This is a genomic window from Rubripirellula obstinata, assembly GCF_001642955.1.
Classification (GTDB): Bacteria; Planctomycetota; Planctomycetia; order Pirellulales; family Pirellulaceae; genus Rubripirellula; species Rubripirellula obstinata.
In genome coordinates, this window is record NZ_LWSK01000043.1 from 1 (window position 1) to 44,065 (window position 44,065).

The 44,065-nt window shown below is 53.7% G+C and carries 31 protein-coding genes, 3 tRNA genes, 2 rRNA genes and 1 pseudogene; 14 read left to right on the forward strand and 23 right to left on the reverse strand.

Features of this window, described 5'->3' with window-relative positions; all coding sequences use genetic code 11:
- A partial coding sequence (locus RC85_RS28465) for a hypothetical protein (RefSeq protein WP_238383124.1) occupies nt 1-195 on the reverse strand: 195 nt, incomplete at its 3' end.
- On the opposite strand from RC85_RS28465, the gene RC85_RS12305 reads away from it, so the two are divergent.
- Nucleotides 168-241 (forward strand) — tRNA-Arg (locus RC85_RS12305). The genes RC85_RS28465 and RC85_RS12305 overlap by 28 nt on opposite strands.
- Nucleotides 242-516: 275 nt before the next feature.
- Here RC85_RS12305 and RC85_RS29030 read toward each other — a convergent pair.
- The 8 genes and pseudogenes from RC85_RS29030 to RC85_RS12370 form a co-directional block, all read right to left on the reverse strand.
- Nucleotides 517-1,641: pseudogene (locus RC85_RS29030) on the reverse strand (tyrosine-type recombinase/integrase); the annotation flags it as partial.
- Between the two features lie 151 nt (nt 1,642-1,792).
- Nucleotides 1,793-2,167, reverse strand: a complete 375-nt coding sequence (locus tag RC85_RS12330; protein WP_149752941.1) for a hypothetical protein — start codon at nt 2,165-2,167, stop codon at nt 1,793-1,795.
- 493 nt (nt 2,168-2,660) lie between these two features.
- Complete coding sequence (locus RC85_RS12335) at nt 2,661-3,215, reverse strand: hypothetical protein (protein WP_068263068.1); 555 nt, start codon at nt 3,213-3,215, stop codon at nt 2,661-2,663.
- Nucleotides 3,215-4,111 (reverse strand): hypothetical protein, encoded by an 897-nt coding sequence (locus RC85_RS12340; RefSeq protein WP_068263071.1) that lies wholly within the window; start codon nt 4,109-4,111, stop codon nt 3,215-3,217. The genes RC85_RS12335 and RC85_RS12340 overlap by 1 nt, the downstream gene beginning before the upstream one ends.
- 40 nt (nt 4,112-4,151) lie before the next feature.
- Complete coding sequence (locus RC85_RS12345) at nt 4,152-5,456, reverse strand: hypothetical protein (protein WP_149752944.1); 1,305 nt, start codon at nt 5,454-5,456, stop codon at nt 4,152-4,154.
- Nucleotides 5,457-5,783: 327 nt separating this feature from the next.
- Complete coding sequence (locus tag RC85_RS12355; RefSeq protein WP_068263079.1) at nt 5,784-5,990, reverse strand: helix-turn-helix domain-containing protein; 207 nt, start codon at nt 5,988-5,990, stop codon at nt 5,784-5,786.
- Nucleotides 5,991-6,704: 714 nt separating this feature from the next.
- Nucleotides 6,705-7,166 carry a hypothetical protein gene (locus RC85_RS12365; protein ID WP_068263083.1) on the reverse strand — a complete coding sequence of 154 codons (462 nt, stop codon included), beginning with the start codon at nt 7,164-7,166 and terminating at the stop codon, nt 6,705-6,707.
- 210 nt (nt 7,167-7,376) lie between these two features.
- A complete protein-coding gene (locus RC85_RS12370) occupies nt 7,377-7,778 on the reverse strand; it encodes a hypothetical protein (RefSeq protein ID WP_068263085.1) in 402 nt (133 codons plus the stop codon).
- Nucleotides 7,779-8,139: 361 nt separating this feature from the next.
- Between RC85_RS12370 and RC85_RS12380 the strand changes: the two genes are divergently transcribed.
- Nucleotides 8,140-9,243 carry an HAF repeat-containing protein gene (locus tag RC85_RS12380; RefSeq protein ID WP_068263090.1) on the forward strand — a complete coding sequence of 368 codons (1,104 nt, stop codon included), beginning with the start codon at nt 8,140-8,142 and terminating at the stop codon, nt 9,241-9,243.
- A 55-nt stretch (nt 9,244-9,298) separates the two neighbouring features.
- On the opposite strand, the gene RC85_RS12385 is transcribed toward RC85_RS12380, so the two are convergent.
- Both RC85_RS12385 and RC85_RS12390 read right to left on the reverse strand, forming a co-directional pair.
- Entirely contained in the window at nt 9,299-9,574 is a 276-nt protein-coding gene (locus tag RC85_RS12385) for a hypothetical protein (RefSeq protein ID WP_068263092.1), read from the reverse strand.
- Nucleotides 9,575-9,584: 10 nt separating this feature from the next.
- Nucleotides 9,585-10,271: a hypothetical protein gene (locus tag RC85_RS12390; RefSeq protein ID WP_068263095.1), complete on the reverse strand. Its 687-nt coding sequence runs from the start codon at nt 10,269-10,271 to the stop codon at nt 9,585-9,587.
- A 471-nt stretch (nt 10,272-10,742) separates the two neighbouring features.
- Between RC85_RS12390 and RC85_RS12395 the strand changes: the two genes are divergently transcribed.
- Together RC85_RS12395 and RC85_RS12400 are read left to right on the forward strand one after the other, a co-directional pair.
- Nucleotides 10,743-11,132 carry a hypothetical protein gene (locus tag RC85_RS12395; protein WP_068263097.1) on the forward strand — a complete coding sequence of 130 codons (390 nt, stop codon included), beginning with the start codon at nt 10,743-10,745 and terminating at the stop codon, nt 11,130-11,132.
- A gap of 83 nt (nt 11,133-11,215) precedes the next feature.
- Complete coding sequence (locus RC85_RS12400; protein WP_149752947.1) at nt 11,216-11,806, forward strand: hypothetical protein; 591 nt, start codon at nt 11,216-11,218, stop codon at nt 11,804-11,806.
- Nucleotides 11,807-12,302: 496 nt separating this feature from the next.
- On the opposite strand, the gene RC85_RS27460 is transcribed toward RC85_RS12400, so the two are convergent.
- Nucleotides 12,303-12,440, reverse strand: a complete 138-nt coding sequence (locus RC85_RS27460) for a hypothetical protein (protein ID WP_162273204.1) — start codon at nt 12,438-12,440, stop codon at nt 12,303-12,305.
- Between the two features lie 200 nt (nt 12,441-12,640).
- Here RC85_RS27460 and RC85_RS12405 point away from each other — a divergent pair, with 200 nt between their 5' ends.
- Complete coding sequence (locus RC85_RS12405; RefSeq protein ID WP_068263120.1) at nt 12,641-13,453, forward strand: SDR family oxidoreductase; 813 nt, start codon at nt 12,641-12,643, stop codon at nt 13,451-13,453.
- A gap of 116 nt (nt 13,454-13,569) precedes the next feature.
- A complete protein-coding gene (locus tag RC85_RS12410; protein WP_068263101.1) occupies nt 13,570-14,646 on the forward strand; it encodes a sugar kinase in 1,077 nt (358 codons plus the stop codon).
- Nucleotides 14,647-14,835: 189 nt separating this feature from the next.
- On the opposite strand, the gene RC85_RS12415 is transcribed toward RC85_RS12410, so the two are convergent.
- Nucleotides 14,836-16,551, reverse strand: a complete 1,716-nt coding sequence (locus tag RC85_RS12415) for a response regulator (protein WP_068263103.1) — start codon at nt 16,549-16,551, stop codon at nt 14,836-14,838.
- A gap of 754 nt (nt 16,552-17,305) precedes the next feature.
- Between RC85_RS12415 and RC85_RS12420 the strand changes: the two genes are divergently transcribed.
- The 4 genes from RC85_RS12420 (at nt 17,306) to bshB1 (ending at nt 23,364) form a co-directional block, all read left to right on the forward strand.
- A complete protein-coding gene (locus RC85_RS12420; protein ID WP_476748593.1) occupies nt 17,306-19,642 on the forward strand; it encodes a hypothetical protein in 2,337 nt (778 codons plus the stop codon).
- A gap of 140 nt (nt 19,643-19,782) precedes the next feature.
- A complete protein-coding gene (locus RC85_RS12425; RefSeq protein WP_238383125.1) occupies nt 19,783-20,598 on the forward strand; it encodes an enoyl-CoA hydratase/isomerase family protein in 816 nt (271 codons plus the stop codon).
- Nucleotides 20,599-20,764: 166 nt separating this feature from the next.
- On the forward strand, nt 20,765-22,213 hold the full coding sequence (locus tag RC85_RS12430; protein WP_068263108.1) for a DUF389 domain-containing protein: 1,449 nt from the start codon (nt 20,765-20,767) through the stop codon (nt 22,211-22,213).
- A 413-nt stretch (nt 22,214-22,626) separates the two neighbouring features.
- Nucleotides 22,627-23,364, forward strand: a complete 738-nt coding sequence (bshB1, locus tag RC85_RS12435) for a bacillithiol biosynthesis deacetylase BshB1 (RefSeq protein ID WP_068263110.1) — start codon at nt 22,627-22,629, stop codon at nt 23,362-23,364.
- 48 nt (nt 23,365-23,412) lie between these two features.
- Here bshB1 and RC85_RS12440 read toward each other — a convergent pair whose 3' ends face one another.
- The 5 genes from RC85_RS12440 to RC85_RS12460 form a co-directional block, all read right to left on the reverse strand.
- A complete protein-coding gene (locus RC85_RS12440) occupies nt 23,413-23,718 on the reverse strand; it encodes a hypothetical protein (protein ID WP_068263111.1) in 306 nt (101 codons plus the stop codon).
- 30 nt (nt 23,719-23,748) lie between these two features.
- A complete protein-coding gene (locus RC85_RS12445) occupies nt 23,749-26,916 on the reverse strand; it encodes an AsmA-like C-terminal region-containing protein (RefSeq protein WP_162273205.1) in 3,168 nt (1,055 codons plus the stop codon).
- A gap of 155 nt (nt 26,917-27,071) precedes the next feature.
- A complete protein-coding gene (locus RC85_RS12450; RefSeq protein ID WP_084422606.1) occupies nt 27,072-28,688 on the reverse strand; it encodes a hypothetical protein in 1,617 nt (538 codons plus the stop codon).
- A 20-nt stretch (nt 28,689-28,708) separates the two neighbouring features.
- Entirely contained in the window at nt 28,709-29,689 is a 981-nt protein-coding gene (locus tag RC85_RS12455; protein ID WP_068263124.1) for a glycosyltransferase family 2 protein, read from the reverse strand.
- A 581-nt stretch (nt 29,690-30,270) separates the two neighbouring features.
- Nucleotides 30,271-30,684, reverse strand: a complete 414-nt coding sequence (locus RC85_RS12460) for an FKBP-type peptidyl-prolyl cis-trans isomerase (RefSeq protein ID WP_068263115.1) — start codon at nt 30,682-30,684, stop codon at nt 30,271-30,273.
- 218 nt (nt 30,685-30,902) lie between these two features.
- Here RC85_RS12460 and RC85_RS12465 point away from each other — a divergent pair, with 218 nt between their 5' ends.
- Nucleotides 30,903-32,207: an IS256 family transposase gene (locus RC85_RS12465; protein WP_068263125.1), complete on the forward strand. Its 1,305-nt coding sequence runs from the start codon at nt 30,903-30,905 to the stop codon at nt 32,205-32,207.
- Between the two features lie 123 nt (nt 32,208-32,330).
- Here RC85_RS12465 and rrf read toward each other — a convergent pair.
- The 4 genes from rrf to RC85_RS12485 form a co-directional block, all read right to left on the reverse strand.
- A 5S ribosomal RNA gene (rrf, locus tag RC85_RS12470) occupies nt 32,331-32,439 on the reverse strand.
- A gap of 147 nt (nt 32,440-32,586) precedes the next feature.
- Nucleotides 32,587-35,488, reverse strand: a 23S ribosomal RNA gene (locus tag RC85_RS12475).
- Between the two features lie 757 nt (nt 35,489-36,245).
- Nucleotides 36,246-36,318, reverse strand: a tRNA-Ala gene (locus RC85_RS12480).
- A gap of 93 nt (nt 36,319-36,411) precedes the next feature.
- A tRNA-Ile gene (locus RC85_RS12485) sits at nt 36,412-36,485 on the reverse strand.
- Between the two features lie 312 nt (nt 36,486-36,797).
- Here RC85_RS12485 and RC85_RS12490 point away from each other — a divergent pair.
- Nucleotides 36,798-38,768, forward strand: coding sequence for a redoxin family protein (locus RC85_RS12490; RefSeq protein ID WP_068263126.1), 1,971 nt, complete (start codon nt 36,798-36,800; stop codon nt 38,766-38,768).
- Nucleotides 38,769-39,184: 416 nt separating this feature from the next.
- Nucleotides 39,185-39,820 carry a PEP-CTERM sorting domain-containing protein gene (locus tag RC85_RS12495; RefSeq protein ID WP_068263117.1) on the forward strand — a complete coding sequence of 212 codons (636 nt, stop codon included), beginning with the start codon at nt 39,185-39,187 and terminating at the stop codon, nt 39,818-39,820.
- Nucleotides 39,821-40,039: 219 nt separating this feature from the next.
- Here the strand turns inward: RC85_RS12495 and gnd are convergent, their stop codons facing one another.
- A complete protein-coding gene (gene gnd, locus RC85_RS12500) occupies nt 40,040-41,518 on the reverse strand; it encodes a decarboxylating NADP(+)-dependent phosphogluconate dehydrogenase (protein WP_068263127.1) in 1,479 nt (492 codons plus the stop codon).
- A 491-nt stretch (nt 41,519-42,009) separates the two neighbouring features.
- Between gnd and RC85_RS12505 the strand changes: the two genes are divergently transcribed.
- On the forward strand, nt 42,010-43,440 hold the full coding sequence (locus RC85_RS12505; RefSeq protein WP_084422607.1) for a DUF1598 domain-containing protein: 1,431 nt from the start codon (nt 42,010-42,012) through the stop codon (nt 43,438-43,440).
- The last annotated feature ends 625 nt before the right edge of the window (nt 43,441-44,065 follow it).

Consider the following 44,065-nt stretch of genomic DNA (forward strand, 5'->3'; position numbering starts at 1 on the left):
GCACGACGCGCGGGGCGATGCCCACGCGGTTAAACGAACTAACCCGTGTTTTCCGGGACCAAAACTCTTCACGGCGTTGCCCATCGCCCCCATCGGCAGCGACGCGACAAATTCAAAACGCCCCATCGGAACAATCCAACCCCATGTTAAACTGTCGCTGAAACGAAGCGCCCATAGCTCAGCTGGATAGAGCAACGGACTTCTAATCCGTAGGTCGAAGGTTCGAATCCTTCTGGGCGTGCTGTCCGCACCGTGTCGCATAGAACCGCACGGTGCCGCATCAGGCTGCATTTTCTTATAGGGAAAGCGGCCCGGCTTCTTGGCGGTTGGGCTGTCTGAACAGGGAGACAATTCGCACCCCGTCGCACCAGGCATGCACGCTGCCGCATCCCCGTTGGAAACAAATGGGAAACAAGTTCCATCGGTACCGGTCGCTGCCAGCATCGCGGGCACGGCGGTCATGTCGGCGTTGGCGACCACCGCCGCTGCCTCTGCGCCTTCGATCAAGTGCCCATAGCGGTCCATCGTCATCGTGATCGAGGAATGACGCATCACCGACTGAATCACCTTGGGCTGCACGCCTCTTGCCGCCAGCCACGCGCCACACGTATGACGAAGAGCATGGAAGTCTAATTCCTCGCCCGCCTCGTTCTTGGGAGTCAGAAATAGGCTTTTCTCTCGCTTGGCCCGCTCATCGGCGTCGTCGGTTTCCTTGATCCATAGGAACCGAGCAACTTCCAGATCCGCCCGAATCATCTTTGCCATGTCCCATTTGCTGGGCAAGGCGAACGCAGTTGCCCCCGGCATCTTGTTTGCCAAGTGTGACCGGAGCTCATTCGCTAGGCTTGCGTCGATGGTCTGGTGGGACGCTCGCCGATTCTTGGACTCGCCAGCAATCACTTTCACAAATGGATTCTTGCCTTCCAGGTGGAAGCTGCCACGGCCAAGCGATCGTACCTCTTTGGCCCGAAGACCGGTTTGCACGCAGAGTCGGTAGAGCAGTTGTCGTTCATTGGCAGGCATGCCGCGAAACTCACCAGCTAACGAAGTCGCATGCATCAGCCAAGCCCATTCATCTGGTAAGAGCATGCGGCGGGTATGCCTTCGATCAGCTTCCGAGTTGGGCTTGACGACCGATACGAACGGATCTCGGTTTAGTTTCTCGCTGCCGGTCAGCCACTTCGAGAACGCCTTGATTGCTGTCAGGCGTCCGCTAATCGTTCTCGCAGCCATTCCGTCACGCTTTAGCCCTGCCGCCCAACGGTTGGCCGAGTCAGCAGTGAAGTCACCAACGCAACTGCAGTTGGCGTACTCTGCGAACTCATTGATGTAGCCTTCGGTCTGCTTGATATGCTTTTCGGTTCTTCCAGCCGCCTCTAACTTCGCCCGATAGTCGATCAAGTGAGACTCAACTGTTCGGGCGGACTCCTTTTGGATTCGATCGGCCAGAGGATCAATGATCCCGAAGTGCTTCGCCGCATCATCAGAGAGCAGCTTCGCGAGAACCTGCTTCGCGGTTGCGTGGTCGGGCGTCCGAGTCGAAACAGTTTTCTTCTTTGTTCGCCCGCCCGGTAGCGTCTCCATGAAGGTTGCGTACCAGGGAGAGCCGGGTTTCGTCGATCTCTTAAACAGACTTGCCATCTGTGAATCACCTTTCACTTTCACCAATCTTGAAGTCGCGGCGGCGGTCCGGTGGTGAAGCCGGGTTTCGGATGTACGGTCCTAGCCGCCGCGAGTGCTGATTGTACGCCAACCAGCTATTGAAAGTATCGCCCATGAACGACACAGGCACTCATCGAGGTTTGTTGGTTTCGCTTCTTTGGGCTTGATCGCGGTCGGGTTGCGCCGGACGGTTGCCCGCGTTTCGACCAATCTCGGCATCAGTCTTCACTTTGCGAATCGTCCTATCGATGTCCAATCCGCGAAGCCGCCAACGCACTGCAGATTTGCGATCTTGGTCTTCGGGAAAGGTGTCATCGATCGCGTTCAGGTCGGCGATGCTTAGCCGTTCGCGAAGACTATCGATCCCGGTTCGACTCAGCTCATCGAATCCGCTTTTCAACTTCGCTAGCATGGCAAACCTGATGGCGGGCATCGGCGTTGCGTTGATTCGATCGATGGCGTCATAGAGTGTTTCGGGAGGTGTCATCGTTTGGGGATTGGTCATTGTCGTTGCCTCAAACTGGCTGAACTGGTCGAGTTGAGTAAAACTCAATTAACCTGGGTTTACTGGGGGTTAAATCGGGGTTCTTTTTTCGTGGCGATCGAAAACGACGGTGAATTACGGGGTGAAACAAACTCACTGAAACTTGCCCCGCAACCAGGGCACAGCGTTGACTCCGAGCCCCGGACAGACACAGAAGCAGGGCATTCCGTTCCGATGGGTGGGTGGCAGCGTGATTGCAAGCGTCCGAAGAACCTCCCGCCCGGCATGCTTTCCTGTCCCACCGTCGTGCCCATGTCGGCCCTGCTGTTGATCCCTTTCGCTCTGACTACTGATCTCACTTGTCTGCTCTGTTCCCCTTGTGTGGCTTTGGAGCGATCTCGTTTTCTCACTCGATCGGGATCAGCTGGTTTCTGGCTGAACGCTTTGGCTGCCCGGTAGGTTGCCAGTCTTTTGAGTGATTGATTCGGCATCGTGGTTTTGTAGTTGGTCACCATCAGACGGCCAGTTGATTGGTGGACTCACTTGGCTTGCCGTCTACTTGGTGCAGCCGCTCCTGCGCCCGCACTGATCCGGCTTGGCGTCTCAACACTTGGGATCGGAACCGAAGCAGCTTCAATTGCTGGTCACGCCTCGCAGCTGCTTCAGAATCGCAATGACAGCACGCCCATGACTCTTGTGACGTGTTGGCGTTCATCACTTCGTCGCACAGTTGGTTGCAGGTCGGGCACATCGGAACGGTCATCGGATCAACTTCAGTGAAGTCTTCGGCATCTTCCGCATCATCAACCGGCGATGACGGCGGCGAAGCCTGTTGCCTTGATTCGTCCATTGAACCAGCGGGTTTGCTGTTTCGCCTCGTTGCGGTGGCCCTTTGGCGTGATCGACTCCGCGAAAGCCTTGCGATCAGCGACGAGCGGCAGCGCTCCATGATCTCATACGCCGCCGCGGGGATTTCGTTTGGGCTGGAAAGCCGAAGATCCGTTTCACCGTGCAGGTTGATCGTCACGCCCATGCCGGCAAGTCGCGTCATTGCTTCGTTGGCATCCATCACGCTGCCTCCGATTCATCATCGTTGCTGATGGGTTGGCCGTCCGCATCAACGAACAGCAAGGTCGTGTCCCCTACCGTTTGATCGTTTGGCTTGGGCTTGGGCACGCCCCCAGTCATCCCAAGCATGTACTCGGCGAACTGTAGGAAACTCATCTGGTACTGGATGCAGGCTTGGTATTGATCTTCCAGTTTCGGTTCAATTGCTTCGATATCGGAGAGCAGCGTCAGCCCCGCGCTGGCGTCGATAAGACTGGCCTCCATTCTGCGGATTGCTGACCTAGCCAGCTTTCCCGGATCCTCTGGTCTACGCTCCCCTTTCGCTGACGCACTGGCGGCCCCATTCGAACTGCTCGACGGCCGGGACGCGGGGTAAGACTTGCCATCAGCACCAACGCGGCGAAGTGGTTCGGACGATTCTTGAGCGTTTTCAGGTTCGTGATTGGGAGCCTGAACGGAGTCTTGCCGATGAGCTTTCACCGTTGAATCAGAAACGCCAACAGCCTTGGCGATTGCATTGTTCGACCAATCCGGGAACTCTCGCAGTGCGGTTTCGATCGCTTTTCGCTTGTCGGCCTGGGATCTTCGCAAGCCGTGCTGCTGGTTCGCCCCAAGTGCGTGCTTGATTGCATCGAGCCTCGAGCCGGGACGTACCTCGGCGGGGATGCTCGTTCGTCCTGCTTGCTTCGCGGCCAGCGATCGGTGCCAGCCGTCACCAACCCAAAACTGATCGCCTTCCTGAAAGAACACTGGTACGGGAAACGGCGATCCCCGTCGCCCGTGATCTCGCCAAACTGTGGCATACTCATCGACAGTGGAATTTTCGGTGTGATCCCGGCACTGAGTAGTTGGGTCGAATTTTATCTGGTCGATTAAGACGGACTTCTGAACTGCCATTGTTTGCTCGGTTGGTGTTATTGGTTGGTTGCGACTTGCATCACGCCGCCGTCGAAAACGTGTCGATCTTTACTCGGGGGTTCAGGCCGATTCGGTTGAACTGATCGCGGATAATGTGGGCAGCGTCATCAGCAAAGGCTGGTCGAACCATCAATGCATCGTGAATTGGCTGAACAGGCTCGTCGGGATGATGTTTCGCCAGATACTCCCCGCAACCGTCGATCATCAAAAGTGACTCGAGGTGCTGCAGGAGGCACGCGGTATCCTGGTGGCGCTGCAGTTTCGTTTTCAGGACGTAGGCTGAAACCGTTGGAAAGTCTCGCTGCATGATCTGAAACAACGGGCTGCGAACAGTTGCCTCAGCCGTATCGAACAGCGGGATCAAAGTTGCTCGCTTAAACGATGTTTCAGGAAGCTCTCTAAGATCAATGGTTATGCAGCGTCCGTCATCCAGAGTGATCTGTGCGTTGACCGGGCCATTCATCGCCAGTACCGCTTCGCGGAAGTGCGGGTAGATCTCACGGGACTCGCTAAGGTCGAGCCACCTACGCAGATCTACCGGAACCTTGTTTCGCCAAAGCTCACCCCCCGAAAAACGCGCCACATATGGTAGTAGTGGTTCGCCGTTGGTGGTCCGCACCGGTGTTAGTTGGTGGGCCACCGCGAAAGCCAGCAGCACCGGCTGACATGCTGATACATCAATCACCGCCAGTGAATCTCCGTCTGCTCGCAGATGGTTTCGGATTGATCTTGGAGTCTGCGTTGAGAGGCTGTGGTATCGCCGATATTCGCATCGTTGAGCAAAGTCGTCACCGTTGACCCATCTTGCGATCGTCCAGGCGGTCCAGTGATCGGTCTCGCCAGCAATTGCCATTGGCGAAATTGAGAACCGGTCAAACAGACCGTGGAAGTGCTGGCCAGCTTCGCCAAGATTCTTAGGGTCTATCTCACGGATGATTGAGGCGATCTTCTGTGCAGGTTTCGTTTCAAGGCAATGCAGTGATGCCGCGCCATGCCGATGAGCGGTGGTCAGTCGGTATGACTTAGGGAATGCACTGGCGTTTGGAAATGCCTCGGTCGCACCGCTGCAATACCGATCGTTAATGTCTATCACGCCAGCGTCACGCATATCATTGATACGATTGCGATACGTGCGTCCAAGCATCCGTTTCAGTTCCGATCGGTGCATCCCGATCAAATGCCCTTGGTGCCGTCGCTCAGGTGTCTGTGCTGTCAGCAGCATCAAACGTGCTAAGAAGATCGCCCATCGGTCACCATCCGCACCAGATGGAAGATTGACCGTACTCGGTACGGCAACCATCACGCTGTCTTTACTCGTATTCATCATCGTCTCTTGTCTCGATTGTTGAAAATCCAAACCGACGACGGTGCAAGCCCTTGCTTTTCTAGGGCTGCGCGAGACAATGAGAAGCATCTTACTGAATCTCTTTGTCGCCGCGTCATCACCGCGTCGAACAATACTTCAGGTGGCCCGAATCACATCGGGTCACCTGTTTTCGTTTCTGGCGAACTGGTCACGCAGCTGGCGCGCTGTCCAGAATCACAGATCTCGGGTGCCTTCGGTTGCTCCCAATCAATTGGCTCGCCGTAACGATCGGCGATGCGATCAAGAACACCATCAGAATTGCGGAGCGTTGCGGGTTGGTGACGGCTAAGCATCGGCGATACCCACCTTGTTTTTCGCTACGTAGTCTCGAAGGTCATCAACGTCGAATCGGACGGATCGACCAATTCGTACAATGGGAATCGCCCCCGAAGCACGAAGCGACCAGAGCTTTCGCTTGCCGATGTTCAGCCATCGGGCTGCCTCGCTCTCTTTCAGCAGTTGAGGCTCGAAGGATTGGGTTGAATCAGCCACGAGAGGACACCGCCTTTCGTTTCTTGGCATTCTTCTTCCGCGGAAAAAGGAAGTCCCGAAGATCATCCGGTTCGATGAAGATCCGGCGTCCAATCTTCCTTGATTTCAAGATTCGCCCGTTCACGCCAGCTTTCATCCAGCGGCGATAGGTCATCGTTGACCAAGAGTGTCCCGTGAGCTTCTCGACTTCGTGATTAAGCGAGTTGAGCGTAATAAGCGCGGAGTGCATCAGTAGTCCCTGGTTCGTCGAATCAGGGCTGGCTTCGGTGCAGACAGAAGAACCGGCGCGTAACCCTAGAAATGAGTCGTGAACCTGTTACTTGCCGATATCGCAGGCACCCACCTTTGCAAAATCGCAAACACACTCTTGTGCTGGGTAAGCCGGATTACTCACGGTCGAAGTTAGTCGAGCCAATCCATCAGCTACGCTTCCGCCAATCCAGGGCGGCACTCTTGTCGCGTTATCGGGGCATCAGATTCCTCCATCGTGTGTGATGCTCCACGATCGTTACACTAGTTTACATTCCTAGCCGTTGCTGTTCAACACCATGAGGGCGATTGCAGCCTAGCGTTGAACGATGGCCTATCCACGGGGGTACACAATCAACGCACCGAAGGCGACTCCGGTGCGTTGTGAAGTTCCGAATGAGAGCAACTGCTAGATCGCGGCCACAGCGTCCAGGTTGATGCCCAGGCCAATACGCAGTTCATCGATCACTGCTGGTTCCCCTGGCTTCCGCTACCTAGACGCTCCGCGTGATCGATGGTCCCACCAAAACTGTCGGGAAGCCATCGGCGAACCAACGCCCAGCATTCGTCTTCTTGTTGCCTCATCAATTCGGTTGAGACTTTCGAGCATGTGCCATGTTGTAAGTAGGCGTGCCCGGCTTCGTGAAGGATAGTCACGATCGCATCGTCCGCATCTTCAAGGTCTTTTGCGTCAATGATGATGAAGCTACGCCTTTGGATCAGTGACGGACTAATGTGCCAACTATCACCGTAGTACGGAACAAAGAATGCAGACTCTAAAATCCTGTCCGCATCGTCGTAGGAAACGTAAGACAATGCTCTCGCCAGCAAACCAGCAAAGTCGTCGTAGAATCGGTAGCAGTCGTCCAGCTTGTTTTCGTAGATATCGTCGAACGAATATGAGCCCGATGTTGAATCGATCGTCATTGTGATGCAGTGGATTGAAGAACTGAAAGAAGTGTCAGCCAACCCGATCGACGCCAAGGCACGGACGCAGATCAGTTGACTATAGGATGCGGATCAGCCGCCTACCGTTTGAAGAGTCCATTGTCTTCAGGGCAAAACGCACTGGCAACTACCGGGGCATGGACAACGCACCGACGATAGCTTCGATGCGTTGCCATGCTCGGCCTGATGTTATCCCGCTGCAACAGTTGACTCTGACGCATCGTGCAGCTTTGGTACTGCCGTTGCCTGCCGGTCGATACGTGCGATCTTTGGGACGTGTTGGCGGAACTCTCGACAAGATGCCGAGTGCCCTTGCATCGCCGCCCGGTGGGAGGAGTAGCGGCGTTCCTCGAACACGCCATCACCGACCGTCATGGTTAGCCACAATTGCGGCTTTCGCCCGAAGTAGCCGATGGGTGTCATCAGGAAAACGGTCGTGATTGCGATACCGTTCGCGACGTTGGTTTTCAATCGCTTGCCCAATGCACAACGGGCATCTTTGGATAGCGATTCTTCCCAGTCGTCATACTGTGCCCATGTAACTGGTACGGGCTGGTCATCAGAACCGAGGATGTAGAGTTGGTTTGCCATTGGCGAGTCTCCATTGTTCGCAGTGGTTGCTGCGTTGGGTTGTGGTCCGCAGTGGTTGCTGCGGTTCGTGCGGTCTGCACTTCCGGTCGCCAGCAAGAGAGAGCCGACGACCGAAGAAACTTACCCTGCCATAACTGCCAGGGCAAGTCGATTCAGCAAAGATCAATTGGCTCGATGGCATCGGTTGCGAATCTTCTCGTTAATACCGGCATCGCCGATGACACCGATTGTTTTTGCAAGGACTAGCTTCGCGGTCAGCGCGACTTGGGAAAACTGATGTTGACCCTGTGCGGAAAAACCACGAAACCATGTTTTTCCGGGAAACTGAGTAGGCAAACACGTTGAGTAGGACACTTATACCATGATGCGATGGATCGTACTTTTCGCCGTTTGGATTGCAGTTCATGCTAGCTGGGTTCGTTCCGCCAGTGCCGACTACATCTTGACCGATCTTGGTACCCTCGGAGGTTTCGTGCAACCGCAAGGGTTGAACGAACTAGGTGTTGTCGTTGGCGTCTCTCGCAACCAGGACAATCGGCCAGAAGCGTTCCAATACGCAAATGGATCAATATCTTCGGTCGGTATCCTTGATTCGTATCCAACGTCAATCATCAACGAGAACGCTGCATCTGTTAACGATATGCATCAGATAGCTGGGACGTTTCATACGACCGCCGGAAACCAGCGTGGTTACCTAATGTCCAGCGGAACCTTCACGGATTTGGGAACGCTTGGTGGCGATCAAAGTCGTGGACACAGAATCAACAACCTTTCGCAAGTCGTCGGGGAATCCGAACGATCTGACGGAACGACGAGGGCTTTCCTTTACGAAGGTGGGGAAATGTCCGAACTCGGGACTCTCGGAGGAAGCTACAGCAGCGCAAACGACATAAGCGACTCTGGGTTCATTACTGGGTCATCAGCAACTTCGGATGGCAGCGTGCACGGATTTCTGTATCACGATGGAAACATGATTGACGTTGGAACCCTTGGGCATCCGATCGATCAGAGTTTCGCTCATCGGGTAAATAATCACGGTGATGTGATTGGCTTGTCCTATGAAACGGGTAGCGGTCAGCAGGCGTTTCTCTACAGCGATGGTGTGATGCAAAGCCTTGGAATCCACCAGGGCCAAGCGTTGGACATCAATGATGCTCGGCAGATCGTGGGGACCGCGAACGACTTAGCATTTCTATATGAGGGCGGCATAGTCACAATACTGAACGATGTCATACCAGAAGACTCTGGATGGGACTTAACGGTCGCATCTGGAATCAATGAGTCAGGACAGATCATTGGTTGGGGGCGTAAACTGGGCGTCGATGAGAACCAAGGGTTTCTGCTAACCCCTGTCAGGTCTGTTCCCGAGCCCAATTACCTTTCAGCACTGCTGCTCATTTGCTTGGTGGCATGCATACGCATCCGGTCTATTCGCAGATGTGCTACACCTCGCCAGTCGTACTAATGGCATCCGATGCATTTCGTATCGCAAAACCATAGTCTGCTGAACACATCGGATGTTAACGCGGCTTGTTTCCATCCTTTGACTTGCTTTGTTTGGGGCTCCTCTTGGCCTCCTGAGCAGTCGCCATCATGTTGATCCAGTCCAGCACCCAGACGCCACGATGCAGGGTCTTGCTGCCGACGAGAACGCTTTTGAGCGAACCATCGCGACGGGCCAGCAATTGGGTATGGTGACTGATCCCACGTGCTGCCAAGTCAGCAATGCCAAGCAAGTCATTCGGATCGATCGACTTTGGAACGACTCGCTCCGGTGTGTTTTGTTGTTTCGCCACTTGGCATCACCTATCCGAACAGGCTGGAAAATAGTCCGCCCGTTTTGTTGGTCGTCTGATTGGTCGTTGTTCCTACAGTGGAACGAGCAATGTTTTGGGGCAGCAGAGTACGCAACTGATAGTCTTGGCCGCCAAGCTGGGCTAGCTGATTCAGCGAGTTGACGTTGGCGTTGTCGAGCAACTGGGCACGCTGCCCCATGATCCCGCCCATGTACTGCTGTTGACGGCTTCGGGCTTGGCCGAGTGCCGAGTTGCGTTCTCTTTCTACAAGTGCGTTCATCCCCGGTGCGACCGATGAGTTGTACAACCCGCGATTGGCAAGACTCTGGCCGACGTTGCCTTGGCGTGAATCGTATCGCCTGTTCGTGTCCGCGATCTCTTGCTGACGGTAACCTTGAACAGCATCTAACTGACGATCCAGATCAGCACGCAACGCACCGGTTCGTTGACCGCTAAGACCTCGCAGGAAATTGGCGTACTTCGCTGATGCCTGATCCGCAACGCCAAGCTGCTTGTTGAACAAACCAAGCTGGCTTGCATCAAAACGTCTTGATGTGGTTCCGTTCCTTGACTGAGTACCAGTTGTCCCGAACAAGCTGCCGTTGAACGCGCTTTTCGATAGCCCGTGACCGGCTGCCATCAACGATCCGGACAGTGCTGCGGGAACGCCGGCAGCGAACAACGCGGGAAGAACCATGACAGACCCCAGTCTCTTAGAAATAGATCGCAACGATGGCGGCGCGTTCCACTACGAAGAACCATCATTCGTTACTCAGTTGACATGCAAACTGTAGCAAAATAGCGACCGATCCCAAACGCTCCGACAAGTATGAAACGATTCGGGCGATGCCATCGAGCGGGATTCATGCAGCGATTCGCTGACGGCAAGAATCATTGGATGTATTGAGGCGGTGTTTGGTGAGACCGTGAAATTTTTTTCGTGGTTTTTTTGAGGACAGGGGCAGGGGATAACTAGGTACGTGGGCAAAGAATTGGGCGGGGGTCCGGGTCAAAAAAAGGAAACCGATATGAGCCTCTCCCGTTCGATCACCATTGCCTAGGCTAGCCTACCCATGTCATCATTTGCTTGCTGCACGCTGCACGTCATCTATCGCGACCACCACCGCGAACAAACATCCATCACCACTGCTACAGCTTTGGGTCATCAATGAAGTATCAGCTATCGAATCGCCAATTGAAAGAACTACGGCAGAACGGGCGTCCATTGTCGATCTGCTTGCCTGCGCCTTCCGACTTGCCCGCCGATCTAGTTCGATGGTCATCGACTCGGCTTCCCGACGTTGCTGATGCGATCACGGGGGCAGTGGCCGATGAAGTGACTTGCCATGCTTCGACGTTACCGGGTGTTCCTGGCGCTGCTGGTCTGTTCGGAACGATTCGCGACGACTGGGATGATGATCGATACTGCTTCCGAGTTCCAGTTGTCGTTGTCAGCTTGGAACCTGCACGGATTCGCGGTGGGAAGCTCCGGCGACAATGGCCCGGTGGCGCGATAGTCGAACCAAACGACGCGAAACAAGTTGACTCGCCCGAATAGTCGGCAAGAGTTGAGTGCATGGAATCCCCGTGCGTCCAATCAACCCCGTTGCGACAGCCATCGCAGTTATCGAGGCAACCACCATGACAATTCGTGATCTATTCACGCGCTCGCTGTTCACGCAGCCGCCAATTCTCTTTGCTGCTGCATCGTCAGCGGCAGCCGTCACGTCATCGACGGACAATCCCAACCGCGACCCTTTCGACAATGGCCTGTTCATCGGCACCCGCAAACGTGGACAGCGATTCGTCCGTTATCCCGATGGCGAAATCCGAACGGTTGACGTTGACTTTGATCGGGAAGTTTTTAACGATCCCGATTCAAGCCCCAAGGCCAAGCCGCAATCAGTTGACGCATCAACTGATGAGGTTCCTGCAAACGATTCGGAAACGGACGCGGTTCAAGCCATCGCCGCCGCGATGATCGCCGCCCGGCCCGGTACGCTTGTTGCCGTCGCCCACACCGCCAAGGGTGAAGTGATCGCCGCGACCGCCACCGCCGCTAAGCGTGGACTGACACCAGCGACGTTCAGGGCTGCAATGCGATCGCTTCCGGCCAATGCGAAACAGGTCACGTTCGCCGCTTCTGGTTCACTGGCGATGGATGTGCAAGAGGCTGCGTTGGTTGTGGCCGATGCGTTCCTTGTTCGGATACTCAACTTCATCGCCGTTTGATCGACGACAATCAAAGCACCGCTCTCCTCAGCGGTTCCTATTGAGCCGGGTACGCCTCCGAATCTGGACGGCTTGCCCGGCTCTTTTCGTTGGATCAACCCGATTTGGTGGCGATTGGTCCAAAGTCCGGTTATGCGTCCCCCAGATTGCGCCCTCTCGCGCTTCGATGGGGTCACCCGACTACTGACACCCCTGAAAACTGGCGTTCTTGATGACCAGGGTGGATTGTCTTTTGAGGGGATCAGGTGGTCGGGCGGCGTGCAGTCTGAAAGATCGAGGTTCCCAATTGGGAACGTGGAGTCCCGGTATACGGTTCGTGCTTGTCGCTCAACAGGTTCCCAATTAGGAACGTGGAGCCACAGGTTTGAGAGTCCCGATTGTCACTGGGTAGGTTCCCAATTGGGAACGTGAATTAACCACGACGACCGGAAACCGTGATCCTGGGCACCGTGGCCGGGAATCCGACCACGGGCATCAACATCGTTCACCAGTGCGATCAGTCGGCCAAGAACTCAGCCGTTGCGACTTCCAGAACTCGGGCGCGTTGCTCTGGTTCCAGGTCTGCCCAAAGTGCCAGCAGTTCGGCGGACTGCTTGTCCCTCAGATCGATCGATTCTGTGCCCGATGGAAACAAATAAGAAACAGGTGGCCGTGAATCATCGTTTTTACTTGGTTTTTCAACGGTTTCCCCCGGACTTCTAATCCGTAGGTCGAAGGTTCGAATCCTTCTGGGCGTGCTGTTGGTCCGGGGCTGGTGCGTCAGGGAAGCCGGGGTAGCCGAATGTCATGTTCTAGCTCTTTCGTTGGGTTTCGCTGGAGATTATGGTGTTCGGCATGACAGATATATTCAAATTAGATGACGATGTGGCCACGGTCATCGGTGGCACGGGGGAGCTTGGCGGATTGATGGCTGAGGCTCTTGCGGTGCAGGGTGCCAAAGTTGCCGTGGTTGGGCGGAATGCCGAACGCGGGAACGCTCGGGCTCAGAAGATCGTTGACGATGGTGGTCAGGCAAAGTTCTTTGCCGCTGATGGAATGTCGGCTGAATCGGTCGATAGTGCTCGCCAAGCGATCAAGCAGTGGGCGGGCAGCCCGACTTCGGTTTTGGTCAACGCGGCTGGGGGAAATCGGCCGGAGGCTACGATTCAACCAGGCGGCGATGTGTGCAAGTTGCCGCTGGATGCTTGGCGGGATGTGTTTGATCTGAACCTAGTCGGCGGAGCACTATTACCGAGCCAGATTTTTGCACCCGACATGATCGAAGCCGGCAATGGCAGCGTGATCAACATCGCATCAATGTCCGGAATGATCCCGCTTTCTCGCGTGGTTGCTTATTCCGCAGCCAAGAGCGCAGTGATTAACTTGACGCTCTGGTTGGCTCGCGAATGGGCCAAGACCGGCGTTCGCGTGAACGCGATCAGTCCTGGCTTCTTCCCTGCTGAGCAAAATAAAAAGCTGTTGTTCAATGAAGACGGGTCGTACACCGAGCGGGGCGGTCAGATCATTGGGCACACGCCGATGGATCGTTTTGGCAAACCCGCAGAATTGGCCGGAGCGGTTGTTTGGTTGGCCAGTCGGCGTGCGTCGTCCTTCGTGACCGGACAGAACATCGCCGTCGATGGCGGGTTTGCGTCAGTGACGATTTAGAAAAGAGCGATTAGCTTTTTGTAGTGGAGCTTGTTAGAGCTCCTAGAATCAGACATGTCCTCACTCGTGGGATCTTTAACAAGATCCACTACCGCCCTCAGCCCTTTGCACCTTCCATGATCGATCTTCGCAGCGACGCCAAATACGCCCTGGTCATTCCCACCAGCATGGGCACGCGACTGACACCGGTGAACCATCAACCGTTTCACTGCAGCGATACGTTCAAAATGACAGCCAGTAGTGCTGAATCAAATGTTGCCAGCGTGTCGTCTTTCCTTGGTTTGCCGGTGAAGATTTTGACGGCGTTTGTCAAAGACAGCCCGGTGGCTCGATTCATTAAGGATGACCTCGGTCGTCGGCACATGGACTTTGAAGGCCCCGAATTCGACCAAGACAATCCATGGGGATACCGTCACCAAATCAACATGGCCGATAGCGGTTGGGGGTCACGTGGTCCGCGTGTCCAGAACGATCGCGCTGGTGAAGTCGGACGCAAGCTGAACGTCAAGGATTTTGATTTGGAACGAGTTTTTGGCGATGAGGGTGCCAAGATCGTTCACTTGTCGGGACTGATCGCGGCGTTGTCGGAGGACACAAGTCAGTTCTGTTTAGAAATTGCTCGGACTGCAAAGAAGCATGGTTCAAGAATTTCGTTTGACCTCAACCACCGAGCCTCGTTCTGGAAAGGGCGTGAGTCGGAACTGTCAGCCGCGTTTAAAGAGATCGCCAGCCTGTCGGATTTCCTGATCGGAAACGAAGAGGACTTTCAATTGTGCTTAGACATCGAAGGCCCCGAAGCAGGCGGCAAGGATATCGGAGCCAAGATCGATGGATTCAAAGATATGATTGGTCGCATCAAAAGCGAATACAGCGGCGCGACGTTGTTTGCGACGACGCTTCGGGAAGTCGAAAGCGCTAACTTGCATCAGTGGGGCGCGATCGTTTCACACGGCAGCGATTTCTGCGTGGTGGAGCCTCGTGAAATCGGAGTCATGGACCGCATCGGTGGCGGCGATGGGTTTGTCGGCGGATTGCTCTACGGTGTCTTGCAAGGCTGGGACGCCGAAAAGAGCACCCAGTTTGGTTGGGCGACCGGAGCACTGGCGGCGACAATGTTGACCGATTATGCCCAACCCGCCGACGAAGATCAGGTGTGGAGCATTTGGGCCGGGAACGCGCGAGTGCAACGCTAAGAGAAGAACGCAAAGCGGAGGAGATCTGGGCGACGCGAGCAATGTAGAACGGAACCCCGTTCTACGTTAAGGAACGAGTGGGAAATTAGTGGCGGGGAAATTGGTAGCGAAAGTCGCCAAGACTTTCGGTTTGTCGAGTTGCCGAAACTCTTGGCGAGTTTCGCTACGACACTTATTCTTCCGACGTTCCTAAGTCTTTTCTTCGCCCGGCCCTGTGGAAGTATCCAAGACCGTGTTGACCACATCGACTAGCTGATCCAGGCGGAATGGCTTGAACAACACGCACTTGGGGTGAAGTCCATTTTGACGTGCTTTGACGATCGAGTGTCCTGGGTCGTAACCAAAGCCGGTCATCAACGCCATGGGCACATGCGGCATCAATTCGCCTAATCGCAACATCAATTGATAGCCGCTGTAATCGGGCAAGCGAATGTCGGCGATGATCACGTCATACGTGCAAGCTGAACCGCTACCGCGCACCATCAAAATGGCTTCGTCACCCTTGTGAGCTGTTTCGACAATGCATCCGTAACGTTCGAGCAGCTTGTGGGCGTCTTCCCGAACTTGGTCATCGGCGTCGACGACTAGAATTCGTTTGCCTTGCAAAGCCAAATGCTGAGGCGACTGGACACCGACGGGCACCGCTTCGAGCGGCGTCATTTTCTGACCGATCTGCTGAATCGTATGTTTAATGTCGCGTGCATTTTGAAGAATGCGTTGCAGACGATCGACCACTTCCGAACTATGCCCGATGTAACCTTCCATCACATTGACGGCGTCATTGAGGATTTCATCAACGGGCATTGCGACGGCGCTGTGAATCGCATCGCAACTCTGCTGCGCCGTGTTTGCCTTTTGAGCGACCAACAATTCCAGCGTGTTAAGAGCGAAGGCAACGTCGCGAGCGAAGATTTCTAAGAACTGCAAATCGCTGTCGGTAAACGCATTGGGGTCAGGCGATTCGACGTTGATGGTGCCCAGGACCTGATCGTGCAAAATTAGCGGAGCAGTAATTGAGCTACGAGAACTATCGACACCTGGGATGAACAAGGGATCGTTCTCGACGTCTTGGCACACGTAGCTCATGCCGCTGGCAGCGACGTAACCGGTGACGCCATTGCCGTTGGGGTGCGCATACAATTGACGATCGGCCGCCGCTTGGTCGATGCCGACGCTAAGCAATGGCACCATGTTGCCTGTTGCGTGTTCCAGCAAGCGAATTTCGATCACTTCAAAATTCAACAAGTCACTTAGATAGTGACGAATGTTTTCTTTGAGCAAGTCGATTCGATCATCGACTTCCATCATGAAAATTTCTGACGGGCGGAGGTCCGCAAGCTCGCGACCGGCTTGGTGGATTGCGGCAAGCTTTTGTTGTTGCAGAATTTCTTCGGTGATATCGCTGACCGTTACGATCAACTGACGTTGGTGCGACGGATCGACCAGCGGTGCGGCATGAACCTGGTAGAACCGGTTGTCAGAAGTGTGAAGTGTGCTGTTACTTTCCTCGCCGGTCGCGAGAGCCGTGTGGAATGGGCAAAAGTCGGGCCCCATGATTTCGGGTTCGGCAAGAATCTTGTAGAAGTTCATTCCGGCCAAGGATCCTTCTTGGTTGGACCATTGTTCTAACCGGCGATTCGCCCACAGCACTCGAATGTCTGAATCGAGCAGGGCAACGCCCTCGGGCATGTCGCGAAGCATCAGTCCGCTTTGGGCAATCCCGCGCAGCTCGCTCAGTTGGGGCAATTGATCGCGAGCGATCCAAACTCCGTCGATCGTCTCTGGGCTCAATTGGTCGACAATCGCAACCGAACTGTCCACCTGAATCACTTCATCGCGACGAATATCTTTGGGCAGGGTGCTAGGGTCGCCAACGCAGATCAAACGCGGGGCACTTGAGGGCATCGATGGATCCCTGGACTGGTCGCTTGCCATGCGTTCAGTACCGGATGCCGTTGCTTCTGGCGACTGATTCAAGATCGACTCCCATGAAATTCGCAGCTCCCGACGGCACGATGCCGGCGGTGGACAGCTCCCCCCTCTGATTCAACAGCATGCCGCTGTTGATCTTGCTCAAAGTTTTGACACTCCGACAATTTAATACTGACAACCTAATACTGGACTCAAACGTCGCTTGAGTACAACTTCTTTCATGCCCGTTAACAACGAAATCATTCAAAACGGTGCATTCGTGACGCAGCGCGGCACCGCTGGAAAGATATCATCGGCATAATACGTTGAAAAAATCGACTTGTGATAGGCTCATTTGTCAACTTTAGGGCCAACGTCTAGTGGCCTGCCCTTGTGGATGCCCCATGGGAACAAATTTGGCAATCAATATGCGGAAGAAAACGAGGAAACCCGCTGCTTTTTTTAAGAATAATTTGCAAACTTCAAAAGAATTTTTGGTTCCAGCGTGCGACGGGCTCGGCGGCCGGATAATTTGCCCTTTTTCCCTATCTTAGTGCGTTGCGGATGTTGACTTTCGGGGATTGCAACATAGATTCTGTTCCCGTAGGGCCATCGGCCCATTTACACGCAGCCGTAAATGCTTCCTCGATTTTAATCTTTGACCACAGTGGTCCAGAGATGTTTCCGGAGGGTTCCTTTGATGAGAGCACAAGTGATTAGAACAATTTTCGGACTTTGCGCGGCACTGATGTTTGCCGTTAGCGTCCAGGCACAATGTGGTGACTGTGGAGGCTGCGACAGCGGCTCTGCTTGCAGCACCGGCGGCGGAGTCGCATCGGATTGTGGCGGCGGCAGCGTCGTCATGGGAGATGGAGGTTCATGTGGACCGTCCGTCTCCTACGAAACACGAACGGTTATGCGTTCACAAATGGTGACTGAAACTCGCCAAGTACCAACCACGACGTACCAACGTCAAACGCAGACTCGCATGAAGAATGTGACGAAGCAAGTTGCACGCGTCGAAACCAAGACAGACACCTACACCGTAAATGTTCCTCAAACGCAAACGCGTACAGAAACATACACCGTGCAAGTTGCTGTTCCTTACACCGAGGAAGAAGCCTACACCGTTCAGGTTCCTGTCACGACTCAAGTCGAACAGTCCTACCAAGTGTCGGTTCCTTACACCGAGCAAGTGACTCAAGAGTACACCGTTCAGGTTCCAAAGACCGAACAGCGTACGGAAACTTACAGCGTTTCGGTTCCTTACACCGAGCAAGAATCCTACACCGTAACGGTTCCTTACACTGAGCAAGTTGCTCAGGAATACACCGTTCAGGTTCCTGTTCAAAAGACTCGCGAAGAAACCTACACAGTTACGGTTCCTTACACCGAGCAAGTTGAGCAAAGCTACCAAGTTCAAGTTCCTGTCACCACGACACGAACCGAAACTTATCAAGTTAGCGTTCCTTATACCGAGCAAGTTGAGCAAAGCTACACGGTACAAGTTCCTGTCACTTCGACTAAGACTGAGACTTATCAAGTGTCGGTTCCTTACACCGAAACCACGACTCAGAGCTACACCGTTCAGGTTCCTTACACAGAAACGCAAACGCAAACTTACAGCGTTAACGTTCCTTACACTGAAACCGTTGAACAACCTTACTCGGTTACCGTTCCTTACACCGAGCAAGTTGCTCAGTCGTACACCGTGAACGTTCCTTACACCGAGCAAGTTGCTCAAAGCTACCAAGTTCAAGTTCCTGTTCAAGAAACCAAGACTGCTTACCGTACGGTCAGCTCTTGCGTTCCTGTGACCACGATGAAGTCGGTCACCAAGGACATGGGGAGCTACCAATGCCAAGCTGTTCAAAGCGCACCTGCCTGTGGCGGATGCAACGACGGTTGTGGCGGATGTGCACCAGCTTGCCCAACGGTTAGCTACAAGAAGGTCTACGTACCGAACTGTGTTACCACTCAAGTTCCTACCACGACCTACAAGCGTCAATCGTCGCAAGTGCCTTACACTTACAACGTGACCAAGATGACCTGCCAAACGAAAACTCGTATGGTTCCTGTCACCAAGACGCGTACCGAAACTCGTCAACGTATGGTTAACGTTACGAAGTACCGCACCGAGCAACGATCGCGTAGCGTTCAAGTTCAAAAGTGCCGTACCGAGCAACGTACTCGTGACTACACCGTGACCAAGTACCGCAGCGAAACTAAGACTCGCGAAGTACCTGTCACACGTACTCGCATGGAAACTCGCACCCGCGAAGTTCCTGTGACCACGATGACGACTCAAACCAGAACTCGTATGGTTTCCGTTCAGAAGACTCGCATGGAAGATCGCACCCGCGAAGTTCCTGTGACGACCATGAACACCGAAACTCGTACTCGTATGGTTTCACAACAACGTACTCGTCAAGAAACTCGTACGCGTAGCGTTCCTTACACCGAGATGTCAACCGAAACCCGCACCCGCATGGTTTCGCAACAACGTACTCGTCAAGAAGAACGTACTCGCAGCGTTACCAAGTACCGCACCGAGCAAAAGACGAAGACCGTTCCTTACACGACCATGGTTTCAGAAACACGCACCCGCACCGTTCCTGTGACCAAGACTCGTATGGAAACACGCACCCGCATGGTTCCTCAAACCACGATGACCAGCGAAACTCGCACCCGTACGGTCAACAAGACTCGTATGGAATCGCAACAACGAACTCGCAACGTCAACTTCACCGTGAACGTTCCTGAGCAACGTACCCGCAGCTACAACGTTACTGTTTATGACACAGTGACCGAGCAAGTTCCGGAAAGCTACTCAGTTTGCGTTCCTGTGCAGTCGATGAAGACTGTTCAAGTTCAAGTTTGCAAGCAAGTTCCTTCGACGGTCACCGTTCCTGTTTACTCGGCTCCTGCTGTCAGCAGCCCGATGATGATGGAATCGGCTCCCATGATGGAATCAGCTCCTAGCTACGACAGTGGCTACAGCGAAGGCGTCATCATGGAATCAGCTCCAGCAATGCAAGCTGCCCCAATGGCAACCGGCGCTGGCTGCACCTCCTGTGGTGGCTGAGCTCCAGTTTCTGGAAGTGAACCATTGTAATAGTGCCTGCTGACCCAGCGGCACTCACGCAAAGTGAAAGCCTCGAAGACTTCGGTCTTCGGGGCTTTTTTTGTTATGTTGTGCCTCAATGTTTGCTTTAACACTGAATAATGCCACAAACGATCGAACAACGAATCATGCAACACGTTGACGTCAAAATTCATCAGAACGTGGCAACGATCCTGATGGATCGCCCCGATTCCCGAAACTCGCTGAACCCAACGTTGATCGAAGACTTGATGACCGCGTTTTCAGATGTGCATCAAGAAAAGGGCGTCACAGCAGTTGTTCTTTCGGGTGCCGGAAATGATTTCTGTGCCGGCTTAGATTTGGGCGTGATGCAGGAAATTGCGTCGATGCCACCCGGCGATGCAGCACCGGAATGGTTCAACGCTTGGAATCAACTGACTCGTCTGATCGAACAGATGCTTCGTTTCCCCAAGCCTGTCATCGCTGCGGTTGATGGATCCGCACTGGGCGCAGGCCTATCACTTGCCTTGGCCGCCGATATCATCGTGGCGTCTGAATCGGCGGCCTTTGGCAGTGTCGCGGTACGGCGTGGGTTGGTCGGCGCGACGACGACAGCGTTGTTAGCGTTTCGATTCGGTTCGGCATTGGCTGCAAGAATGTCGTTGACCGGGCAACCGATCGACGCGGCCGAAGCTTGTCGGCTTGGCATCTGCGACAAGCCAGTCGAATCGTCCCAGGTTTGGGTAACGGCCGTTGATTGGGCGAATCGATGCAGCCAAGCGCCGCGTGAAGCGATCCAAGCTACCAAAAAAGTGCTCAACGAAGACATCGGTGAATCGCTTTTGACGCAGCTTAATGCGGGTGCCGCGACCGGGGCGAGTGTTTGCACCACTGACGCGGCCGCAGAAGGAATCAAAGCGTTTTGCGAAAAGCGTCCGCCCGATTGGTCTTCTTAGGAATTGCCCCGAACTGCCTTCATGAGATTAAATCCCAACCCGAAAGCGTAAGCGAGGGACCTTGTTTGACGTGTAAATCCCTCACTTACGCTAACGCTTTCGGGTTAGGAAATCGGGAAGTTGTTTCGGGACAGTTCCCTAACCTTCGTTGCCAGGACATTTTCTAGTGAATCTATTTTTTGCTGTCTGTTCGCAAACCGAACTCAATCAAGGTCTGCCTTGGATTGAGCGGTTTTGCGAATCGATGTCCGCATCGGCGACGCTGGTTATCGTGGGATCCGATCGCAAAACGCTAGCCGCTTATGCGAAAGATTTTGCTGCGAAACACGACTTCGTCATCGCCACCGCAACAGTCGATTCCGATGTCGATGCGCTGATTGGGCATGTCCGAACAAACGATGCCGACTTACTTGTTCTGTGCTCAGATCACGACGACGATGCGTTTCAAAAGTCCATCTTTCACAAATCACCCACACCAACGGTTTGGATCAACAGCCAAGGTGATCCTCCCACAGATCCGTCGCATGTTTTCAGTTTAGGTCCGTCCAACAAACCGGCCACAGATTCAATTTGCAGGCAGTTGCTCGGACTCGAAACCGGAATCGAACTCCTTGGTTCTCACGAACTTGATTCAGAAGAGGGTAGCTCGAAATCGCTGAACTCGAAATCACTGACAGAGCGGGTTCTGTCAGCCCAACAAAGTCGCTGTGAATCCGGTGATCTGATCATTGTTGACTGTGTTCGCAATGGGAACCAGCGAGAACGAGAGCTCGGAATGGCGTTGTTTGCAGGGACGACATCGGCTTCGGTGTTGTTGCACCAACATGGTGAAACTGCAATCGACAATTGGGCCAGTCGCATTCGTGACCTAGCGGCAAAAGTAGCCGAGCCCATGGATCGCGAGCAACGAATTGAATTGGCGCAGTCGCTAACGGAAGGGTCGCAGCCGAACCTGGAATTCCTTGGTTTGATCAGTGCATCGTCAATGCTGGCAGCGTTTGGTTTGTTGCAAGATTCGGCGGCGGTGGTCATCGGCGCGATGCTGATCGCGCCACTCATGACTCCAATCCTGGGAGCCGGTTTGGGATTAGCACACGGGAATCGGCCGTTGTTCAAGTCTTCCCTGGTGACAATTGGATTGGGATTCTTAAGTGCGTTGGCTGCCAGCTTTTTGTTTGGTCTGTTGGTGCGATTTACCCAAGGGATTTCCAGCACTGGTGAAATGTGGGCAAGGTGCAATCCAACGATACTCGATTTTTGCGTTGGACTTGTCGGCGGGATCGCGGCGTCTTACGCAAGAACCCGCCGACATTTATCGTCAGCACTGGCGGGTGCTGCGATCGCCGCGGCTCTCGTTCCGCCAATATCGACCGCAGGTTTGCAGCTAGCATTCGGAATGACGCAGTCGGGCGATCGAGGAAATCCGATCATTGGTCCGCTGTTGTTGGTATCCATCAACGTTCTAACCATCATGGTCGGTTCGTCGTTTGTGCTGTACTTGCGAGGTCTGCGAAGCGATCGATCAACGATTCAAACGGACCGATGGGGCCTGCGAATGTTTGTAGGCCTGATTATTCTGGCCTGCCTTGTTATGGCCGGTTTACTGAATCGCTAAAGTCTTGACGATGCTCGGTAAACGCCATTAAGGAAGGCTATCAAGGAAGGTCGGAACAACAACTGACGCAATGGATCTTGCCAAAGATCTCTCCTTGCTGGAATCTTTAGCAGACACGCCCGACAAAACTGCAAAGTGAAAATCCTTGATCTGGAAAAAGTTCAAATAACCGAACCAATCCCGCTACAATCTCCGATACCAAGTTAATCCAACTTGCGCTCAGTTGCGTAGCCCAACGCCGTGAAGAGTTTTGGTCCCGGAAAACACGGATTAGTTCGTTTAGCCGCGTGGGCATCGCCCCGCGCGTCGTGCTGACCTCGAACGCGCGGGGCGATGCCCACGCGGTTAAACAATTTAGAAACCCTTCACGGCGTTGGGCATCGCCCGGGACCAGTTACTTCGGAACATCACACATGCCAATGATTCACACTTGTTCGCCGAGCGATCTACCCGCTACCGATCCGCTGGACATGTTGGTCGTTGCACCTCACCCTGACGATGCGGAATTGGCGTTGGGTGGGACGATTGCCAAGATGGTTGACGAAGGAATGCGGGTCGGCATTCTGGATTTGACGACAGGAGAACCAACGCCACACGGTAGCGAATCGTTGCGCCGCGAGGAAACGATCGCGGCCACTGAAATCCTGAAGGTCACGTGGCGTGGCAACGCCGGGTTGGTTAATCGCAAACTGGAGGCGACGCTGCAGGCTCGTGAATTGGTCGCGAGTTATTTCCGAATGCTACGTCCGCGATGGATTTTTGCGCCCTACTGGAACGATGCTCATCCGGATCATGTTGCCGCGACTGACTTGATTGAAGCGGCCAGGTTCTGGTCAAAGCTAAGCAAGACCGATATGCCAGGCGATCGCTTTCACCCCGAACGAGTCTACTACTATTTTTGCATTCACTTGCGGTTGGCGATTGAACCAGACCTGATTGTTGACATCAGCGATCATTGGGAAAGGAAACGACGCGGCATCGAAGCCTATCAAAGCCAGTTCATTGCCGGACGACCCACCGAGCCGCCGACACTGATCGAGCGACTCGAATCCGACGCCGCTCATTGGGGAAATTTGATTGCCCGCCGATACGGCGAACCCATCGCAACCAAGGAACCGTTGGCGATCCGTTCGTTAAGAGATCTGATTTAGAAGTGACCGTAGGCCGTGTTGAGCAAAGCGAAACACGGCCTACATCGGTTACGCTTCCAAATCTAAGTGACCGTCGTGGTTCGAGCTTGCTTCTTGCTCCTCCGGTGACTCACCCTGTTTTTGTTCTTCGCCACTTCGTTCAAACACATCTAAAATCTGACGGCCGTTCGCGTCACGATCGCCTGTTTGCTCACCTGCTTCGAGCGAATTATCGCCGTCTGCTTTTCCGCCAGGCGATGTTGCTGCGGATTGTCTTGCGGAAGCCTGTGCGGCTTGGTTATCGCTTTCACCGCCTTTGGCTGCGGCGCGAGACGTGCCGGCCACCGATGCGGCAGCGGCTGGATTGATGTTCATCGGTTTCTCTCCTGCGAAATGGAAACTTCTCTAACGCCGTAACCTCGGTTCGGATGTCGCCCCTGCGGAACGGACTTGTGACGGATCTGATTCACGATTCATTCCTGGGAACCAACGGCCCAGTGTCTGGCTGACCCCGTCCAACGCGCGTCGTTCCACATGCGGATTGGAAATGGGGCCGTTGACGTCAATCGTCCAAAGTGTGTAGCGACGGCTTTTCAGCGGTCGAAAGACTTGGGTGAAACTGTTCTTCGGACTCACTCGAGTATTGAAGGTCAAATCCAATTCGTTTCTTCGATCCAGGGTTCCACCGCCCTGCAATGAAACCAGGTCGCCCCAGAGTTGCATGTCACTGAAGGTCAGCGAATCACCGAATAACGTAAATTCAACCTGACCGTCAGTGAACGCGTAATCTTCTGACGCACTGATGCGAAGAAGATTGAGCACTTGAACCAAGAACGGCAGCTTATAGAGATTGGCACCACTCACTTCGGCTGCGCCAGTGCCCTTCAATAGATCCGTGGTGCTAAGGTTGCCTTGAAGTTGAATTTGTCCGCCAAACGTTCCCGTCATTTCTTGATCCGAGTGCCCAAATTCGGCCAACAGGGTTGGCATCTGACCATCCGACATCGCTAGTTGCACGTCGAAGTTTCCGGAGGAAAAAACCAAGTCACCATCAAGATCGATCGCCCCGCCAAACATATTGCCTCGGATTGTTTGGCGGCTCGCTTGTTCTCCTAATGTCAGGCGATCGTCCACGATCGAAAACGGTCCTCGAACGCCGGTGATCTGCAGGTCATAGGCGTGCATCGAATCCAACTTAACCTGTCCATCGGCTCGCAGCGTTGTTTCGTCTCGATGTCCCTTGACCAAGACTTCGCCACGCAAAGAATGCACCGGTCCAACGTCTCCGATTCGGTTGCCTTCCAATTGAAGCGCAAGATCCCAATCGACATCGGTGGTTGGGACATATTCAGACGGCAGAGCGATTTGAGTGTTGCCACGAATACTGACCGGACCGCGAAGCTGCAACCGTCGCATGGCCTCTCGCATTTCACCAGGCAGCGACGCAATCAATTCAGCGTCGGGATGCAGCCGGCTGCCACCATGTAAATCCAACGACAATACCCAGCGACCATCGGGGCCTTCGATACAACTGCCATCGGCGAACATCCTTGATGCATCGTGGCTGCCGCGAATCGACTGAATCATCACTTGGGAACCATCAAAGTGAACCGAGCCTTCGGTCAAATCGATGCGGTAGGGAATCGACGGGGGCTTCAGGCTTAAGACTCGATTGGTCACTTGCCCATGGCCGAGTTGATGAGCTTTTACATCAAGCCCTAGCGGAGTTTTCGGATCTTGCTTGATGACCAAGACATCCAGCTTGTCTAAAACTCCACTTGGCGAAAGCGTATCCCAAACTTGACGTGTTTGAGCCGGCAACGACTGACGAAGCGACTCATCCATCGGAACACCGGCCGCTTGAAACCGAAGTGCAAGTTGCGGTGCAGGCTGTAGTGCAGAGGTGTTTTGTGAGTTTGCAAGGCTTGGCAATCGGTATTCGCCGCTGCATTGAATCACACCTGCATTGGCATTGGTCGCACGAAAACCTTTTAACCGCACCAGATCATCTTTGACTTCGATCGTGCCAGCAACGTTGTACAGTGGGTACGCGAATTTTTCGTAGGTCAAGCGTCCGTCAACGACTCGCAGATCGATCTGGCGTGATTTAACGTTGTTCGCATCGGTGGCAAACGTTGCGCTGGCCAGCCGTATGCTACCCGAGGGATTCAAGCTTCGTACAAACTGCTCCATCGCCCCGGCGGATGTGCTGCCCAATGGCGACAAAGATCGCAGCAATGTTCGATCGATCGGTACTGGTCCGTCGGTTGCAATCGCAAACGATTTTTCGTGTGTCAAATCTGGACGAATGGGCATCCGAAACAGACATTGCATTTGGTTGCCCGCGATCCGGCCGCTCAAGTCATCCGTGATCAAGAATCCATGCGTCACCTTGATGCGTCCAACCAATTGCTCGATCGGATAGGGAAACTTTTCGTAACGAACATCGACGCCTTTGCAAATCAGTTCACCTTCCGTTCTCCATTTCGCTTGACGACAAGTGACGTCGGCATCAATGTCGATGCGGCCGATCGGCTGAATCTTTTCCCAGCCTTCGCGAAGCTTTGCCGGAAGTGCTTTGGCAATGCGATCGTTCAACATCAAGCCAACCGTTTCCACTTTCAAGTCCACGTCACATGGAAAGCGATATCCAGCAGTCTTGCCTCTGATTCGCACGACGGCATCACCAAGTTTTGCTTGAGAAGCTTCGATGGTCATGCCACCTGGATCGCAAACAATTTTGCCGCTTAGTCCAGTGATGGGATACGGGATCGATGGGTGACTGAATTGACCATCGTGAACATTGGTGGTCATGCGGAAATTTACATGCCCACTAGGGTCTTGGAACACGGCCAACCCAACGTCACCCACGCATCGTAACATCCGCGCGTCACGAATTTTGTTGGCCCATGGCGTTGGTAGTCGATCGAAGAGGCCGCGATCGAAACGTCCGCCCGATGCCATCACGCGGAAATCGGTTGCCCCGTTTTTCGTGGAGATTTTGGCAGTAATTTGATTTGCGAATTCAGCAGAACCACGGAGCGTGATCTCTTTGTTGCAGTTTCCATCGACGCTTGTGCGATTGATGATCACAACATCGCTAAGCTCTGCCTTGATCGGGCGCTGGTCTGGGGCGCCGTGCAACTGAATCGTGACATCACGCAGATCCATCCGCGGCGCTGCTGGGCCCAAAACGGGCAACGGCATTAACGATTCAAGCGAGACTTTGCCGTTTGGCTTGATCCATGCTTCGGCATGAACACCTTCCAAAACAACTCGCTCAGTTTGAATCGGATTTTGTTTTGTCTTCAAACGCTCGGCATTGAACGATCCCATGACCGTCAACCGATCAATACGAACCAGTGGGCGACGTCCCGATCCGACGACACCTGCTTTTTGCTCGATCAACAGCCCTTCCAATACCAAACCACGGGCCGGATCAAAATTGCCTCGGCGGATCGAAACATGGTGGTCGGAATAGTGCAGTTGCAATTGGGCGAGCACGTTCCGGCGAACGGTTTCACCGATCGTTTGAGGCGCAAGCGAACGAATGACGAACAGGATGGAAACCACGATTAGCGCAGCAAAAACCACACGAGACGTACGGCTCGTCTTTCGTGATGGGGCGGCTTCCGATTTCGCTTTCAATCCACGCCTTCCGTTGCGCGCGATTCTGACGCGGAAATCACGTCAAATCCAGCTCGAAGAGTACCTTTCAGCGGCGTTCGCTATCCAGTCCAATCCTGCCAAAGGTCATACAACCAAGGCGATTGCCATGGGTTTGCCAGCGCTGTTGACATCGAAGCCGTACTGATTGCTATCAACACAATTGCCAGCACTCGAAACCATCGATATTGCGACCAATCATCCAATGTGACTGCAACCATGGGGATCCAAAGTGGCATGAACCAAAGAACCCAGCGAAAATACGAACTGACGCCTCCGTAATTGCGGTCAATCAAGGGGCGCATGACGTAGAAGGCCACGCAAACAATGCTGGCAATGCTGACCGCAATCGAAAACCGCATCAGATCGGCGGGGCCGAAGAGCACCAACCTGACAATCCCAAACGGAATTAGAAAAAACAACGGCGTCAGCGAAAAAATGCCATGATGACCAATGGTAATGTGGAACAAATAGGCCCATCTGGAAGGCTCGCCCAAATCGACGCCTCGGCGGCGACCGTCTTGCCAATAGCTACCAGGGTATTCGTACCAATCATCCCATAACCTCATTTCCCAGTGTCCGCCTTTGTCTAGCAAAGCATAATCACGACTGGCCGCCGTGATTCGCCACCGTTCTGATTCGTCCGAATGTGAAAGCTGAATACTTTGCTCCTTGCCCAGACGACTGACTTCCCGCAAATGCACTTCCAACTGCTCGGATAAGTCTTCCAATTTCTGGTCGTTTGAAATGGTCGAATCCGTTGTTTTAATAAACTTCCCGACCTTCATTCCGTTGCCACGATGCGCATATGCCGGGCGCAGACTTTGATGCGCGATCCAATTGGTGCCAAAAAACAAAAACGCAACTAGCGACGCGCCCAAGAAAATTGGCACGGCTGAAGATCTTTCAAGTAGAAAAAACAATCCAACGAACAAGACGGCCATCGCGAGCGCCGGAAGCTCATTCGCAACACCAAACGCGATCGCGATCCCGGCCAGGAAATAAACCAGCGGATGAACAGACTTCCAAACGCCGTATTCGTCATCCAGAATTTCCGCGGCGTAAAAATAGAGTGCAGTCGCTACCGCAATCGACGCGGCCGCTGGCAAATGGTTGCCCAGCGAAATTGAAAACGGCAACAACATCGTGCAAAACGAAGTTGCGATCATCGCGGTGTACTTCGCCCAAGATGTGCGACAGAGATGATCAATCACACTGGCCATCGACCACAGAAAAATTCCGTACAACGGCAAATTGACCAACAACAAAATGATTTTTGGAATCAAAATCGGGTGGTCAGTTATCTTCAGCCCCGTGCACTTGTTGATCACCCAGTAAACACCTGCCACCATCGTGGGAAAAAGCGGTGGTTTGCTACTGTAAAAATGGACCGTGCCGGTTGGCCCACGATGCTGAACTTTATCGATCGTGTCCCAAGGCCGACGGCCGGAATTATTCGGATCGCGGATCGAAATCACATCATCGATGACATACGTTCCGTGCTCCACCAGTGATGCCACCGTACACCAACGGCTACGATCATTCGCAGACAGAAACGCGGTATCACCTTCGGGACTCTTTGCGAATATGATCCCGACAGCAATGACGGTTAGTGCCAACAAGATGATGATCTTGAACTTAACCCAACGTTTCGCTCGTTTGATGACGTGTTTCTTCACTTGCCCCGCACCTCAGCCATTCAAGCTGAGTGATCTCCTTCGTCAGATGCCAACCGCCCGACCTTTTCAGCAACGCTAAAAGCGGATCCTTGGGTGGTGGTGCGAGAAACAATCAGTTCGGCCAGCAAACCCGTCGTCAAGAATTGTGCACCCAGTAAAACGGCCAAGATGCAGTAGTAGAAAACGGCTGTTTGGTGCAAATGCACATTCACCATCGAATCGGACCAGTGACTTAACAAGCGAATCACTGACAAGTAAACAATCCCCAAACCTCCCGCAGCAAAACACAGTAAACCGATCGAACCAATTAAGTGGAAAGGACGACTGGAATAGCCGGTCAACAAGTGAACCGTCATCAAGTCCAAGAAACCCTTCACCAATCGGGATACTCCGTACTTGGAATGTCCAAACTTACGAGCATGATGTTTGACTTCGATCTCGCCGACTTTCCAACCTTTCGCGGCGGCTAGAACAGGAACGAAACGATGGCGTTCGCCATACAGCGTCACCTCGTCAAAAATCTCTCGGCGATAAGCTTTGAACCCGCAGTTGTGATCGTGAAGTTTGACCCCAGTTAGCCAACTGACCAACTTATTAAATGCCAAGCTCGGCATCAGTTTGTGCCAAGGATCATGTCTGACTTTTTTCCAACCGCTGACAAGGTCCAGCCCTTGATTCATGGATTCTAGGAATCGGGGGACTTCCGCCGGATCATCTTGCAGGTCGGCATCCATCGTGATCACAATTTTGCCAACCGACGCCTGAATCCCCGCCTGCAATGCATCGGCTTTGCCAAAGTTGCGTCGGAAACGAATGCCACTGACTTCATCACACTCTGCGCAAGCGGCTTGGATGACTTTCCAAGATTCATCCGTCGAACCATCGTCGATCAGAACTACTTCGTGACGGATATCTGATCGCTGGCAAACTTGGCTAATCTGTTGAACCAGATCTGCAATGGAATCCTGTTCGTTGAACACGGGAACTACAAACGACACCATCGCAACGTCACCACTGCGTACGTCTAGCGAAACGTCCAAGGACGGATTTGTCGCCTGCAATGATGGGATGCCTAAAACCAAATCGAGAACCGCTATAGAGGGGTTTGGGTAAGGTTCTAGTATGCACCAAAAGCCTCATAAAGGTAGACCACCTAAACGGTTTTTAATCTCCCACTATTCTATTTCCAGCAAATGTGTCGTGTGTCGATCGAGTGTTGTTCGTGGGAAGTCTTGTGAATAGATGTAGGCCGCAGCATGTAGGCCGTAGCATGTAGGCCGTAGCGAGCCATAGCGAGTTACGGCGGTATGCGCAACTTGCCGTAACTCGCTATGGCTCGCTACGGCCTACATACTGGCGATCAGTGAAATGTGCCGTTGCCGCAATGTTTCGCAGCGGTCCAGTTCGTGTTGTCTGTCATCGTGCAGCTTGCTAAATTTGCTGCGTTGCAATGCTTTTCATCAGGGGCTTCTAGCGACCCATGAAAGTAGGCCGTAGCGAGCCATAGCGAGTTACGGCGGTACGCGCAAATTGCCGTAACTCGCTGTGGCTCGCTACGGCCTACGAGAGCTACGGCCAGGTGCTACTTCACATCAAACAGTTCGACCAGGAATTGCAATGTTGCCCCGCCAGGAATTACGGGTGGCATTCCTCGTGGACCGTAACCGAGGTCGGACGGTATTTGCAGTTCGATCATTCCGCCTTGACCTACCAATTGCATTCCTTCAGTCCATCCTGGGATGACTCCGCTGAGCGGGAAGGAAATGGTTTCGCCGCGACGATAAGAACTGTCAAAGATAGAACCGTCTTCCAACCAACCTTTGTAATGCACTTCGACTGAATCGGAAGCAGCCGGCATGGCACCATCGCCTTTTCGTAGGACGCGATACTTTAGCCCCGAAGTGGTTTCGGTGAATTCGCTGCTGGCATCATCGTCGATGGCACCGGGATCGGTAATTTGTTGGTCGTCGGTGGGTCCGGTGTTTAATTGAGTCATGGGTGAGTCCTTGTTGGTGGAGCGTCTTGGATGGAGCGAGACAGGGTGCGGCGAAAATGCCGTATTTCGCTCCGCTCAATACGGCCTATAAAAGACATGGCTTACACAGAATGCGAGAGGTATTGTCGAAAGTTGTGTTCTTGAGTGAATGAAAAAGGTGGCGCATCCTGTTGGAACTTCAACCCTCCAACGGCCCGAAGTGGGCAAAGGAATACGCCATGAACAAGACTAAAACAGACCGACCCGACGTGCCAGTGGACGAGGCTCTCGATCCAGAAGTGATTTCCTTTCGGAGTCATTTCGATCAGCGGAGTCCGCTCGATGAAATTGTCAAAGAAGGAGCCAGGCGGATGCTACAAGCCGCGATCGACGCCGAAGTCGATACTTTCATCCAGCAGCATGCCGATCGCACCGACGAGCACGGCAGGCGGCTGGTCGTCAAAAACGGAAACCTTCCCGAGCGGGAAATCCTCACCGGGGCCGGGTCCATTGCCGTCACCCAGGGCCGAGTTCGCGACAACGATCCTGATCGCAGCAAGAGAATCACGTTCTCACCGAGCGTGCTGCCGAGCTACTTGCGAAAGACCAAGGCCATCGAAGAACTCATCCCCTGGCTTTACCTCAAAGGAATTTCTACTGGTGATTTCGGTGAAGCTTTGCAGTCGCTCGTTGGTGAGCGTGCGGCGGGTTTGAGCGCCAACGTGGTCTGCCGGCTCAAGGAGCAATGGTCGGGCGAATACGACGACTGGAGCAAGCGGGATCTGTCCGACAAACACTACGTTTACGTCTGGGCTGACGGCATTCATGCCAAAGTGCGATTGGAAGACGATGCCAACAAAAAACAGTGTTTACTGGTACTGATGGGAGCCACGCCCGATGGTCGCAAAGAACTGATCGCGGTGCTCGACGGTTATCGCGAAAGCGAACAAAGCTGGAGCGAGTTGCTGATCGACTTGAAGCAGCGTGGTTTGAAAATGGCACCGAAGATCGCTGTGGGTGATGGTGCTTTGGGCTTCTGGGCGGCGATCCGAAAAGTGTTCCCCGAGACACGTGAACAACGCTGCTGGGTTCACAAGACGGCCAACGTTTTGAACAAGATGCCCAAGAGCGTTCAGCCCAAAGCGAAAGGCGACCTGCACGAAATCTGGCAAGCTGAAACGAAAGACGATGCGAACAAGGCGTTTGACCACTTCTTGGAGAAGTACGGCGCGAAATACGCAGGGGCGTGCGATTGTTTGCGGAAAGACCGCGACGTGTTGCTGACGTTCTATGACTTTCCAGCGGAGCACTGGAGCCACCTGCGGACGACCAACCCGATTGAGTCAACGTTCGCGACGATCCGTCTTCGTCATCGAAAGACCAAAGGCAGCGGCACGAGGCGAGCGAGTTTGACGATGATGTTCAAGCTCGCCGAGTCCGCATCAAAGAAATGGAGACGGCTTAACTGCCACGAAAAACTCACCCTCGTCATCGAAGGACGTTCCTTCAAAGACGGAATCATGCAGGATGAAATTGCCGCCTAATTCTAAATCTCAGAACACAACATTTGACAATTGCTCAGAATGCGATCAGCAAAATGCGATCAGAGAAATGCAATCGGCGCATAAAAAAACCCTTTTGTTGGCTACAACAAAAGGGTTTCAAAAATCTGGCAATACCTACTTTCACGCTGGTGTGCACTATCATCGGCTCTCAAAGCTTGACTGCTGTGTTCGGGATGGGAACAGGTAGAACCTTTGAGATATGGTCGCCAGAAAGACATGATGCAAGATATTTCACCTGCATCACGCCATGTTTTGACATGGTGTTGTTTGGTAATCGATTCATCGATCTACTTCTTGTCACTTTTGGACGCGTTTTAATCTGAACTCGACAAAGGATTGTCTTGAGTGCGGGATATCAACGGCCAAGTCTTCGCCCGTTAGTACTGGTTAGCTTAATACCTTACGGTACTTACACGTCCAGCCTATCAACCAAGTCGTCTTCTTGGGGGCTCTCGTCTCAATGACATACAAAACCTAATCTCAGAGCGGGCTTCACGCTTAGATGCTTTCAGCGTTTATCCTTTCCGAAGTTAGCTATCCAGCCGTGCCGCTAGCGCGACAACTGGTACACCAGAGCTTCGTCCAACTAAATCCTCTCGTACTAAAGTTGAATCTCTTCAAGTTTTGAACGCCCACGGCAGATAGGGACCGACCTGTCTCACGACGGTCTGAACCCAGCTCACGTACCACTTTCATTGGCGAACAGCCAAACCCTTGGGAGCTTCTACACCCCCAGGATGTGATGAGCCGACATCGAGGTGCCAAACCGCATCGCCGCTGTGGACGCTCGGATGCGATAAGCCTGTTATCCCCGGAGTACCTTTTATCTGATGAGCGATAACCCTTCCATTCGGGATTACCGGATCACTAAGACCTACTTTCGTACCTGCTCGACTTATGGGTCTCGCAGTCAAGCACACTTCTACCTTTACGCTCTTCGCATGATTGCCGACCATGCTGAGTGTACCATTGCACTCCTCCGTTACTCTTTGGGAGGAGACCGCCCCAGTCAAACTGCCCGACTGACACTGTCCTTTGCCCCGATTCAGGGGATCAAAGTTAGAACTAAAATATGACCAGGCTGGTATTTCACCAACGACTCCCCGGTAGCTAGCGCTACTGGATCAAAGTCTCCCAGCTATCCTACACAGAACATATCTCAGCCCAATATCAGCCTACAGTAAAGGTTCACGGGGTCTTTCCGTCTAACCGCGGGTATGTGGCATCTTCACCACAACTACAATTTCACCGGGTCGGTGGTTGAGACAGTACTGAATTCGTTACACCTTTCATGCAGGTCGGAACTTACCCGACAAGGAACTTCGCTACCTTAGGACCCTCATAGTTAGGGCCGCCGTTTACCGGGGCTTCGGTCGCCAGCTTCGCTTACGCTAACTGTCTTCCTTAACCTACCGGCACCGGGCAGGTGTCAGTCTCTATACATCCACTTGCGTGTTAGCAGAGACCTGTGTTTTTGATAAACAGTCGATACAGTCGATTTTCTGTGGCCTCTCTCAGCGTGAACCAAAAGAGGCGCCCCTTATCGCGAACTTACGGGGCCATTTTGCAGAGTTCCTTAACCACCGTTCTCCCGAGCGCCTTAGAATTCTCATCTCGCCTACCTGTGTCAGTTTTAGTACGGTCAGTTGCTTAAACTAGTGGCTTTTCTTGGACGTCCTTCCAATGACTTCGAGAACTTAGATGCTCTCGAGCTATGCCTTGTCGGACACCAGTATTTTAACCCTGGATGACTCAGCTTTCGCTACGGACATTTCTATTCGTACCGCTCACTTTCTGGACGCCGTCCCCACATCGTATACACAACCGGCGAAGGAATATTGACCTTCTATCCATCCCCTACGCCTTTCGGCCTTAGGTAAGGTACCGGCTAACCCTGGGCGGAATTGCCTTCCCCAGGAAACCTTAGGCTTTCGGCGAACAGGATTCTCACCTGTTTTATCGTTACTCATTCCGGCATAATCACCCGATGAAGCCGACACCACTCGTTACCGTATGGCTCGTATCTCTTCATCGGCGCTCTCCTACCACTGTAGATAAATCTACAATCCGCTGCTTCGGTGTACCACTTACTCCCGTTCATTATCGGCGCAGAAATACTCGACTGGTAAGCTGTTACGCACTTTTTAAATGGTGGCTGCTTCTAAGCCAACATCCCAGCTGTCATAGTATCTCAACTTCCTTAGTGACTAAGTGGTCCTTCGGGACCTTAGCAGGCGATCTGGGTTGTTTCCCTCTCGACCCTGGAGCTTATCCCCCAGGGACTGACTGCCGCGGTAATTTTTCCGGTATTCGGAGTTTGGTTCGGTGAGGTACCCCGGGAGGGGCCCCCATCCGATTCAGTCTCTCTACCCCCGGAAAATAGTTTACACGACGCTATCCCTCAAGATATTTCGGAGAGAACGAGCTATCTGCTGGTTTGATTACACTTTCAGTCCTCCCCACAGGTCATCCCCTCAGTTTTCAACCTAAGTGGGTTCGGTCCTCCACGCAGTTTAACCCGCGCTTCAACCTGCCCATGGGTAGATCACACAGCTTTCGCGTCTGCAGCATACGACAATGTTCGCCCTATTCAGACTCGGTTTCCCTTGGGCTACGCTCCGTAAGAGCTTAACCAAGCCGCATACCACAACTCGCCGGATCATTATGCAAAAGGCACGCCGTCACTCGTTGGCTAGTAAACTAGCCCATAGAGCTCCGACCGCTTGTAGGCACATGGTTTCAGGTTCACATTCCTCCCCTAGCAGGGGTTCTTCTCACCATTCACTCACGCTACTGGTACGCTATCGGTCATAAAGGAGTATTTAGCCTTACGGGATGGTCCCCGTGGATTCAGTCCAGGTTTCACGTGACTGGACCTACTCAGGTGCTTCTACCGTGTGAATAAGCTTTCGTGTACGGGACTGTCACCCTCTGTGGCGATACTTTCCAGAATCTTCCACTAGCCATTCACAATCAGATATTGAAGTCCTACAACCCCTCAGAGGAAACCTCCAAGGTTTGGGCTCTTCCGATTTCGCTCGCCGCTACTGACGGAATCGATTTTTCTTTCTCTTCCTCTGGTTACTTAGATGTTTCAGTTCACCAGGTTGTTACGTGCTCACCTATGTATTCAGTGAGCCGTTTTCAGGAATCCCGGGATCATTGCTTGTTTGTCAGCTCCCCCAGGCATTTCGCAGACTTCCACGCCCTTTTAACACTTTATGCCAAGACATCCCCCATGTGCCCTTGATAACTTGGCCGTCGAAATCCCGAACTCAGAACTGAAAACAAACCACCAAGCAGGCTTGGCAGCCATCATCACCCTGAACACGCAATTTCAATCAGTTAGTTATTAACGATATCACATTCGCTGCTGAAACCAACAATCACCTTCTCGTATAAAACAAGCTAACACTTGCAAAACAAGCGAAGGCAAATGCTTCGTCCAACAACTAGCAAGAAATCCTTCATTCGAATTCAATGCCGACCTTCGTAAACCCTGCTGCAAAGCAGAGCAAACTCCAATCGACAACGCTTCCAAAAGAACTCTTCTTTTGTTTGCACCACCTTCTCCCTGAATCCTCCGCAAGCCGCAGCAACAAGTTGCCAACAGCAAGTGTCGATTCAAATCAAAGGCAATGCACTTCTATCTAGATTTCTCTAGATGCCAATTACCAAACAACCAAATTGTCAAAATATCAGTTTCCAGCCGCCGGAAGTTATCCGGGTAAGCTGAAGACGCTACTCGAAAGCAGCCGGGCAAATCTCGTACCGAGACTCATCCGGTCACCTGCGTGTCAGGCGTCTTTCCCAAGTGGGAGGCGAAGATTAGCGTCGTCTCTTGTTGGCGTCAACCGAGTCTTCGCAAGAAATTCAAATTAGTTTCTTGGAGTCTTCTCGGAAGACATTTTCGCAGCGAGGCAGGCATCGAAGCCTTCGCCGTTGCGGGTCGCAGGTTGTCGCAGAAGTCTTGTGCGGGCACAAGGACCAAGTGAAACAATTCTGCAAAATAAAAAGTGGAGGTGGACGGACTTGAACCGACGACATCTGCCTTGCAAAGGCAGCGCTCTCCCAACTGAGCTACACCCCCTGAGGGAAGCTGTTAGCTTTTAGCTATTAGCCATTAGCTCGTGAGTTTACAAAAGCTAATTGCTAATAGCTAGCCGCTAAAAGCTAATTTCCATGGGCGTACCAGAACTCGAATCTGGGACCTCGTCGTTATCAGCGACGCGCTCTAACCAACTGAGCTATACGCCCGAATTTGTTGCTCGGCCTGTCCACACCCTACGGGCAAACCAGGCCGTCCATCAAATCAGAGCGACGAATCATACGGAATGTGCGCCCGCTGTAAAGGGAAGCCCATCACGAAAGTTGTTGGATTGTCACCCCAATGCTTCGGTAAGATGGGTGCATCGGCATGTCCCTTCGCTGAAAGTCAACAAAGATGCCTCAGAAAGTGACATTTGCACAGCAAGCTTGGTTCGCCACAATGCAAGCGTGAAAACCGACACAACCACCCACGCTTTGATCCAACGCCGACCAAAGCTAGCTAACAAAAGAGAATCAAGAATGAAGGATCATCTGTTGAGTTCCCTGTTTGTAACCAGGCAAAAACTGCGAGCGAATGTCTCTCGCTGTATCGTTTTATGCTGTTTTTCCCTGCTTTCCACTTCGCTGCTTTCCACATCGCTGTTTGCCGCCGCACCGGCCGCTTCCGCCGCACTGAAATTGGAACCTGTTCAGCCCGACGTCGACTTTGAACGAGTCCCGGGCGATCAAGCTAAATTCTGCAAAGTGTCAGACATCGACCGAAAAGGATGGTCCGGATGGCAAGTTTCCGGCCCCGATGGAGCGATGTTGCGACGATTTGCGGACACCAACGGAGATAAAAAAGTCGATCTTTGGAGCTATTTCAAGTACGGCGTCGAAGTCTATCGAGACATTGACGGCGATTTCGACGGGAAAGCCGACCAATATCGCTGGCTGGGCACCAGCGGCACGCGTTGGGGCATCGACGAAAACGAAGACGGACAAATCGATCGCTGGAAACAAATTTCTGCCGAAGAAGTCTCGTCGGAACTCGTCGCAGCTCTGCGAGAATCCGATCCAGAGCGTTTTGCGGCGCTGCTGATCACACCGTCGGAAGTCAAATCGTTGGGCATGGGGCGAGCCAAAATGCAGCAAATCGCTGCGAAGGCTTCGCGTGCGGCAACCGATTTTGCAAGCCTCGCCAAACAGCAAAAAGCTGTCGCTCGTGACGCCCGCTGGATGCAGTTTGCTGCCACCAAGCCCGGCGTCGTGCCCGCCGGAACCGACGGGTCCACCGACGATGTAACGGTCTACGAAAATGCTGTCGCGATGTATGTCAATGGCGGCGAAGACGGTGAAAATGGCCAATTGATGGTGGGCACCCTCGTCAAAGCAGGCGACGCGTGGCGATTGGTGGACCTGCCATCGCTGGGCACCGACGGCGAAGCGATCGCGATGAGCCGCGGTAACTTCTTTACTTCCGGTTCTGCCCGCCCCGAAGCTTCCGCGGCCGGCGGCTTGGGACAAGAAACTCAGCGGTTAGTAACAGAGCTCGAAGACATCGATACCGCCCTGGCATCGGCAACCAAAGAACGGGAAATCGCCAGTTTGCACGGGCGACGAAGTGACATCATCGAGTCTTTGATCGAACAATCCGGCAGCCCCGCCGACCGCGAAACGTGGGTTCGACAACTGGTCGATACGCTCAGTGTGGCTGTCCAAAGTGGTGCTTATCCCGATGGCGTCAAACGTCTTCGCACCGTTTCTAGAAAGCAAGCCGGTGACGACAAGTCGCTGCAAGCGTACGCCGATTTCGAGGCGATTAGTGCCGAATACGTGGTCCGCCAAACCCCCAAAGCCGACTTTGCCGAAGTCCAAGAATGGTACTTGGATGCTCTAACCGGCTTCGTCGATCGCTACCCAAGAACCCCCGAAGCCGCCCGAGCCTGGTTGCAATTGGCACTGAGTAAAGAGTTCGAGGACAAGGAAAAAGAGGCCCTGGGTTTCTACAAAAAAGTCGCCGCCAGTTTCCCCGGCACCGATGCGGGACAGCGGGCCGCCGGTGCGGTTAAACGGCTTGAATCGGTCGGCCAACGCATCGAATTGGAAGGCGACACGCTGGACGGGCGATCGTTCAAGCTAACGGCAATGCGAGGCCGCCCGGTGGTGATTCATTACTGGGCCACCTGGTGCGAACCTTGCAAACAGGACATGAAATTGCTGCGCCGATTGCAAGCCAATTACAAACGAGCGGGCTTGCAAGTCGTCGGCGTCAACGTCGATGCGTCGGCCGACATGGCGGTTGCTTACTTGAAAGAAACTCCGCTGCCATGGGTGCAATTGTTCGAGCCCGGTGGCCTGGAACAAAGCCGCTTGGCAACCTCACTGGGCGTCCAAACTCTGCCCACAATGATGTTGATCGACGCCAACGGAAAAGTGGTCCGCCACAACATCCGAGCAGCCGAATTGGACGAAGAACTCAGCGACATGCTGAAGTCGGCCAAACGCTAATTGGGATCGAGGGCCATCCCTCGCTGACGCGTTTGGGTTGGGAAATAGTTTCCCGGTTTCGCCGTAGCTGGGCCCGCCAGGGTTCAGTTCATCAAGAACGGTTCAGTTCATCATGCGCTGTGCTCAACTGAACCCTGGCGGGCCCAGCTACGACAGAGGTCGCCAGCTACTGAAATTGTGCAAGGACAATTCCCAAATCGGTGGCCACGCCTCGTTTTGCGGTAAAAATCTGTTTGTTTTGGCAACATTGTGCTGCCCGGTGGCCCTTCTGTTAAGGTAGACAAACTACACTTAGACCAAGATTACGGGTTGTAGAGTCAACAAGCCCGGACACAACCCGTTCTTTCGGGGTGTGCGAGTTTGCAGATTCTCCGAACCAGACGCTCTTTTTTACCTCCAACAAAAAGACAATCCACATGAAGAAACTTTTTGGAATTTTAGCAGCAGGACTGCTCTGCTTTTCGATGACACAGTCGGCGTCAGCGGCGTTGGTTGCTCAGTACGAATTTAACACTCCGGGCGATACCGAAGGTTGGACCGGATTCAACACTGCGCTCACGGTAGATGGGGTCAGTGCCAATGGGACTGCGTCGGGTAATGACCCACAACTGCGTTTGCTCTCCCCCGGGCTGTCTTTGTCACCTACGGCGACAGCCTGGGATGCGGTGACATTTCGCGTTCGCGAAGTTCAAGATGAGTCACCGGCTGGTCCGATCGGCTTCGATCAGACTGGAACCATTTTCCAGGTGAATTTTGTTGCTGGGGGACTGACGCCAGAAACTGTGCAAGGTAATTTCGTCGCTTCGGCCTCAGGCGGGGATTTCTTCACTGTGACTGTTGATATTTCTGGTATCAACGCGTCAACCTTCGAGGAGATTCGCTTGGATCCAATCGGTGGTGCCTCCGCGAACAGCAACTCCCAGACGGATGGTAATTCCTTTCAGGTCGATTTCATCACGATCACCGACAACGCTGTTGCTATCCCAGAACCATCTTCCCTCGCTCTCCTTGGCCTTGGTGGACTCACGATGCTGCGTCGTCGTCGCAAGTAGTCGCTTATGCCGCCCTGCGTCGTGACAGACGCTAGGTGTTCCGCCTTAGCTTAAACATTTGAAACCCGGCCATGCCAGCATGACCGGGTTTTTTCGTGCCCGGATGATTTGGGCAAAACGATGGAGGGGCAAAACGATGATGCGTGGACGGTCTGGTCAGATGACGACTGCGCACCATCGTTTTAGCGACCACGCCAGCCTGGCATTCCGCTGACTTGATTATGCCTTGGGCTCTTTCCGCAATTGAATCCATTCGCTGTGGAAGGTGCCTTCCATGTCGGTTCGCTGGTAGGTGTGGGCACCGAAGTAGTCTCGTTGGGCCTGCAACATGTTTGCGGGCAAGCGAGCCATGCGGTAGCCATCGTAGTAGCATAATGCGGTGCTGAATGCCGGGACCGGAATGCCCATGATTGAGGCGACCGCGACGACCTTCCGCCACTTCTCTTGCGAGTTCTCGACAGCCTTCTCGAAGTACTCGGTCAGCAACAGGTTTTCCAAGTTCGGATCGGCGTCGAAGGCTTCCTTGATGCGATCGAGGAACTGAGCCCGGATAATGCATCCGCCTCGCCATAGCAACGCACAGGCCCCGTAGTTCAGTCCCCAGCCATGCTCGGCCGAGGCGGCTTGAAGCTGCACAAAACCTTGTGCGTACGAGACGATCTTGGACGCATAGAGTGCCTGACGAACGGCTTCGACGAATTCGGCACGGTCGCCGATCAGGGACTTGGCGATCGTTTGCATTTCCGGATTGGAATCGGCCGCGGGACCATCGAGCGACTTGCTGGCCCGAACTCGGTTGTCCTTCTGAGCCGACAAACCACGAGCGAACACGGCGGTCGTCACCAACGTGCTGGGCACGCCCAAATCGAGAGCCAACTGGCTCATCCATTTCCCAGTGCCCTTCGCACCGGCAACGTCCAAGACCTTATCGACCAAGTACCCGTCGCCGCCCTGGTCATCCTTGACGCTGAAGATGTCACGCGAAATCTCGATCAGGTAACTTTCCAGCTCGCCACGATTCCAATCATCGAAGACGTCATAGAGATCTTCGTTGGTCAGTCCGCCCAGTTCACGAAGCAATTGATAGGCTTCGCAGATCAACTGCATATCGCCATATTCGATGCCGTTGTGGACCATTTTAACGTAGTTGCCCGCACCGCCGCTGCCGAGCCATTCGCAGCACGGGATGTCGTTGTTGGGGCCAACTTTGGCGGCAATTGCCTGGAACATTTCTTTAATGTGAGGCCAAGCGTCCGCCGATCCGCCCGGCATCAGGCTGGGCCCCTTCAAGGCACCTTCTTCGCCGCCGGAAACGCCACAACCGACATACAGCAACCCAGCAGCTTCGACCTGTTTGGTGCGTCGCTCGGTGTTCTGGTACTGTTCGTTGCCACCATCGATGATGATGTCGCCGGGTTCGCAATACGGCAGCAATTGCTCGATGATCGCGTCGACCGCCGGGCCGGCTTTGACCAACATCATCAGCTTACGCGGTCGTTTGACGGCTTTGACGAATTCTTCGATCGTGTGGGTGCCGACAAAGTTCTTGCCCTTCGCCCGACCTTCCATCAACGCATCGACCTTGGCCGTGGTGCGGTTGTAGACCGCGACCTTGTATCCACGGCTTTCGACGTTCAGAGCCAAGTTTTCGCCCATCACGGCCAGTCCAATCAGTCCAAAATCACAGTCGCCGCTCATCGATGTTTCCATAGGTTAGGGGGCTTTGTTTCAATATCGCCAAGTTGCCTGAAATTCTAAACGACACCGGCGTCGATCGTTAGCCGGGGCAGCGAACGAGTTCGGGTGCAGGAATCTCAGTGGGCAGTAATCGTAAGTGGGCATGCTTTCTCGTAGGCCGTCGCGAGTGAAGCGAGTGACGGCAGCGATGTCGGAAATTGCCGTAACTCGCTTCACTCGCTACGGCCTACTTTTGGGCTTTTTGCCTGCCCCAGGCTCTTTCCAAAGAACCCAAACCAGATCTCCCGCCCCTAAAACACTCACAACCCAAAGTTTTCGCAGCACAATTGCCGCACGATGGGTCAGATTTGTTGATCGATCGCGGTCGGGCGATTATTGTCAGGGTGGATTCTGTGCATTTTTTGAATGCCAAGCCACCGCTGGCGGCCAGCAAGCTGCCAGCAAGCGATATTTCTATTCAAACCACGTGAGCCACTGGCGTTTCACCTCCCATGAATATCTCCCGTCAATTTGCATTCTTGGCAGCACTGGTTGCACTCTCATTCTCTTTCACAGCCCCGGTTGACGCACAAATCGGCGGTGGCGGCGGCGTTGGCGGCGGTGGTGGTGGCGATGGCGGTGGCGACATCATCTTCGGAAACCCGATCGCAGGAATCGATGTCGATGCGGCAGGCGTTTTGAAGGTCCGTCAATTTGACCCACGATTGGCGGTTCAACGTCGTAAGGCCGTCATGGTGGCTGCACGCGGTGGAGACGCCGATGTGATGCAAACGAGTGCCCTGCGAAAGGTCTCACTGAACCGACTCGAAAAAGCCATCGCAGAACAAATTGCCGCGGGCAACGATCCAAGCGAAGCGATGAACGCGCTCGCTGGCTTAACGTCAGTCCAATACGTTTTCTTTTATCCTGAAACCAAAGACATCGTGATCGCCGGTCCAGCCGAAGGCTTCTTCGCCGATCCCACCGACCGCTTGATCGGCGTTCAATCAGGACGCCCGGTCGTGCTGTTGGAAGACTTGGTGACCGCCATGCGAGCCTACGCACCGGGCGCCGCTGGCAACTCGGTTATCAGCGTTTCGATCGACCCAACCCCCGAAGGCTTGCAGAGGATGCAGTCCTTCCTGTCATCGGTTCGCGGACGCGTTCAACCCAGCGACGCTCGTCGCCTTGCCCTGGGCCTGAAAAACAATCTTGGACTGCAACAGGTCACCTTCAAAGGCATTCCCGATACCACTCACTTTGCCCGCGTTCTTGTTGAAGCGGATTACCGAATGAAATTGATCGGCATCGGCCTAGAAGAATTGCCGATCGCCTTTCGCAGCTACGTCGATCGCGCCAGTCCCAAGGCAGTCGCTTCCAACGCGATGGAACGCTGGTACTTCCAACCCAACTATGACGGTATCGCTGTCAGCGAAGATGGATTGGCGATGAAGATCAAAGAACGTGGCGTGCAGTTGGTCGGTGCCAACGAACGAGTCGCCAATGGCAACCGGATTAAAGGCGGCCGAGTGAACAAGGCAAGCCAAGCGTTCTGCCAAGACTTTACCGACAAGTTCAACCTGATCGCATCTCGCGTACGCGTCTACGGCGAACTGCGTCAATTGATTGACGTCGCGATCGCAGCCGCCTACATCCAACAGCAAGACTTTTACACGCAGGCCAATTGGAATGCTGAAACGCTGATGGACGAATCCAAAGTTCGCGTCGAAACTTACACCGCACCCGAACAAGTTGAAACGGCAGTCAATGCCGTCTGGCGTGGCAACACGCTTATGACACCTCTTGGCGGCGGAGTGCAAATGCAACCGCGTGTCGCACTCAACAAAGATCGCTTAACGATCGACACCAAGGGCGAAACCGTCGCGGTGAAAACCAGCGAAGGCCCAACCAACCTAGCCGACGGCCAATGGTGGTGGGACTGAGGTTCCCTTCACGGCGCTGGGCATCGCTCTGGCCTTGAAGAGTTTTTAAACTGTTTAACCGCGTGGGCATCGCCCCGCGCGTCCACCCGGAACGAACCGCGCGGGGCGATGCCCAACGCCGTGAAGAGTTTCTTAATCGTTTAACCGCGTGGGCATCGCCCCGCGCGTTGTGCTGGCCCGAACGCGCGGGGCGATGCCCAACGCGGTTAAACGAACTAACACGTTTTTTACGGGATCAAAACTCTTCACGGCGTTGGGCGATGCCCAAGCGGTTAAACGAACCAACACGTGTTTTTCCGGGACCAAAACTCTTCACGGAGTTGGGCATCGCCTTAGCCTGATGAAAGTCCCCTTGAAAATCATTGCAACGCAGCAAATTGGGCAAGCTGCACCATGGCCGACAACACAAACTGCAGCGCTGCGAAGCATAGTGGCAACGGCACATTTCCCTGATCGCCAACATGTAGGCCGTAGCGAGCCATAGCGAGTTACGGCAATTTGCGCAACGCCGTAACTCGCTTTGGCTCGCTACGGCCTACTTGAAAATCATTGCAACGCAGCAAATTGGGCAAGCTGCACCATGGCCGGCAACACAAACTGGAATGCTGTGAAGCATAGTGGCAAC

Bases quoted from the DNA above. Each gene is read 5' to 3' on its own strand.
- RC85_RS12370 (WP_068263085.1), bottom strand. From the start codon at position 7,778: ATGGCAAACCAACTCTACATCCTCGGTTCTGATGACCAGCCCGTACCA.
- RC85_RS12490 (WP_068263126.1), top strand. From the start codon at position 36,798: ATGAAGGATCATCTGTTGAGTTCCCTGTTTGTAACCAGGCAAAAACTG.
- RC85_RS12340 (WP_068263071.1), bottom strand. From the start codon at position 4,111: ATGGCAGTTCAGAAGTCCGTCTTAATCGACCAGATAAAATTCGACCCA.
- RC85_RS12405 (WP_068263120.1), top strand. From the start codon at position 12,641: ATGACAGATATATTCAAATTAGATGACGATGTGGCCACGGTCATCGGT.
- RC85_RS12410 (WP_068263101.1), top strand. From the start codon at position 13,570: ATGATCGATCTTCGCAGCGACGCCAAATACGCCCTGGTCATTCCCACC.
- RC85_RS12330 (WP_149752941.1), bottom strand. From the start codon at position 2,167: ATGACCAATCCCCAAACGATGACACCTCCCGAAACACTCTATGACGCC.
- RC85_RS12335 (WP_068263068.1), bottom strand. From the start codon at position 3,215: ATGGATGCCAACGAAGCAATGACGCGACTTGCCGGCATGGGCGTGACG.
- RC85_RS12495 (WP_068263117.1), top strand. From the start codon at position 39,185: ATGAAGAAACTTTTTGGAATTTTAGCAGCAGGACTGCTCTGCTTTTCG.
- bshB1 (WP_068263110.1), top strand. From the start codon at position 22,627: ATGCCAATGATTCACACTTGTTCGCCGAGCGATCTACCCGCTACCGAT.
- RC85_RS12425 (WP_238383125.1), top strand. From the start codon at position 19,783: ATGCCACAAACGATCGAACAACGAATCATGCAACACGTTGACGTCAAA.
- RC85_RS12455 (WP_068263124.1), bottom strand. From the start codon at position 29,689: ATGGTGTCGTTTGTAGTTCCCGTGTTCAACGAACAGGATTCCATTGCA.
- RC85_RS12420 (WP_476748593.1), top strand. From the start codon at position 17,306: ATGTTTGCCGTTAGCGTCCAGGCACAATGTGGTGACTGTGGAGGCTGC.
- gnd (WP_068263127.1), bottom strand. From the start codon at position 41,518: ATGAGCGGCGACTGTGATTTTGGACTGATTGGACTGGCCGTGATGGGC.
- RC85_RS12440 (WP_068263111.1), bottom strand. From the start codon at position 23,718: ATGAACATCAATCCAGCCGCTGCCGCATCGGTGGCCGGCACGTCTCGC.
- RC85_RS12395 (WP_068263097.1), top strand. From the start codon at position 10,743: ATGAAGTATCAGCTATCGAATCGCCAATTGAAAGAACTACGGCAGAAC.
- RC85_RS12460 (WP_068263115.1), bottom strand. From the start codon at position 30,684: ATGACTCAATTAAACACCGGACCCACCGACGACCAACAAATTACCGAT.
- RC85_RS12390 (WP_068263095.1), bottom strand. From the start codon at position 10,271: ATGGTTCTTCCCGCGTTGTTCGCTGCCGGCGTTCCCGCAGCACTGTCC.
- RC85_RS12345 (WP_149752944.1), bottom strand. From the start codon at position 5,456: ATGAATACGAGTAAAGACAGCGTGATGGTTGCCGTACCGAGTACGGTC.
- RC85_RS12380 (WP_068263090.1), top strand. From the start codon at position 8,140: ATGATGCGATGGATCGTACTTTTCGCCGTTTGGATTGCAGTTCATGCT.
- RC85_RS12505 (WP_084422607.1), top strand. From the start codon at position 42,010: ATGAATATCTCCCGTCAATTTGCATTCTTGGCAGCACTGGTTGCACTC.
- RC85_RS12365 (WP_068263083.1), bottom strand. From the start codon at position 7,166: ATGACGATCGATTCAACATCGGGCTCATATTCGTTCGACGATATCTAC.
- RC85_RS12400 (WP_149752947.1), top strand. From the start codon at position 11,216: ATGACAATTCGTGATCTATTCACGCGCTCGCTGTTCACGCAGCCGCCA.
- RC85_RS12415 (WP_068263103.1), bottom strand. From the start codon at position 16,551: ATGCCCTCAAGTGCCCCGCGTTTGATCTGCGTTGGCGACCCTAGCACC.
- RC85_RS12465 (WP_068263125.1), top strand. From the start codon at position 30,903: ATGAACAAGACTAAAACAGACCGACCCGACGTGCCAGTGGACGAGGCT.